At 45.1% G+C, this 57671-nt stretch carries 50 protein-coding genes and 1 pseudogene (1 of these 51 running past the window's edge); 29 read left to right on the forward strand and 22 right to left on the reverse strand.

Annotated features, from left to right (window positions below):
* Positions 1 to 222: the 3' portion of a helix-turn-helix transcriptional regulator gene (locus CBX98_RS12130; protein WP_005392144.1), read on the forward strand. The gene continues 498 nt to the left of window position 1, outside the view; the window shows 222 of its 720 coding nt (coding positions 499–720); the start codon falls outside the window, past its left edge; it ends in the stop codon at positions 220 to 222.
* A gap of 72 nt (positions 223 to 294) precedes the next feature.
* Here the strand turns inward: CBX98_RS12130 and pdxH are convergent, their stop codons facing one another.
* Positions 295 to 930 carry a pyridoxamine 5'-phosphate oxidase gene (pdxH, locus tag CBX98_RS12135; protein WP_005392142.1) on the reverse strand — a complete coding sequence of 212 codons (636 nt, stop codon included), beginning with the start codon at positions 928 to 930 and terminating at the stop codon, positions 295 to 297.
* Positions 931 to 1045: 115 nt separating this feature from the next.
* Between pdxH and CBX98_RS12140 the strand changes: the two are divergent.
* The 7 genes and pseudogenes from CBX98_RS12140 to CBX98_RS12175 all read left to right on the forward strand — a co-directional run bounded on the left by CBX98_RS12140 (position 1046) and on the right by CBX98_RS12175 (position 11651).
* Positions 1046 to 2919 (forward strand): annotated as a pseudogene (locus CBX98_RS12140) (ATP-binding protein).
* Positions 2912 to 4138, forward strand: a complete 1227-nt coding sequence (locus CBX98_RS12145; RefSeq protein ID WP_109169308.1) for a response regulator — start codon at positions 2912 to 2914, stop codon at positions 4136 to 4138. The pseudogene CBX98_RS12140 and the gene CBX98_RS12145 overlap by 8 nt, the downstream one beginning before the upstream one ends.
* A gap of 172 nt (positions 4139 to 4310) precedes the next feature.
* Complete coding sequence (locus CBX98_RS12150) at positions 4311 to 5702, forward strand: HlyD family type I secretion periplasmic adaptor subunit (protein WP_005392136.1); 1392 nt, start codon at positions 4311 to 4313, stop codon at positions 5700 to 5702.
* Positions 5703 to 5816: 114 nt separating this feature from the next.
* Positions 5817 to 6500: a transglutaminase-like cysteine peptidase gene (locus CBX98_RS12155; protein WP_005392134.1), complete on the forward strand. Its 684-nt coding sequence runs from the start codon at positions 5817 to 5819 to the stop codon at positions 6498 to 6500.
* 5 nt (positions 6501 to 6505) lie between these two features.
* Positions 6506 to 8419, forward strand: coding sequence for an EAL domain-containing protein (locus CBX98_RS12160; protein WP_109169309.1), 1914 nt, complete (start codon positions 6506 to 6508; stop codon positions 8417 to 8419).
* A gap of 15 nt (positions 8420 to 8434) precedes the next feature.
* Complete coding sequence (locus CBX98_RS12165) at positions 8435 to 10549, forward strand: type I secretion system permease/ATPase (protein ID WP_074190286.1); 2115 nt, start codon at positions 8435 to 8437, stop codon at positions 10547 to 10549.
* A 508-nt stretch (positions 10550 to 11057) separates the two neighbouring features.
* A complete protein-coding gene (locus CBX98_RS12175) occupies positions 11058 to 11651 on the forward strand; it encodes a mechanosensitive ion channel family protein (protein WP_012842403.1) in 594 nt (197 codons plus the stop codon).
* A gap of 300 nt (positions 11652 to 11951) precedes the next feature.
* On the opposite strand, the gene CBX98_RS12185 is transcribed toward CBX98_RS12175, so the two are convergent.
* Positions 11952 to 12290, reverse strand: coding sequence for a hypothetical protein (locus CBX98_RS12185; RefSeq protein ID WP_017821886.1), 339 nt, complete (start codon positions 12288 to 12290; stop codon positions 11952 to 11954).
* Positions 12291 to 12521: 231 nt separating this feature from the next.
* On the opposite strand from CBX98_RS12185, the gene CBX98_RS12190 reads away from it, so the two are divergent.
* On the forward strand, positions 12522 to 13106 hold the full coding sequence (locus CBX98_RS12190; RefSeq protein WP_017821885.1) for a flavodoxin family protein: 585 nt from the start codon (positions 12522 to 12524) through the stop codon (positions 13104 to 13106).
* A gap of 63 nt (positions 13107 to 13169) precedes the next feature.
* Here CBX98_RS12190 and CBX98_RS12195 read toward each other — a convergent pair whose 3' ends face one another.
* Complete coding sequence (locus CBX98_RS12195) at positions 13170 to 14795, reverse strand: ABC transporter substrate-binding protein (RefSeq protein ID WP_109169310.1); 1626 nt, start codon at positions 14793 to 14795, stop codon at positions 13170 to 13172.
* A gap of 141 nt (positions 14796 to 14936) precedes the next feature.
* Between CBX98_RS12195 and mpaA the strand changes: the two genes are divergently transcribed.
* A complete protein-coding gene (mpaA, locus tag CBX98_RS12200) occupies positions 14937 to 15647 on the forward strand; it encodes a murein tripeptide amidase MpaA (RefSeq protein ID WP_031381642.1) in 711 nt (236 codons plus the stop codon).
* 19 nt (positions 15648 to 15666) lie between these two features.
* Here the strand turns inward: mpaA and CBX98_RS12205 are convergent, their stop codons facing one another.
* Entirely contained in the window at positions 15667 to 16518 is an 852-nt protein-coding gene (locus tag CBX98_RS12205; RefSeq protein WP_109169311.1) for an SIS domain-containing protein, read from the reverse strand.
* Between the two features lie 242 nt (positions 16519 to 16760).
* On the opposite strand from CBX98_RS12205, the gene murQ reads away from it, so the two are divergent.
* From murQ to CBX98_RS12225, 3 genes are all read left to right on the forward strand, one after another.
* The gene (gene murQ / locus CBX98_RS12215) at positions 16761 to 17663 is read left to right on the forward strand and encodes an N-acetylmuramic acid 6-phosphate etherase (protein WP_109169312.1); all 903 of its coding nucleotides are present in this window, start codon (positions 16761 to 16763) and stop codon (positions 17661 to 17663) included.
* Positions 17664 to 17691: 28 nt separating this feature from the next.
* Entirely contained in the window at positions 17692 to 19146 is a 1455-nt protein-coding gene (gene murP / locus CBX98_RS12220) for a PTS N-acetylmuramic acid transporter subunit IIBC (RefSeq protein WP_042772603.1), read from the forward strand.
* A 148-nt stretch (positions 19147 to 19294) separates the two neighbouring features.
* Positions 19295 to 20350 carry a porin gene (locus CBX98_RS12225; RefSeq protein ID WP_109169313.1) on the forward strand — a complete coding sequence of 352 codons (1056 nt, stop codon included), beginning with the start codon at positions 19295 to 19297 and terminating at the stop codon, positions 20348 to 20350.
* Between the two features lie 89 nt (positions 20351 to 20439).
* Here CBX98_RS12225 and CBX98_RS12230 read toward each other — a convergent pair whose 3' ends face one another.
* Together CBX98_RS12230 and CBX98_RS12235 are read right to left on the reverse strand one after the other, a co-directional pair.
* The gene (locus tag CBX98_RS12230) at positions 20440 to 21099 is read right to left on the reverse strand and encodes a peptidase E (protein ID WP_109169314.1); all 660 of its coding nucleotides are present in this window, start codon (positions 21097 to 21099) and stop codon (positions 20440 to 20442) included.
* Positions 21100 to 21136: 37 nt separating this feature from the next.
* Positions 21137 to 22048: a LysR family transcriptional regulator gene (locus tag CBX98_RS12235; protein WP_109169410.1), complete on the reverse strand. Its 912-nt coding sequence runs from the start codon at positions 22046 to 22048 to the stop codon at positions 21137 to 21139.
* Positions 22049 to 22136: 88 nt separating this feature from the next.
* Here CBX98_RS12235 and catC point away from each other — a divergent pair, with 88 nt between their 5' ends.
* Entirely contained in the window at positions 22137 to 22805 is a 669-nt protein-coding gene (gene catC, locus CBX98_RS12240) for a type C chloramphenicol O-acetyltransferase (RefSeq protein WP_109169315.1), read from the forward strand.
* 52 nt (positions 22806 to 22857) lie between these two features.
* On the opposite strand, the gene CBX98_RS12245 is transcribed toward catC, so the two are convergent.
* From CBX98_RS12245 to CBX98_RS12260, 4 genes are all read right to left on the reverse strand, one after another.
* Entirely contained in the window at positions 22858 to 24537 is a 1680-nt protein-coding gene (locus CBX98_RS12245) for a FapA family protein (protein WP_109169316.1), read from the reverse strand.
* Between the two features lie 251 nt (positions 24538 to 24788).
* Positions 24789 to 26816: a GNAT family N-acetyltransferase gene (locus CBX98_RS12250; RefSeq protein WP_109169317.1), complete on the reverse strand. Its 2028-nt coding sequence runs from the start codon at positions 26814 to 26816 to the stop codon at positions 24789 to 24791.
* 105 nt (positions 26817 to 26921) lie between these two features.
* Complete coding sequence (locus CBX98_RS12255; protein ID WP_109169318.1) at positions 26922 to 27896, reverse strand: ParB/RepB/Spo0J family partition protein; 975 nt, start codon at positions 27894 to 27896, stop codon at positions 26922 to 26924.
* 7 nt (positions 27897 to 27903) lie between these two features.
* Positions 27904 to 29121 carry an AAA family ATPase gene (locus CBX98_RS12260; RefSeq protein ID WP_005374503.1) on the reverse strand — a complete coding sequence of 406 codons (1218 nt, stop codon included), beginning with the start codon at positions 29119 to 29121 and terminating at the stop codon, positions 27904 to 27906.
* 1240 nt (positions 29122 to 30361) lie between these two features.
* Here CBX98_RS12260 and CBX98_RS12265 point away from each other — a divergent pair.
* On the forward strand, positions 30362 to 32332 hold the full coding sequence (locus CBX98_RS12265; RefSeq protein ID WP_005392102.1) for a replication initiator protein RctB domain-containing protein: 1971 nt from the start codon (positions 30362 to 30364) through the stop codon (positions 32330 to 32332).
* Between the two features lie 289 nt (positions 32333 to 32621).
* Here the strand turns inward: CBX98_RS12265 and CBX98_RS12270 are convergent, their stop codons facing one another.
* The 3 genes from CBX98_RS12270 to CBX98_RS12280 are packed head-to-tail and all read right to left on the reverse strand — an operon-like array spanning position 32622 to position 34872.
* Positions 32622 to 33089, reverse strand: a complete 468-nt coding sequence (locus CBX98_RS12270; RefSeq protein ID WP_047009714.1) for a hypothetical protein — start codon at positions 33087 to 33089, stop codon at positions 32622 to 32624.
* Positions 33089 to 34021, reverse strand: coding sequence for an ATP-binding cassette domain-containing protein (locus tag CBX98_RS12275; protein WP_006740905.1), 933 nt, complete (start codon positions 34019 to 34021; stop codon positions 33089 to 33091). The genes CBX98_RS12270 and CBX98_RS12275 overlap by 1 nt, the downstream gene beginning before the upstream one ends.
* Positions 34018 to 34872 carry an ABC transporter ATP-binding protein gene (locus CBX98_RS12280; RefSeq protein ID WP_109169319.1) on the reverse strand — a complete coding sequence of 285 codons (855 nt, stop codon included), beginning with the start codon at positions 34870 to 34872 and terminating at the stop codon, positions 34018 to 34020. Before CBX98_RS12280 ends, CBX98_RS12275 begins: the two co-directional genes overlap by 4 nt.
* A gap of 361 nt (positions 34873 to 35233) precedes the next feature.
* Between CBX98_RS12280 and CBX98_RS12285 the strand changes: the two genes are divergently transcribed.
* A complete protein-coding gene (locus tag CBX98_RS12285) occupies positions 35234 to 35431 on the forward strand; it encodes a hypothetical protein (protein ID WP_005392088.1) in 198 nt (65 codons plus the stop codon).
* A 281-nt stretch (positions 35432 to 35712) separates the two neighbouring features.
* Complete coding sequence (gene ribA / locus CBX98_RS12290; RefSeq protein ID WP_006740907.1) at positions 35713 to 36774, forward strand: GTP cyclohydrolase II; 1062 nt, start codon at positions 35713 to 35715, stop codon at positions 36772 to 36774.
* Between the two features lie 71 nt (positions 36775 to 36845).
* Here the strand turns inward: ribA and CBX98_RS12295 are convergent, their stop codons facing one another.
* Entirely contained in the window at positions 36846 to 37601 is a 756-nt protein-coding gene (locus CBX98_RS12295) for an ABC transporter substrate-binding protein (protein ID WP_109169320.1), read from the reverse strand.
* Positions 37602 to 37669: 68 nt separating this feature from the next.
* Between CBX98_RS12295 and CBX98_RS12300 the strand changes: the two genes are divergently transcribed.
* The 3 genes from CBX98_RS12300 (at position 37670) to CBX98_RS12310 (ending at position 40727) form a co-directional block, all read left to right on the forward strand.
* On the forward strand, positions 37670 to 39565 hold the full coding sequence (locus CBX98_RS12300; protein WP_109169321.1) for an ATP-binding protein: 1896 nt from the start codon (positions 37670 to 37672) through the stop codon (positions 39563 to 39565).
* Positions 39566 to 39665: 100 nt separating this feature from the next.
* Positions 39666 to 39875: a DUF3283 family protein gene (locus tag CBX98_RS12305; RefSeq protein ID WP_005374484.1), complete on the forward strand. Its 210-nt coding sequence runs from the start codon at positions 39666 to 39668 to the stop codon at positions 39873 to 39875.
* Positions 39876 to 40010: 135 nt separating this feature from the next.
* The gene (locus tag CBX98_RS12310; protein WP_005392082.1) at positions 40011 to 40727 is read left to right on the forward strand and encodes a YebC/PmpR family DNA-binding transcriptional regulator; all 717 of its coding nucleotides are present in this window, start codon (positions 40011 to 40013) and stop codon (positions 40725 to 40727) included.
* A gap of 73 nt (positions 40728 to 40800) precedes the next feature.
* On the opposite strand, the gene rodA is transcribed toward CBX98_RS12310, so the two are convergent.
* Positions 40801 to 41883: a rod shape-determining protein RodA gene (rodA, locus tag CBX98_RS12315; RefSeq protein ID WP_005392081.1), complete on the reverse strand. Its 1083-nt coding sequence runs from the start codon at positions 41881 to 41883 to the stop codon at positions 40801 to 40803.
* 407 nt (positions 41884 to 42290) lie between these two features.
* On the opposite strand from rodA, the gene CBX98_RS12320 reads away from it, so the two are divergent.
* The 8 genes from CBX98_RS12320 to CBX98_RS12355 all read left to right on the forward strand — a co-directional run bounded on the left by CBX98_RS12320 (position 42291) and on the right by CBX98_RS12355 (position 49642).
* Entirely contained in the window at positions 42291 to 42959 is a 669-nt protein-coding gene (locus CBX98_RS12320; protein ID WP_006740910.1) for a hypothetical protein, read from the forward strand.
* 9 nt (positions 42960 to 42968) lie between these two features.
* Positions 42969 to 43667 (forward strand): ABC transporter ATP-binding protein, encoded by a 699-nt coding sequence (locus CBX98_RS12325; RefSeq protein WP_109169322.1) that lies wholly within the window; start codon positions 42969 to 42971, stop codon positions 43665 to 43667.
* The gene (locus tag CBX98_RS12330) at positions 43655 to 44923 is read left to right on the forward strand and encodes an ABC transporter permease (RefSeq protein WP_109169323.1); all 1269 of its coding nucleotides are present in this window, start codon (positions 43655 to 43657) and stop codon (positions 44921 to 44923) included. The genes CBX98_RS12325 and CBX98_RS12330 overlap by 13 nt, the downstream gene beginning before the upstream one ends.
* Positions 44916 to 45701 carry an outer membrane lipoprotein-sorting protein gene (locus CBX98_RS12335; protein WP_109169324.1) on the forward strand — a complete coding sequence of 262 codons (786 nt, stop codon included), beginning with the start codon at positions 44916 to 44918 and terminating at the stop codon, positions 45699 to 45701. The genes CBX98_RS12330 and CBX98_RS12335 overlap by 8 nt, the downstream gene beginning before the upstream one ends.
* A 45-nt stretch (positions 45702 to 45746) precedes the next feature.
* The gene (locus tag CBX98_RS12340; protein ID WP_109169325.1) at positions 45747 to 47093 is read left to right on the forward strand and encodes a hypothetical protein; all 1347 of its coding nucleotides are present in this window, start codon (positions 45747 to 45749) and stop codon (positions 47091 to 47093) included.
* Complete coding sequence (locus tag CBX98_RS12345) at positions 47094 to 48116, forward strand: sensor histidine kinase (RefSeq protein ID WP_065645240.1); 1023 nt, start codon at positions 47094 to 47096, stop codon at positions 48114 to 48116. It begins immediately after the preceding gene.
* 15 nt (positions 48117 to 48131) lie between these two features.
* Positions 48132 to 48923, forward strand: coding sequence for a LytTR family DNA-binding domain-containing protein (locus CBX98_RS12350; RefSeq protein WP_109169326.1), 792 nt, complete (start codon positions 48132 to 48134; stop codon positions 48921 to 48923).
* A 68-nt stretch (positions 48924 to 48991) separates the two neighbouring features.
* Positions 48992 to 49642, forward strand: coding sequence for a DUF2268 domain-containing putative Zn-dependent protease (locus CBX98_RS12355; protein WP_109169327.1), 651 nt, complete (start codon positions 48992 to 48994; stop codon positions 49640 to 49642).
* Positions 49643 to 49748: 106 nt separating this feature from the next.
* Here the strand turns inward: CBX98_RS12355 and CBX98_RS12360 are convergent, their stop codons facing one another.
* The 4 genes from CBX98_RS12360 to CBX98_RS12375 form a co-directional block, all read right to left on the reverse strand.
* On the reverse strand, positions 49749 to 50243 hold the full coding sequence (locus CBX98_RS12360) for a peptidylprolyl isomerase (RefSeq protein ID WP_109169412.1): 495 nt from the start codon (positions 50241 to 50243) through the stop codon (positions 49749 to 49751).
* Between the two features lie 122 nt (positions 50244 to 50365).
* Positions 50366 to 52027, reverse strand: a complete 1662-nt coding sequence (locus tag CBX98_RS12365) for a methyl-accepting chemotaxis protein (RefSeq protein ID WP_005392065.1) — start codon at positions 52025 to 52027, stop codon at positions 50366 to 50368.
* 180 nt (positions 52028 to 52207) lie between these two features.
* Positions 52208 to 52594, reverse strand: coding sequence for a DUF393 domain-containing protein (locus CBX98_RS12370; RefSeq protein ID WP_005392063.1), 387 nt, complete (start codon positions 52592 to 52594; stop codon positions 52208 to 52210).
* A gap of 24 nt (positions 52595 to 52618) precedes the next feature.
* Positions 52619 to 53413, reverse strand: a complete 795-nt coding sequence (locus tag CBX98_RS12375) for a DUF4344 domain-containing metallopeptidase (RefSeq protein WP_109169328.1) — start codon at positions 53411 to 53413, stop codon at positions 52619 to 52621.
* A gap of 864 nt (positions 53414 to 54277) precedes the next feature.
* Here CBX98_RS12375 and gltS point away from each other — a divergent pair.
* Complete coding sequence (gltS, locus tag CBX98_RS12380) at positions 54278 to 55513, forward strand: sodium/glutamate symporter (RefSeq protein WP_006740921.1); 1236 nt, start codon at positions 54278 to 54280, stop codon at positions 55511 to 55513.
* A gap of 101 nt (positions 55514 to 55614) precedes the next feature.
* Here the strand turns inward: gltS and CBX98_RS12385 are convergent, their stop codons facing one another.
* Genes CBX98_RS12385 through CBX98_RS12395 form a run of 3 tightly spaced genes read right to left on the reverse strand, consistent with a single transcriptional unit; the run spans position 55615 to position 57670 of the window.
* The gene (locus CBX98_RS12385; RefSeq protein WP_109169329.1) at positions 55615 to 56445 is read right to left on the reverse strand and encodes a hypothetical protein; all 831 of its coding nucleotides are present in this window, start codon (positions 56443 to 56445) and stop codon (positions 55615 to 55617) included.
* Positions 56445 to 57302: an ABC transporter ATP-binding protein gene (locus tag CBX98_RS12390; protein ID WP_109169330.1), complete on the reverse strand. Its 858-nt coding sequence runs from the start codon at positions 57300 to 57302 to the stop codon at positions 56445 to 56447. The genes CBX98_RS12385 and CBX98_RS12390 overlap by 1 nt, the downstream gene beginning before the upstream one ends.
* Positions 57299 to 57670 carry a GntR family transcriptional regulator gene (locus CBX98_RS12395; protein ID WP_005392046.1) on the reverse strand — a complete coding sequence of 124 codons (372 nt, stop codon included), beginning with the start codon at positions 57668 to 57670 and terminating at the stop codon, positions 57299 to 57301. The genes CBX98_RS12390 and CBX98_RS12395 overlap by 4 nt, the downstream gene beginning before the upstream one ends.
* Position 57671 lies beyond the last annotated feature (1 nt).

Raw genomic sequence — 57671 nt, forward strand, 5'->3', positions numbered from 1 at the left:
CTTTTCCTCTTGCTCTACGGCAAGAAGCCACAATTCATCTCTCAGGTCATGGGTATATCAACAAAAACCGTTGAAGGTCACGTCGCACGCTTACGTAATAAGTTTGCAGCGAACAGCAAGAACGAACTAATAGATAAAGCAATGGAAGCTGGCTACGGCTCTGTTGTACCCAAAACTCTGCTTAAGCATCAATTATCGGTAGTGTTGAATGGAGAGCGATAATTCGCGCCACTTTCCACCTACAAAAACACCGCCCAAGTGGGCGGTGTTTGTTTATTCATGAGGCACGAGAGTTTATGGCGCAAGACGGTCAATGTCCCAACTTCCATCATGTTGGGAGAAAAGAAAACGATCATGAAGACGGTGTTCACCACCCTGCCAAAACTCAATACTCTGTGGTTTTACGCGAAAGCCACCCCAGAAGGTTGGAACCGGTATTTCACCCTTAGCAAATTTCTGTTTTAGCTCTAAAAACTTACCTTCTAATACGCCTCGAGCAGAAATACGGCTACTTTGCTTGCTCGCGATTGCGGCTAATTGGCTCTCTTTTGGACGAGAAGTAAAGTATTTCATATTTTCTACGGCGGTGAGCTTTTCCGCCACACCAGTAATATGAACCTGGCGCTCTAACGGATGCCAAGGGAAGTGCAAACTAATATTGCTGTTATGCTCAAGCTGCTGGGCCTTGCGACTGCCTAGGTTGGTGTAAAATACAAAGCCATTTTTGTCGACGTTTTTTAATAGAACAATGCGTTGAAACGGCATGCCATTTTCATCAACCGTTGCAACTGTCATCGCAGTCGGATCCGTTAAACCCGCTTCAACTGCTTGCTCTAGCCACAGATTAAATTGATCAATAGGATCAGCTTTCAAATCTTTACGACGTAGCCCACCTTTGGTGTACTCACGACGAATATCAGCAAGTTCCATCTTTACTCCTTCACTCGTTTTTGTCGATTGTGCTCCCGATACTGAGGAAATACAAGGACATCATTGTGCTTGTTATCGTTGCCGCTCACAGCATCACAGTGTGTCATTTGATACCATGACACAAAAAACCAGTGAGCGATCGTGAACTTACTCAACCCTAAAGCCCTACGCCATTTTCTATTGCTACTGTGTGCCGTTGGCATTTCAGGGCTCGCGCTTACTCATCATTACGCAACTCAATACCAACATGATCAGTGGCAACAAAAGCTAGAGAGACAAGCAGCGCAAGTGTCGCAAGAAGTCGACTACGAGCTGGCAAAGTTTGAACAGATACCAAACCTATTAAGTCACGATCCGAGATTACTCAAAGCAGTAGAACGCGGAGCGCCCTCTCACGAGCTCAACCTATTGTTAGCAGATTGGTTGAAACAAAGTTTGGCCGATACGATTTACGTTCATGACCGCACAGGGTTGGTCATTGCCTCAAGTAACTTTCAGCAAGAGGATACGTTTGTTGGTTCCAGCTTTAGCTATCGTCCCTATTTTAAAAATGCGCGACGCGGTGAACCTGCTCAATATGTCGGGTTAGGCGTTCGTTCAAATAAACGTGGGTACTTCTTCTCATCTCCGCTTTGGGTAAATGATGAGGTCGTTGGCGTGATCACGGTAAAAGTGAATTTGGAGCAGTTAGAACAGCGTCTTTCGCAAACCACGACGGACGTACTCATCACGGATAAACACAATGTCGTGTTTATGAGCAATTTGCCTAACTGGCGCTATCGTGCACTTTTCCCGCTGTCACCGAGTGCGATAAACGAGCTTACCGAAACGCGTCAGTATGGCGATACCTTACCAGAGTATTTTGGTGAGCTTACCGCGCAAAGTGGCGTCAGCGAGTTTGCTGATAATCAATTGCTCCTCTCACCCAATTACCTCGCATACGCGACACATGTATTGGATAAAGGATTTCGCGTCGTGGCCTTGATAAACCACAACACCGTCCTTGCCGCCGTGTTACAGGCTGATGTCGTCTTTCTGATTCTATATGCGCTCATTGCGCTGATTGCGTTGGCGTGGTTCCAAACACTCGTGAACAAGGCTCGCCTAGCCGACCTTAATGTGAGCCTAGAAGAAAAAGTAGTGCAACGGACACTAGTGCTGAGTGAAGCCAACCAAAAGCTACAGCAGACCATCCGCCAATATGAGCAAAGCCAACAAGAGCTTAAACAAACACAACAAGAATTGACTCAAGCCGCGAAATTGGCACTATTGGGCGAGCTGTCTGCCAGTATTAATCATGAGATAAATCAGCCACTTTCCGCACTAAGAACCTATACCGAAAACTCACAGCGTTTGTTGGCAATGGAAAAATACCCAATGGTCGCCGACAATTTGGGCAAAATGCTGACACTCAATGACACCATTTCGGAAGTGATCGCACGCTTAAAAGTCTTTACTCGGAAAGCCACGCACGATTCACACAATGAAATCGCGGTACTGCATGACGCAGTACATACTGCCACCAGCATTTTGAGCAACAAACTCATTAAACAAGGGGTGACATTAAAAGTCCCAGCTATCGATTATAATGTGAAGCTAGCAATTCACAGCGTTGAGTTAGAGCAAGTTCTGATCAATCTCTTCCATAATGCTGCACAAGCGATGGAAAACTACTGCATTGATCCGCAAATATCTATTGCCGTTCAGTGTCATGATGACAACTGTGACATTCTTGTTTCCGACAACGGGCCCGGCATGTCGGACGAAGCCCTAGCAAAAGTCTTTGACCCATTTTTTACGACTAAGCCAGAGGGCTTAGGATTAGGTTTGACCATCTCCAAACGCATTTTAGAAAGCTATCACGGCTCACTCAGTGCTTATAAACATCAGAACACGGAACAACAAGCAGGAGGCATGACCTTTATCGTAACGCTGCCAATCGCTATCCAAAACCAACGCAACCCAGAAGTGGAAAACAACCATGAATAATCCCGTTTTCTTTGTTGATGATGAACCACATATTCGTGATGCCGTATCTCAAGCACTACTTATTGAAGGGATAGACGTCACCTGCTTACCAAACGCCGTGGAAGCCTTACGCGTTATCGACCCAAATACGCCAGCGATCATCATCACCGATATCCATATGCCCGTGATGGATGGATTGGAGTTCATGCGAACGTTGCGAAGTAAAAACGATCACTTTCAATTTATCGTACTTACCGGACATGGAGATGTGAAAACCGCGGTAGATGCGATGAAAAGCGGCGCGTACGACTTTCTCGAAAAGCCTTTTTCAACAGAACAACTGATGAAGTCGCTCAATAATGCTGGCGATAAGTTGAATCTATTGCAGGAAAACATCTGGCTTAAAAAAGAGCTCGACATGCAAACTCATGTTGGTCCGAAAATGATTGGTCACAGTAAAGCCATGGTGAGCATTCGTCGCGCTTTGATCAGCGCACCAACGAACCAGCCGATCATTTTTGTTGGTCAAGATGGCACAGGTCGCCGGCTCGCCGCACAATTTGCCCACGACATACATGCAACGCCAGACAGCGAGTTAATCGCCGCTTCTGGTGAGGATCTCTATGAGCTTTCATTAGAAGCTCTCGATAAAGCCATACATCGCTTGATTGAAGGAAAAAGCCATTGCAGCTTGTACTTACATAGTGCTGAGCATGTGTCATATGAACAATGGCAATGCTTATTTAACCACCCGAAACTTGAGCGTGTTTTTGGTGCAACAACCCAAGTTGATCCGTCTATCAAAGCCCTGGCTAGTCTAATTCACTTGCCGACACTCGATGAAAGAAAAGAAGACATTGGACCTTTATATAAGCACTTTGTACGCCACGCAGCGAGCCGTTATCAGCTTCAACCGCCACACATTAGCTTAGAAGAAGTCAAACATCTGACCGATTTAGAATGGCCAGAAAATATTAAGCAGCTGCGCCAATTTGCAGAACTTCGCGCGCTCAAGCCAGATACCTTCCGAATGGAAGATTGGAACAGTGAAAAAAGTATCGAAATTCAGAGTATGACTCAGCGCACAGAATACTTTGAATATTGCTTATTATTCGATGCACTACAAAGACACCGAGGCAGACTCAAAGAGGTTCAACTAGAATTACAGGTATCACGCAAAACCTTGTACGACAAACTAAAAAAACATCAGTTGGATAAAACCAAGTTCAAGGCGCAATAGCCATACTCTGACGATATCTTCACTTTTCTTTTGCTAGAGAAGCATTGAAAACGCTCATTCGGAGAGAGAATGGTCTTCGTCTCATATTTTTATTCGCCGAGCATACTGACATGATCGGTTAATAATAATAAGATCAAAAAGATAATCAGCATTTATATAAGCAGGGACTGTGATGAGCCGAGATAACTACAACAAACTCAACAATGAAGAGTTGGATTTTGTTGACGACAAAACTGCAGCATTGCTCCTCAACACCCCCAACAGCGCACGTTTGATGCTCTGGGTGATGGTGTTGTTTTTTATTGCTGCAATAGGCTGGGCATCTTGGGCTGAAATCGACCAGGTCACTGTTGGTCAGGGAAAAGTCATTCCCTCTTCACAGATTCAAGTTGTACAAAACTTAGAAGGTGGCTTAGTCAAAGAAATTTTAGTCAAAGAAGGTCAGTTGGTTGAAAAAGGTCAGCAGTTACTTCTTATCGATGACACTCGCTTTCGCTCTGATTTTCGTGAGCGTGAACAACAAGTTGCCAACCTAACTGCGTCTGTGCTGCAACTCTCAGCTTCGATCAACAGTGTTGCCGTGAATCGTGATTTTGAAACGGAAAACTGGCGCCAAAGCGTAGTACTCGATTATGGCAAACTGACCTTTCCGCCAACTTTAGAAGAAACTCAGCCGAAACTCACTCAGCGCCAGAAAGCTGAATACCGCGAAGATTTAGACAATTTACGCAACCAACTTTCGGTGATTGACCAACAAGTTCAGCAAAAGCAGCAGGACTTAGTAGAGATTGAAGCGCGAGTAAGGAACTTACGTCAAAGCTATCAATATGCGAAGAAAGAATTAGACATTACCAAACCGTTGGCTGATGAAGGTGTTGTGCCTCGTATTGAATTACTCAAATTACAACGCCAAGTCAACGACACCCGCCGCGAAATGACGTCCAGTGAGCTCAAAATCCCGGTATTAAAGTCAGCAATTCGAGAATCCATGCTTAATCGCATTGATGTTGCGCTCAAATTCCGCTCTGAACAGCAAGAGAAACTCAACAGCGCCCAAGACCAGTTATCTGCCTTGGTTGAATCAGCAGTGGGTTTAGAAGATAGAGTCAATCGAACCGTTGTGAACTCGCCAGTAACAGGCAAAATCAAAACGCTGAACATCAACACCGTTGGGGGTGTTATCCAGCCAGGCATGGATATCGTCGAAATTGTACCAACTGAAGATACGTTATTAGTAGAAGCGAAAATTGCGCCAAAAGACATTGCATTTTTGCGCCCGGACCTACACGCCATCGTGAAGTTTACGGCTTACGACTTCACTAAGTACGGCGGCTTAGAGGGTGAGTTGGAGCACATCAGCGCAGATACAACCCAAGATGAAGAAGGAAATAGCTTTTACATCGTTCGTGTCCGCACCGATAAAACGAATTTTGGTCAAGATGCAGATTTACCAATCATTCCAGGAATGACGGCATCGGTCGATATCATCACAGGGAAGCGAACCGTTTTGGAATATCTACTTAAACCGATTTTAAGTGCCAAAACGAACGCCTTGAAGGAGTAAATCACACCAAGGTACTCACAACGGCGAGTATTGAGCGATAAGTGATTAAATAAAAAGCATTTGTTTCTCACTGACGAACCCTTTAGAAGAGTATACTTGTGATATGAGTCGAATATGCGATCCAATTTGAAGCGTAAAGTTACATTATTAATCAGTTTAAGTTGTTTTTCGTTCCAAATTGGTGCGTTAAGCAGTAAAGAACAACAATGGGTCAATACGGTCACAGCGGTGTACGGCGAACGTGCGGGATTGCGCGTAAATACATGGCGAAAAAACCTCGACTTATTTAAACAATTAGAGACACATGAACAGCTCGCTGGCGTCAACGACTTTTTTAACCAGCTGTATTTTGTTGACGACATAAAACTGTGGGGAAAGACAGATTATTGGGCTACGCCACTCGAATTTTTAGGGAGTAATGCAGGGGATTGTGAGGATTTCACCATCGCCAAGTACTTCTCGTTACTCGAGCTAGGAATACCAGATTCTAAGATGCGTTTGATCTACGTAAAAGCCATCGAACTGAATCAGTTTCACATGGTATTAGCTTACTACCCAACCCCAAGCTCTGAGCCGCTCATTCTCGACAATATCAACCCTGATATTGTCCGAGCCTCTAAACGTAGCGACTTGCTACCGATATACAGTTTTAATGGTACAAACCTGTGGTTGATGAAGTCTTCTGCTAGCACTGGAGAGCTGGCAGGGAAAGCATCACGGTTGAGCCTTTGGAATGACTTACGCTCGCGCGAACGTAAGTTGCAGTTAAATAAACCTAAAATTAACTATGACGAGTGAGAAACATGACCCTATATAAGAAGCTTGTAGTGGGAATGGTTACGGTCTTTATACTCTTGTTGGCATCAGTATTCGTAATCCAATTCAACACGACTCGAGACAGCTTGGAACAACAGCAACGTTCAGAGGTCAACAACACCATTAACACCGTAGGTTTGGCATTGGCTCCTTACCTTAAAGACAAAGATAAAGTCGCGGTAGAATCCGTTATTAATGCTCTGTTTGACGGCAGCACCTATTCGGTTGTTCGCCTTACCGCTTTAGATTCTGACTACCAAATCGTGCGCACTTACCCGGTTAAACCAAGTACGGTGCCACAATGGTTTATCGACATGAATCTATTCAAAGCCATTCACGATAAGCGCGTAGTGACCAGTGGTTGGATGCAACTTGCTGAAGTGGAAATCATTAGCCACCCAGGAGCTGCTTACGAGCAGCTCTGGCAAGGCTTTATTGGTTTGTTATCTGCGTTCAGTATCATTTTCCTGGCTGGTTTAATTGCGATTTCGTACATCCTCCGTCGCTCACTAAAACCATTAGCGGCCATCGTGAAGAAAATGCATGAAATCGCTAATAACCAATTTGGTGAACCACTTGCTCGTCCAAGAACTAAAGATCTGATCGCGGTGGTAGATGGCATTAACATGATGTCTGCTCAAATTGAGCTGTCATTCAAAGAGCAAGCGAAAGAGGCACAACGACTGCGTGCTCAAGCTTACCTCGACCCTATCTCCAAACTGGGTAATCGCTCGTTCTACATCAACCAAATAGACCAATGGCTTGCAGAGCAAACGCAAGGGGGTATCGCGCTACTCCATGCAGAATACATTGGTGACATTTACGAGACAAAAGACTACCAACGCGCCGATGCCCACGTAAAAGAACTGTCTCAACGTCTGAAAAACACCATTGATGTGCCGGGAGCTACCATTGCACGCCTATCTAGTGATGAGTTTGGCCTGCTTTTCCCACACATGGATGAAAGCGAACTACGCATTTTGGCGGACAGCATCGTGAACTGCGTTAACGGGTTGAACACTGATCCAACCGGTCTAGCCAAACCAAAAGCAGCCTTAGGTGTTGCGCATAGTAAAGACCAAAAAACGCGCTCTGAAATCTTATCTATGGTGGATAATGCGCTCTCGAAAGCCAAAGCTCAACCAGACAAAGCTTACGGCTTTATCGGCAGTGACACACCTTCTAACTTAATGGGTAAACAGCAGTGGAAAGCGCTGGTTGAAGAAGCGATTCATAGCGATTGGGTTAAATTCCGCTTCCAAGCAGCGAAGAACACTTGGGGTAAAGTGTTCCATAACGAAGTGTTCTCAAGCATCGAAAAAGAGGGCGAAACGTTCCGTGCCAACCAATATTTATTCGCACTAGAGCAGTTAGACGCCACCAATATTTTCGACCAATACGTTATTGAGTCGATGATTAAGATGTTGGAAAGTGGCGAGCTAACCGATCCTGTCGCGATCAATATTGCGCAAAGTAGCTTGTCTCAGCCATCGTTCATTCGCTGGACCACCAGCATGTTGGAAAAACACGCAAAAGTGGCCTCTAAGCTACACTTTGAAATTCCAGAGGAGTGTTTTATTGATCAGCCTCACCACACGGCGCTGTTATGTAATGCCATTCGCCAATCCGGGGCTGAGTTTGGCGTAGATAACTATGGACGTAACTTCCAATCATTGGAGTACATCCAAGAGTTCCGTCCTAACTATGTGAAGCTCGATTACCTATTCACACACAACTTACACGACGAAAAACAGAAATTCACGCTAACGTCGATTTCTCGTACTGCCCATAACCTAGGCATTACGACTATCGCGTCGCGTATTGAAACTCAAATCCAGTTGGACTTCCTCACCGAGCATTTTGTTGAGGTATTCCAAGGATTCATCGTCGACAAGGAATAAAAAGGTTTACCACAGATGAAAGACCCTTTACTGAATTCGCTCATCTACGTTAGCCGTTACTATGGGTTAGCTAACTCGCCAGAAGCGCTGGTCAATGGCCTTCCGCTTTCAGACGGCAAGCTAACTCCATTTTTGCTACCAAGAGCAGCGGAAAGGGCCGGATTGGTTGCCAAGGAAAACCGTGCAGAGCTGGAGAACATCTCCAGCCTGATTCTGCCGGCAATCTTAGTTCTTAAAGGCGGTGACTCATGCGTTCTCAACAGCATTAACGCGGAGACACGCGAAGCCGAAGTCACCACCTTAGAAAGTGGAATGGTGCCAATCTCCATTCCATTAGAAGACCTACTTGAGCAGTACACTGGTCGCTACTTTTTAGTTAAAAAACAATTCCGTTTCGATGAGCGCTCTCCCGAGGTGCTCAAAACCAACGAAGGTCACTGGTTTTGGTCAACCTTGTGGCAGTCAAAACGTATCTACCGCGATGTTTTAATCGCCTCACTTCTCATCAACCTCTTTGCCGTTGCCGCCCCGCTGTTCACTCGTTTGGTGTACGACAAAGTGGTACCAAATCTCGCGTTTGAAACCTTATGGGTATTGGCAAGCGGCATCTTTGTTGTCTTTCTATTCGATTTCATACTCAAATCGTTGAGAAACTACTTTATTGATGTCGCAGGAAAGAAGTCTGACATTCTGATTTCCTCCAAACTGTTCAGCAAAGTGATGGGGATTAGAATGGAATCGAAGCCGCCTTCGGTCGGTGCCTTCGCTCGCCATTTACAAGAATTCGAATCTATTCGAGAATTCTTCACGTCTGCAACCGTCAGTGCCCTAATTGACCTGCCTTTTGCCATTCTGTTCTTGGTGATTATATGGCTAATGGCTGGCGATCTTGTGTATGTTCCAATGGTCGGCGTGGTCATTTTGATTGTTCATTCACTACTGATTCAAGGACCGCTACGTCGCTCTATAGAGGAGGGGTCACGCTTAGCATCGCAAAAATACGCCAACTTAATTGAGAGTCTAGCGGGGCTAGAAACCGTAAAAATGCTCAGCGCGCAAAGCCAATTCCAATACCGTTGGGAAGAAGCGGTGGCGCACATGGCGAACTGGAACATCAAAAGCCGCCGCATTACCGACAGCATCCAGAACGCGGCTGGCTTCGTACAGCAAAGTAGTAACGTTGGGATGATCATTCTCGGTGTTTATCTGATTGCAGAAGGCGAACTCACCATGGGTGGCTTAATTGCCGCAACCATGTTGAGTGGTCGCGCCATAGGGCCTTTGGTTCAGTTGTCTTTGCTCTCAACGCGCTACAACCAGGCGAAGTCTTCTATGACGATTATCAATCAAGTCATGGAAATGCCGGATGAGCAAGAAGAAGGGAAACGCTACATCCATCGCCCAATAATCCAAGGTAAGATTGAAATTGATCGCGTAACGTTTCATTACCCAGACTCTCCTGTCGCGTCTATACGTAACATTTCTCTCACGATAAATCCTGGTGAAAAAGTCGCGATAATCGGTCGGATTGGTTCGGGTAAGACAACGTTAGAGCGCTTGATTATGGGCTTGTATAAGCCAACAGAGGGGCACGTACGTATCGATGATACTGATATTGCACAGCTTCACCACGTTGATGTTCGACGTAACATCGGCTGTGTGCCTCAAGATTCGAATCTATTCTTCGGTTCGATTCGCGACAATATTACCTTGGGTCGTCCACTAACCGATGACCGAGACGTGCTTGATGCAGCAAACCGTGCAGGCGTGACCGCATTTACACAATCGGATCCAGCTGGTTTAGAACGTCAAGTTGGTGAAGGTGGTACGATGCTTTCTGGTGGTCAACGTCAAGCCGTCACGATCGCTCGTGCATTTTTGGGCCGTCCTCCCGTCCTACTTATGGATGAACCAACCAGCGCGATGGATAACCGCTCTGAAATGCATATTAAGCACCAGCTATCTCAGCTCAAACCGAGCGAAACATTGATACTGATTACGCATAAAACGTCGATGCTCGACATCGTTGATCGAGTAATTGTGATGGAGAAAGGCAGCATCATTGCTGATGGTCCTAAAGCGCAAGTGCTGAATGACCTAAAGCAAGGCAAAGTACGTGCGGTTAGCTAACCGAAATTAGCATTTAGAAAAGAGAAAGGCCCCGTTTGACTCATGTTTAACGGGGCTTATTTTATTGAGAATCCAAGATAGTTAAGCTCTTCAAGCACTATCCAAACGAGTACAAGGCCAACAATCACGAATAAAATCATAATCGCCTTTTCATCTTCTTCCATTTGATAGATATCCTAGCAAGCCATTTCACTCAACACGTCTTAGGTTATCAGGACAAAAATCATATTCAGCACGTTTATACGATCCTAGCCTCATACAATACCGGATATGAGATACAGCTCAAACATTAAACACTTTAAAACCGCATCAACTTTGGTTGAATATATGCGGTGAGCGCAAACAGAAGTAAAGCTCTGCACACTATTGATAAAACTCTACAACTCTCCGTAGGCTCTAGGGCGAAATTCCTAGGTAGAGAGACGAAAATGGAGAGAAAAATTTGTGATTACTTACATCAGAAAATCAGCTATAACAGCGGTTTTCTTAATATCGTCGAGTTGAAGAAATGAATGATTGGATCCATCTAGATCAAGTGAGCCAGTATTTCACCGCTGGCTCTCTCGGGTACAAAGTCTTAATGGGCATTATTGTCCTGATTGCTTATCGCATTCTGAAGAGAATCGTCAATCGAGCCATTTTAAACTTAGCGACCTCAAAAGGTGTAAAAAAGGCCCGCCTGAGTTTTATTCAGCGTTGTTTTAACGTCGTGCTTTTATTTTTAACCGCGTCTGTTTTTGCCATTATCACCGGTATTGGCTATGGTGATGTGTCATTGTTCCTATCGTCCATTTTCGCCGTATTGGGTGTAGCGTTTATCGCGCAATGGTCAATTCTAAGCAACATCACTGCCAGCTTTTTGATCTTTTTTGTCTTCCCATACCGAGTGGGCGATCGCATTAAAGTCGTAGACAAAGACGAAGACATCAGCGGCGAGATTCAGGAAATCAGCATGTTTCACGTGTTAATTAAGCACGACAACGGAAACTTGATTACTTACCCAAACAACCAGATTTTGCAAAAAGCAGTGCTAAAGCTGGCGAAAAACAAGCCAGAGCCAAGTAAAGCAAAATCTCGGATTTATACTCGCAGAAAGAAATAACCCACTAAAAAGCCGATGTATCTACATCGGCTTTTTAGTATCACTTGGTGGTCACAAATAACCCAAAGTTAATGGCGAAAAACAGTGAAGAGACAAAACGTATAAGCTGAAGGTCACCACTGTATTCTTTCATGATAAAAACATGACACATCGCCGAAACCAAAAGCGCCACTTTAACCAAAGGAAGCTTCTTATTTACGAACCTTAAATAAATACAAAAAATAGAGATGGTGCAAGCAAAGAAAAAATCGTCACTAGTTCCATCTTCCTTAAAATACAAGGACATGGTTTTAGTTAAGCTTATATTTTTAGCTTCATTATGAGCCACCCACTAATATTTAGCGAGATAAGGGCATAAAAGAGGTAAAAAACAAGACTGACCGAAACAAAAAGTAGTGCATGCACTTTTTCTTCTAAGCTCTCTGGATGAACATTCATATCCACATCAAACACCCCCGCTATAAAGTGTGCAAATACCGTGGAAGAGGCTGTAGAAAGGCCTCCTACCATAATGATAATAATCCCTCGCCTTAAGAAACGATGAAATGTACTTTTCCCGCCTTGGATCAGGTCTGAGTTTACATATTTTAATCTATTTTTCCGCCTATTAATCATCACTAGCATCGGTACCTTTATCATTGTTTCCAAGAGAGTTTTCTACATCTTTAAGATCTTCCTTTAACGCTTTTATACACGACATTCATCGTCGTTGCATTCACTGTAGTTATGCCGTCGACTTACCCTATAAGAAAGCTCTTTAGATACCAATTCGTACTTTATCTATCTCAAATCTCTTCTTGACCTCAACTTAGCTTGAGGTTTTAGCCTTAGTCGCACGATTAAAAATCAACAATGAAAAAAGGAACCATTGTGTCCAAAATTGCGATTATTTATTTCTCTAAAACCGACGTTACTGGTCAGCTTGCTCGCGCGATTGCCGCAGGCGTTGAACAACAAGGCATTAAGCAGCAAGATGAATGTGAAATCCTCTCTCACCGAATTGAAGGCAGTGAGATTATTGAGGGACGTTTTGTGAACCCTAAACTAATGGATGAACTTGCTGAGTGTGATGCGATTATCTTTGGCTCACCGACCTATATGGGCGGTGTAGCAGCGCAGTTTAAAGCATTTGCAGATGCAAGCAGTGAATCTTGGTATTACCAAAAATGGGCGAGCAAAATCGCGGCTGGCTTTACCAGTGGTGGGGCAATGAATGGCGACCAATCTTGCACATTACAATATCTACAAACGCTCGCTAACCAACACGGCATGATGTGGGTCGGGTTGGATAAGATCAGCAATTCTGGGGAGCAAAACCTGAATCGTTATGGTGTACAAGGTGGTATTGTTGCACAAGGTGGTGAAGGTGGTCAGTTGCATGCTTCTGATGTTGCAACAGCAGAGTATCTTGGCAAACGAGTCGCTATGCTCGTGAACAAGCTCTCCACTCGCTAACAATAAAAAGAAGCCCCGTAAGATACATCTTCGGGGCTTCATATTTATCGCTTGTTTTGAGCGCTACTTCTTGATGTAGAGGTCTTTCGAGTAGATACGACCTTCTACGTTGTTCTTGGCAAAACCGCCAACCGTAGGACGAACCAAACGCGCTTGCATGTAGTAGTAAATCGGTGCGATAGGCATATCTGTCGCCAGCAACTGTTCAGCTTGGTCGTAAAATCCTTGGCGCGCTTTCTCATCGGTTGCAGCCAATGCACTGTTCATCGCGTTGTCGTACGCTGCATTGCTGTAACGTGCAAAGTTACCCGAAGAACCTGAGCGAAGTAAGCTCAGGAAAGTAGACGCTTCATTGTAATCACCGCACCAGGAAGCACGCATCACATCGAAATTGCCTTGTTTACGCGCCACTAAGTACGACTTCCACTCTTGGTTTTCTAACTCCACGTTTGCACCGAGATTTTTTTGTAGCATCGACGCTATCGCAACCGCGATCGATTTGTTTGCCTCACTGGTGTTGTACAGCAATTTAAAATCGAGCGGCTTGTCTTGGCTGTAACCCGCTTCTTTTAACAACTGACGCGCTTTCTCGTCACGTTGTTGCTGACTCCACTTACTGTATTCAGGCGGCGTCGCATCAAACCCTGCGGTGTACTGATGCGCAAAAGTATAAGCAGGAAGGTTGCCCACTTGCGTGACACCATTTGTAATCACATCGCGCATGATGGAGTACGACACCGCTTGACGCACTCGCACATCATCAAATGGCGGACGAGTGGTATTGAACGCGTAGTAATACGTGCACAACAATGGCACCACCGTGTAAGCCTGCTTGTAATCTTGTTTAAGCTTCTGCGCCATATGAGTCGGCACATCTGACGTGATATCCAGCTCTCCTGCCGCATAACGATTGATCGACGCGTTTTGGTTTTCAAACGGAATGTAAGTCACTCTGTTTAAATGCGTATCTGCGCTGTCCCAGTAACTTGGATTCTTAACCAGTTCAATGCGCTCATTCACGACCCACTTATCCAATGTGAATGAACCATTGCCAACAAATTGGTCTGGATCGCTCCACGGCTTGTCGCGGTTTTCCACTGTCGCTTGATGCACTGGCATCATGGACGTGTGCCCAGTCATGGCAACAAAGTACGGCACTTGACTGTCCAACTCAAAACGTAGGGTGTATTTATCTACCGCCTTGATACCGAGCTCGTCCAAAGGCTTTTTGCCCTCTGCTACATCGGTGATGTTTTTGATCTTGGTGAGTTTGAGATACCAAACATTTGGAGAAGCGGTTTTCGGATCTACCACTCGGCGCAGTGAATAGACAAAATCATCCGCCGTCACAGGCTCGCCATTCGACCATTTTGCGTCTTTGCGTAAGTGAAAAACAAAGGTTTGGTTGTCCTTGGTTTCCCATGATTCTGCCACACCGGGAATGATATTTCCGTCACGATCTTGAATCACAAGCCCTTCAAATAAGTCACGAATCACATGCATTTCTGGCAGACCTTCGGCTTTCGCTGGGTCAAGCGTCGCCGCCTCTGCGTCATTCGCACGTACTAAATGCTGTTCTGCGGCAAGTTGAATGCCTTTAGGTAAGGTCTCCGCAGCAACCGATGTAGCAAGAAAAGGGGTGAATAAAGAGGAAATCAGCAACGCCGTTGAATGTTTTTTAAAATCCATATCGTTTTTCGTTCTCCTAACGCGTCTTGTGAAGCAAGTGCCACAATTAACATTTCAACCGTTGACGAGTTTAAACGGTTCGGTTTAGCTAGGTTTAATTAGCTTAGATATTGATACTACTTCATCAATCAGGAGATTACGGTGAGTCTAATTCCAAGAACGGAAAGAGCGGCATTTTTAATTCGGCCAACAATATACGGTCAATCCGTGCTTGGTGCGCCATTACTGTATTTTCCGGCACAAGTCGAAAGTGCTTCGCGAGGTTTGATTTTAGCAGGCACTCACGGGGATGAGACGGCCTCGATTGCAGGTTTGTCCTGCGCGCTAAGAAGCTTGCCTGCTGAAAACTTACGACATGATGTGATTCTGTCACTGAATCCGGACGGCAACCAGCTAGGCACACGCGCAAATGCAAACCAAGTGGACCTCAATCGCGCGTTTCCAACCCAAAATTGGACTGAGCATGGCACAGTGTATCGATGGAGTTCTCACACACCCGTTCGAGACGTAAAAGTGAAAACTGGCACTAAAAACCAGCTAGAGCCAGAAGTTAGCGCATTAATTAACTTGATTGAACTGCGCAAGCCAAAGTTTGTGGTGTCGTTTCATGAACCGCTTGCGTTTGTAGATGATCCCAAACATTCCAACCTTGCCAAATGGCTCGGCGAGCAGTTTCAACTGCCAATCGTTGACGATGTCGACTACGAAACACCCGGCTCATTCGGCACTTGGTGTAGTGAACGTGATTTACCTTGCATCACGTTGGAGTTACCGGCAATTTCTGCCGATCTCACCATTGAAAAGCATCTCCCCGCCTTTATTGCTTTACTGATGCACGATCCGGATCTTTAGTTCGCTGTTGGTTAAGCGATCATGTGAGGATCTGTTTGATGTCGGTACTGATATCGCTGATCAACTGACGGGCACTGTCGTCTCTTTGCTGAACCAAGATGATAAACAGCAAATCGGTGATCACGTTTTGCGCGGTGCGTGAAGCAATGGATGAGCTGCGATGTTCCGTTTCATTGGCAATCGTATCAAACGTAATATCGGCAATACCGCGCAAGCGGCTTCTCCCAGGCGCAGATAACGCAATCACCTTCGCGCCCTGCTCTTTTGCCGCTTCTGCCGCGACGAGAATTTCTTTGCGCTCACCCGAAAACGAGATTGCGATCTGAACATCTTCTGGAGAGAGCGTGCGGGCAACAGCAATCTGCACGTGGCTGTCTTGTTCAGAAAGCGCCGTAATACCAAGTTTAAGCAGTTTAAAGCTTAAATCCTTCGCGGTCAGTGCAGAGCCCCCAATCCCGACCACTTGCACTCGACGCGCTTCACTCAACCATTTCACCGCTTGGTGACACGCTTCATAAGACAGCGCATTGGTGGTTTGAAACATAGCATCTGTTTTTGCTTTCACCAGTTTCTGTGAAATAACCGCGATGGGATCATCTGCCAAAATATCACTGTGCAACGGTGTCGACTGCATCGCATGCTTACGGCCAATCTCTTCATTCAGAGCTAACTTAAACTCGCTGTAGCCTTTAAAGCCGATACGCTGAGTAAATTTCACAATGCTCGATTGACTCACTTTTACTTGCGCCGCAAGTTCTTGGCTGGTGAGCAGCGCCGCCTTTTCTGCGTTTTCAACAATCCAATCGCCGACCAAACGACCACTTTGCGAAAGCTGAGTACGCCTCGCGACTATCTTATTGATAACTGACACAACAAAAACCTCAAAAATTTTAAATAAATTATTCCAAAACAAAAATAATAGGAGTTTAATTTAACCCACTGATTATTCTAACCAAGCCAGTTAATCCCGGATGTAATAGACGTATATTTTCTCTCATTATTCCAAATTTCTCCTGCATAAAGAATAACCTCAAGTGTGATTTTTATCACCAAACCTGAATATTTTATTCCATAAAATCGCCCTCAGATTAAACATTACGAAGAGTGCAAAACATGAAAATTGATTTAAGCCGATTGGTGACAGAAAGCCGTAACCCAGCCAGTGCCGAGATCGATACGCTTTCGACCATCGAGATGCTGCAAGTCATTAATGAAGAGGATCAAAAAGTCCCGCTCGCGGTAAAAGCGGTGCTACCACAAATTGCAGAGACAGTTGACGCAATTACCCAAGCTTTTGCAAATGGTGGCCGTTTAATTTACATGGGAGCCGGTACGTCAGGTCGCTTAGGCATTCTTGATGCGAGCGAGTGTCCTCCTACCTACGGCACGCATCCAGATATGGTGATTGGCTTAATTGCGGGTGGACATCAAGCGATTTTAAAAGCGGTAGAAAACGCCGAAGACGACGCGCAAATGGGTCAAGACGACTTAAAAGCGCTTCACCTCACCAGCCATGACGTGGTTGTAGGCATTGCAGCGAGTGGCCGTACACCCTATGTACTAGGTGGTTTGGAGTACGCTAAATCCATCGGAGCTACGACCGCATCTATCGCCTGTAATCCAGAATGTGCCATGGCAAAAGCGGCCGACATCGCGATTCTGCCGATTGTTGGCGCAGAGGTCGTTACTGGATCTTCTCGCATGAAAGCCGGCACCGCACAAAAACTGGTGTTAAACATGCTCACGACAGGCGCAATGATTCATAGCGGTAAGGTATTTGGTAACTTAATGGTGGATGTAGAGGCCACCAACGCCAAGCTCATCCAACGCCAAACCAACATTGTTGTAGAAGCAACTGGCGCATCAAAAGAAGAAGCAGAGCGAGCATTAAATGCCTGCGATCGCCACTGTAAAACCGCCATCTTAATGATTTTGGCCGATTTGGATGCCGAACAAGCCAAATCACGCCTCGCCGCGCACAACGGTTTTATTCGCGCAGCACTAAATAATAACTAAATAATCCGAGTTCTGAAGGATAGACCCTATGGCAAAAATAACTTCAAACACAGTATCGCAGTTGCTGTCCGCAGTGGGTGGCAGCAGCAACGTAAGCAAATGTGGTAACTGTATGACGCGTTTGCGTTTATCGCTCACCAACAATGGCTTGGCTGATCAGTCAGTTATCAAGCAAATTCCCGGCGTAATGGGTGTGGTGGAAAGCGATGAGCAGTTTCAGATCATTCTCGGTCCCGGAAAAGCTCAACAAGCGGCTGAGATGATGAATCAATTGATCGACAGCTTAACTTCTGGTGACAGTGAAGAACCAGATATGCCGCAACAAGATCTTTCTGCCGTCGCGGCCGAGCAGAAAAAACAGATGAAGAGCAAACAAACCAGTGCGGTTCAGCGTTTTTTAAGCAAGTTTGCCACCATCTTTACGCCGTTGATCCCTGGCTTTATTGCCGCTGGTTTGTTGCTAGGTTTTGCGACGTTATTGGAACAGATGTTTGTTCTCGACCAGACACCAAGCCAGTTTATGTTGGATTTGATCGCCTACATGAAAGTCTTTGGTAAGGGTCTGTTTGCTTTCTTAAGTATTCTGATTGGTTACAACGCGCAGCAAGCGTTTGGCGGCTCTGGTGTTAATGGTGCTATTCTCGCCTCTTTGTTTGTGCTGGGTTACAACCCAGAGGCGACATCCGGCATTTACTCTGGCATGAACGAGTTTTTCGGCTTTGCGATTGATCCGCGCGGCAACATTATCGGCGTACTTTTAGCGGCGATCATCGGTGCGCAAGTCGAGCGTAAGGTTCGTCAATACATGCCAGATGATCTGGACATGATCTTAACGTCCGTTATTACTCTATTGATCATGGGTGCGGTAACCTTCTTGATCATCATGCCGATCGGCGGCGAGCTGTTTAAAGGGATGTCTTGGTTGTTCCTCAACTTGAACGATAACCCATTAGGCGCTGCAATCTTGGCAGGTTTGTTCTTAATTTCTGTGGTATTTGGCATCCACCAGGGTTTTGTTCCAGTGTATTTTGCATTGATGGAAGCACAGGGTTTTAACTCGCTGTTTCCTATCTTGGCGATGGCTGGTGGCGGTCAGGTTGGCGCGTCAATGGCGCTGTATTTCAAAGCCAAAAAAGACGCTCTACTACGCACTCAAGTTAAAGGCGCTATTATTCCGGGTCTTCTAGGCATTGGCGAACCATTGATTTACGGCGTGACATTACCACGCGTAAAACCATTCGTTACCGCTTGTATTGGTGGTGCTGCAGGCGGCTTCTTTATCGGTTTAGTTTCTTACCTTGGCTTGCCAGTTGGTCTTAATACGGTGTTTGGCCCGTCCGGTATCGTGGCGATTCCTCTCATGACATCTGAAAATGGCATCTTCCCGGGCATGATGGTGTTTGTTGCTGGCCTGCTTATCTCTTACATCGTCGGCTTCCTCGCGACTTACTTCTTTGGCTGCAAAGACGTCGATTTAAGCTAAATCATTCTTCCCCTATAGGAATGGACTAGCTCGCGCCCTTGGCAAACAAGGGCGCACCCTCTCTCTACTTCACGACAATTTTTCTTATTCCGTTACTCGGAAGGGGCTTTGTCGTACCTAAAACAATAGAAATGAAAGGTCGTTAATCATGAAAAAGCACATTTTGACTCTACTTCTCCCAACATTGATGGCATCAAACGCAATGGCAGCACAGCTGTATCAAGCGGAAGATGGGTCAGTTTTAAATATTTACTCTCGTCTTGGTTTCAATGTCACCAGTAAAAATGATGAGCACGGCGATACAAATGGCGAGTTTGATGGCCGTATTGGTTTAAACGGTTCACAAACCATCAACGAGTACGCGTCGATCATCGGCCAAGCGCAATACCAAGTGGGTGCCGCTGAATACGCAAACCAAGTAAACGACAAACCGTCTCTGACCGCGCGTTATGTATGGGTGGGGGTTGATGCGAAAGATTATGGTCGCATTACTGGTGGTCGCGTGGCATCTGGATTGATTATGTTTACCGACATTGGTGATGTGTTCGCCTCTTCCGATGTTGCTATGGCGCGCCAAGCGAATAAAGTCGACAAAACCGCGACGCAAGTTTTCCGTCAAGATGGCACGCTGCAATACCAAAACAGCCTAGGTAATTTCGATTTTTCTGTCGCGTACATTTTAGGAAACAACACTTCTGAACTCGACTACGGTTACAACACTGCACTGCGTTATACGCTAGATATGGGGAATTTGGGTACCTTGGCGCCAGTGGTGGCGATGCAGAAAAATAAAGGTGATGCACGTGAAAGCAACGACACCGATTACACCTTCTGGGGCGTAGGTACGCGTTACTACCTAGGTGATTTGATGTTGGGTGCGTTGTACTCGGAAGATGAACTAGAGGACTATTACTCACAAACCAGTACCGACAAAGTGATGGAACTAACGGCGGTTTACAGTGTAAATGACAAATGGGTACTGCGTGCTGGTTATCGTTCTTTAGAAAACAGTGATGGTGACGAGCTAGAGCTGAAAGATACAACGCTAGAAGTGCAATACAAACTGACGCCTCGTTCTTCTATCTACACAAACTACGTTGATCGTAACGGCTCGCGTGGCTACAGCAATGGACAAGAAGTCTCGTTTGGCGGTGCGCACGCAGACGAAAGCTACTACCACTTAGGTCTGCGTTACGAGCTGTAAGCACGATACTTAATGTAAGTTAGCTGAATCCATGAGCTTCTTCTGTGTCCGGTCAGTAGTTATTGCCTTTAATGCTGATTTGAAGAAGCTCACCCTCGTAATATGTTTTCTCCGTTACCTGTTTTGACCAACACGCCTGCATCAGGAAAACTGGTCGCAGTAGCTAACAATTTTCCATCAACAAAGTGCAATGCCGCATAATCTTGAATGCCATAACAAGTGATGCTCGGTTGAGAACGAGCAAAGGCTTGGAAAACCTCGAACTTCTCACCTACATGAGAAAAATGCGCCGCAGCCAAACCGTCAATGAATCCAAGACAACGCATAACTTGGTATGCTTCGGGATCACTGTCTGTCACCGCAAACTCAAACCAACAAATTGCACCAGCGCTCATGCCACAAATGATGATGCCTTGTTCATAGCACTGCTTGAGTATTCTTCCCCATTCGCGCCAAATGGCCAACATCGAACGCGTATTACCGCCACCGACGTAAATGATGTCTTGTTCAAATAGCGTTTCTTTCCAACCAGCTTCAAACTTAAACAGCGGAAAATGGGTCACGTTCTCACTAAGCTTCGCATCGTAAAAACGTTCAATCACTTCATCGGCGTCTCCCGTGGCTGTCGGTAGAAAACAAATGTTTGGATTCTCCTTACCAGACAAAGACAAAATGTATTGATCGAGCGGGCTCGGATTCTCTCCCATCATCCAGCCACCACCACCAATCGCAATACAGTGTTTTCGCATTCCTTTGCTTCCTCAATTGTTACTAAGTTTGCTGTCGCTATTCGCCGACAGAATATATGTTCCTATAGTGATCAATGAACGCTCGCGTTCTTCTTGGTAAGTGCTCACGTTTTGGGTAAAGCAGATAAAGCGGCAAAATCGCATCCGTTTGCCATTCTGGCAGCAAACTCACGAGTTGTTCTTTTTGTGCAGGTTCGAGTTTAGCCAATGCAAATTCATCTAACATGGCTACACCACAGCCAGCCAAAGTAGCATCCAACATGGACTGGACAAGATTAAAACTCAGCGTACTTTCTAACCTAATACTGCACTGCTGCTGAGTTTGCTTATGCGTAAACGTCCATTTATCTAACACCAAGTCACGACTTTTATAAAGGATGTGCTTTAAGTCACCAAGATCCTCTGGCGTACTTACATTTGGTTTATCAGCTAAATACGAGCGATGAGCGATCGGTTTACAGTGTAAAGTGCGTAGCTGATGGCCGACGTATCCCTCTGGAGGAGTATCGGTAAAGTAGAATGCGATATCAAACCCAGCCTCAATCAAGTCGAGAGGTGTCTCTGTGAAGATCACTTCGACGCTCACTTGTGGATGTTGCAATCGAAAGTCGATCAATGTTTGGCTGAGTAACGCGGCTCCGAAAGAAGCAGACGCCGCTATTCTCAATTTTCCCGATACGATCTCGTTTGCCATGACTTGCTCATTGATCTGCTCAGCGCCTTCGAGCAGTTGCTTTACCTGCTGATAAAACCGCAAACCATCGTAGGTCAAATTAAACTGGCGCGTAGTTCGCTGAATAAGCTGCACCGACAATATCTCTTCAAGCTGTTTAAGTTGCCGACTTACATGCGCATTCGAACAATTCAGGCGCTTTGCCGCGCCAGCAATACTTCGCTCCTCGCACAAAGCGACGTAAAGTGGTACGTAGCTGAGCCATTTTATTTCCATACAGTAATTCTGAATCTCTAAAATCAAACTACTGGAAATAATAGAAAGCATCTAAACTCTGTACAACCTAAATTTGAAAGGATGAGTTATGAGTGTTTTCGACACGTGGTTAAAAGGTCAAGTCATTAAAGATCACATCACTAATCCCAATATCATCGTTGGCGATTACAGCTATTACTCGGGCTTCTATCATCAAAAAAGCTTCGAAGAGCAAGCGGTACGCTACTTGTTGGGTGACCCCGTCACACTTCAAGAATGGCAAAGTAGAGAACCCGGTAGCATCGACAAATTAATCATTGGCAAGTTTTGTTCCATCGCTTCTGGAGCCACCTTTATGATGGCAGGAAACCAAGGTCATCGCATTGACTGGATTTCAACCTTCCCCTTCTCTCCTGAAGAATTTGGAGAGGGCGTACAAGACGGTTTCGAGCGTGCCGGAGACACGGTGGTGGGGAATGATGTTTGGATTGGCAGCGAGGCGATGATCATGCCCGGAGTAAACATCGGCGATGGAGCCGTCATCGGAGCACGCACCGTAGTGACGAAAGACGTCCAACCTTATTCGGTGGTGGTTGGAAACAACCAAGTCGTACGTCAACGATTTAGCGATAAAGAGATTGAAACTCTACTCAATATCCAATGGTGGAACTGGCCAATAGAACACATTAAACAAGCAATGAAAGTAATGTGTAGCAGCCAAGTCGGTGCGCTTGCGGACTACTATCAAGAGCACATTGTCGATTTGTATTGTAGATAAACAAAAGCCCACACATCTTGTTGCGGCGTGTGGGCTCAGTGAGTAAGAAAGCTTAAACCGCAGCGACGTCCTCTTCTTCCAAGTTCGCCGAGACTTTAATTTCGTATTGATTGAAACGGAACGAACAACCGCCATGAGTGCGCTTTGTCGTTACTTGTTCGTCGCCAAACTGCACCGTCACGCGAGTGAAGACACGCTCTTTGGCTTCGACAATATTTTCTTCTAACGCGACTTCAAAGTCATGTTCCGTTTGTTCTAGCTTTTGCTTTATCGCTTCAAGCTGCTCGTTGTTTTGTGTTTTCATCACATCAATCTGAGCTTGTTCTTCGTCGGTACGTTCGGCTTTAGGACGTTTCTTAAATTCGAGCTCTTTACGAATCACATCCATCGTTCCTTCTTGAGCGCGTTTGTATTGATCTTTGAGCTCAGCTAATCGCTCCTTAAATGCAGAATAGCGCGCGAACGCTTCTACCTTAGTGACGGTGTCGCCTTCTACGCCCAATTGTAAGCACACAACTTTGTCACCGACTTTTGCATCTCCGCCGCTGAGCGTGCCGTTCCTACCGTTCGCATCCAGCACCGTCAGATTGCGCCCACAAACAATATCGTTATTCATGCTGTGCACCGCCAACTCAATATCTTCGCCGGCTTGCAAATCACAATATTGGGCGTAGCTGGCACGAATCGAACCTTTGGCTTTGACGTGACAACTTTTTGGCTGGCCATCACTCACGGTGTGGCCAATGATACCTTTACCAACTTGAATGTCGTCTTGCGCTTGTACGTCAGCCGATTCAATGAAGCCGCCTACAGTAATAGAGCCCGTTGCTTTAACAATCATTCCGGATTCAATATTGCCACCGATAATCACATTCCCTTTAAATTTCACGTGACCTGTATTTACGCCAACGCTATTGAGGCAAAGTGCGTTATCAACTTCAATGGTTTTGTCTTTAATCAGAGGCGTACCGGATACCGATGCAATCAATAGGTTTGGGTCGTGCTTGCTTATCTCGGTGCCCTTGCCTGGCTTCATTGGGCTGTCTTTTCCAGCTTGTGGAGGAATCACTCGCCCTTGAACAGTAAAACCAGGCGTACCTTTGGTCGCAGGCGTGCGGCGCATCACCTCATCGCCTACGTCAACCGCGATAGTTTCACCGAGGTTACGTAAATCAATTTTGTCGCTAGCAGATTGGCCGTCTTTGGGTTTGAGGATGCGTTTGGTGATGTCTTTAACGAGAGGAGTAAAAAGAGCGTCTTTGCCTTTGATAGGTTGCTTACCTACCGCTACAGGTTGAGAAAAAGTTTCGCCGGGTTTGAGCTGAGTGCTGACAACCAACACTTTCTTCAAAGCCAGTTTGTTGATGCCTTTCGAAACTCGCGCTTGAGCAAGGGCTTGAACAATCTCGGGGCCACGTAAACCTCGGCCTCCGTACGCGCCGACAACGTTCATACTGGCGAGCATGTCATTATTCGATAATTCAACCTCAACTTGCGCGTTGCGCTTTTCCGCAATGACGATGCCTTCGTAAGCCTCGGCTTTACGTTCTTTGGCGCAGTTCATGAATCTCACGACTTCCCCCTCAACAACAAACATCTTTTCAGCGTTCATTGCGACGAGCTGCTCGTTTAATTCATTTTGATTTAGCTCACCACCGAGGTCCACTTCTCCCGGAAGACGGGCTATCACCTTGGTCTTATCTTCAGATAACTCAAGACACAGCTTCCACATACCCTTACCACTTTGCTTCCCATCAACACTTTCAGTCTACCCAAATCCGTTTTCTGAACAAACCTCGCATTTCTTATTATAGGGCTCACGTCACTAAAGAAAGTAATCCATCAATAACGGTTAAACAGATAGTAAGAGAGCATTTCGATTTAACCTAAAGCTCAATCAAAATACACACTGAAATAAAAAGGAGCTGGATTTACAGTGTAAAATCAGCTCCTAATAATTTCATTTACAGTGTAAATCTCACCTTATTGTTTACAGTGTAAATCGTTCCAAATGTGCTTTACTTCGTCCCTTAGCTGCTGCTCAACTTGCTTTCTTCCAGGTAGCCCAAATTGCTGAGCACATTCAGTCCAACTACGGTTAAGAAAAAGCTTACTGATCATCAAGTCGGAAGCGGAGTTCAAACCTAAGTTAAGTAACCACTGCTGAAGCCAAGCAGACACGGACTCATAACTGTTACCACCATCAGCATAGCATTCAATTAGTAATAACTTAGCGGGATGAAGTGGACTCATTCCCAAAGGTTGCGGTAATAGAGCTCGAAAAATTGAGGCTTCTAATTTTGGATAGACGTCAGCCACATTGTTAGACAACATTTCTTCAAATAGCGCCTGAGATTCATCGACCCAAGCCGTCTGTTTGGAATCACGAGCTTTGACCATCAAGACTGAATAACAACCGCTAGCAGCATCGCGCATTGATCCTAAGCGAATTGTACGGAAGTTCGATTGTCGCCAAAAATGGACCAATTCTTCAGTCGCACCGAAACTCGTGGATAAGTAAGCAATGTGTTTAGCAGCCATTTGCTCAAGTTTCTGCAGCATTTTTTGACCAATGCCTTTTCCTTGCAATGCTGGATGAACAGCAATTCTCATGACTCGCAGCGTCGATAGATTCGCGACATTCGGAAATCCTAGTTGGTTTGCAATCGTAACTGGGGCTAAGTGTCCTTTAGGACGACGCTTACCAAGCTGAATTTCTTCAACCAATTCAGCGTCAAGCCCCCCCTCTTCGACCGCTAATATTACCCCCACAACCGCATTATCTTGCTTAGCAAAATAGAGCTGACTGTTGTCGTCCTGCAAAAGGTGAATTAAATCATTCGGCGAGGTCTGATAATGAGCATTAACCAAAAGAGCAAAGCACTCGCGCAGCAAACTAGGCTGCGATATCAAATCGTCCTTATCGGCTTTAGAAAGGGAAATTGAGTCGACCTGGTTAAGTTGATGGTGCGTTAACTCCGCATCCAACAAAAACGCGTCATAGAGCCATGATTCGAGCGCATCATTCATGCTCCAGCGGATGGGCTGTGTCATGTGCCACGTTTTCATTCCCGAACGCTGTTTCTGAAGCCAATCAACAAATTTAATCGTAAAGCCCCGGCCACAACCTTCATAACCGTGAATAGTCGTAGAAAAAACGAGTCGATGATAATGTTCGGTAATGCTTTTAAGCATAGGAACTGGAATTGCAGCCGCTTCATCGACAAGTAACAAATCACATTCAGGTCGGCTCGATAGAAGTTCGTCAGGAGCAATGAATTGAATGGCTCCCTGCCCTGATTCTAATCTGTCTTTCCTAATACGCTGCGCATTAGGAAGTAACCGCAAAGCATGTTGGTAAACAGGCTCAACAGCTTTTATAGATGGTGCCGTAATTAAGATTCTAAATGGCTTCTGCTGTAATAAGTTCGCACACGCAATACCAAGTGCGCTTGTTTTTCCACGCCCACGATCAGCGGTCAAAATTAATGGTCGCTTTCGATGTCCTGTCACCACCTTTTCAATTAGAGAAATGGCATGTTCTTGTTCCGTGTAGTGGCTTTCTTTTTCTGCTTGCTTGATGTCTGGAGCCGTTGGCAATGGTTTGTCTTGCTCAATAACAACGAGCTTCTCCCATTGTTTGTGCATCCATTGCTGAGCAAAATTCGTAGGTTGTCGCGACTCAGTAATGATAATAAGAAGGCCACCGCCAACCAATGAGCCAAGCGCGGCGGTAAAGCTATTTGCGTCAAAACCATTTCGAGCATCAAACAATAGAACGTCACACTCTCTGCCTAACAACATGTGCCCTTGTTTAGGCGAAACACTGTATGCGTTTTCCAAACCAAAATCGCCGACACAAAACCAACGTTGATACATCTGTGTTTTATGGAACTCTGACACCAATGCATCTTGCCAAGAAGACTCGCCTTGAATGACGATGCCGAATCTTTGGAAAGATTGGTGAGCTTGTTGTTGAAGTGATGAAAGGAAATCAGATTGTGTCTGCATTTTGTCTATCCAACGTTGAACTGACGCAATGGTATCACATCTTTAATTTGACGCTTCGCAGATATAAAAAAACCGCCCGGAGGCGGTTGATTCAATCATCTTTTGTTATTGCAGCTTGTTTTGCACAAAGGCAAGAATCTCTTCCATCAAGCTGTCGTCAACTTTCTTCAAGTTCAACGCCAGACTGCTACCTTTTCGGCTGTAGCTTGCTCGACCTTTTACTAAGTCGACTTTTTCGGTCTTCTTGCCAGGTTTTGCTGGTGCAAGCTCAGCGATCCAGTTTTCGATGCTTTCCGTGACTTCTTTTGTCAGACGAGCAACGCCTTGAGCTGTGCTTCGCTGCCATAAAAACCCTTCGCTAGAGCGACACTTATTTAACAGCTCTTGCTGCTGCTCTGGCGTTAACGTTGAAAACTGTTTGTGCAGTTTCACGATAGTTGGACGACCAAGATCGCCGACATTGGGATACGCTTGAAGCAGTTCTAACGGTAATGCCGCCGCTTTTAAAGCGCCACTTACTAACGCTTCACTGCACTGGAACATTTTCGCCAATGCTTTCTGATCTTCAGCTTCACCGCTATCTAGTTTAGCCTGCATCTCTTTACCTTTTTCGTACAAAGAGAGCGGCTTATGAGCATTTGCCACATCAGATAAAAACTTAGCATGGTCAGTATTGATGTTGTCAGCAACATAAACCAAAAAATCTTGTTCAGCGAGGATACAAGACATGCGACGACGGCTACCATCTAAAACTTCAATCTTGCCATCTTTAGTTCTACGACCCACAGCTGGATATTGTTGGCCACGCTCTTTGAGTGTGACTAAAACATCAGATAAAGCATGTTCGTTTAAGAACGATTGCTCACGAGCGTTATCAACAAACACCGTTGTTTCTGTCGCGACTTTCTCTGCAGGAATACGAACAAGTTCAAACTGAACAATATTTTCACCTGCGACAGCTAGCTCAATCGTTTGAGCTTTTTCTTTTGCCGCGGTTTGCGCCTCTTGTGGAGTCACAACACGACGTTTATTCGTTTTGCCAAATAATTTCGCGTTTAATTCAGACGTTTTCAAAGCCATTTACTTATTACCCCTGATTCAATGACGGCCAATTAGAATGCAGCACACGCTCTAATTCCAGTGCGCTTTTATGAACAGCATCTTGTGCGGTGGCTAGCGTCTTCTTACCGCCTTCAAAATCGCTTACTGTCAGATCAAATACTGTGCTGTAGGTATCGGCACAGGTTTCAAACGCACGGCTACGAGGGATAGTAGCCATCATAACTTGGTCACCTAGAAGATAGTTCATTTCAGTTAAAACAGAAACTTGCTTCTTATTGTCGTCCTCAAACATGGTTGGCATCAAGCGAACAAACTCAAGACCATTCCAGTCTTCCGGAAACATTTCATATACCGTAGGCAAATGCTGGAAGAAGTTTACTGTTGAAGCCCAGTCCAGACGCTTAGCCGCACAAGGGATTAACAACGCATTTGATGCATACATCGCATTCCATACTAGTGGGTCAACGTGTGGGCCGGTATCAATCATGATGATATCGAAGTCATCAGCAATTTTATCAATCAGTTGCTCTTTTAGCAGACGAACGATATCGAGTGATGGATCTTCAGATAGCGTTTGCCATGCTTCAGCATTAAACATTGCGTCTTCTGGAAACGCTGAAATCGACTTTAAGTTCGGGTATTGCGTTGGCAGCAATACGTTTTTACGCAAAAATTCACTATCAATTTCTACACCATCAGGCACGTTACCCAACATAATGTCTACAGCAGAATAGATATTGTCATGCTCTGCCATGCTGATTTGTGGGTTGAGGAATAAACGTAGCGAGCCTTGTGGGTCTAAGTCGATTAAACAAATACGGTAGCGTTTATCCAAATTTAGCGCTAAACATGCCGCTAAATGGACCGCTGTCATTGATTTGCCTGTACCACCCTTCTGGTTCTGCACGTTAATAATCCAAGGTTTGTTACCTGAATTCTTCTTACGCTCATGAAATTTAGGCACTTCAGCCGCATCCATAAGCATATGTGCTTCTTCTAACGTAATTGAATAGTGATTCGCGTTATTTTTAGTAAATTGATGGCCAGCCGCTTCCATCTTACCAATCGCGTCATCGAGCTTACGACGAGTTAAACCTGAACGGGTTTCCATCATCGCCTTAGACATTGGTGGGAAGTAGTTATCGCTTCGCTCTTCTAAAACAATTTCAATACGGTCAGCTTGAACCTGCTGAGTCAGCTCCGCCAACTCAAGAAGGTTTTCAATCGTTTTTTCTCTTTTCATGCCAAATTCCGTTGGAAGGATTTATGCTTGCAATTGTACAGCAGTAAAGACCAAAAACAACAAAAAGGTGCACGAACATTTTGAATAACCATCACATAAAAAAACACTCAAATCGACGCTTTTATGATTTATGGTAAAAAACATAACTATTTTTAATTAAATAATCTTCGAATAAATGGACACCTTAAACTTAAAAATAAAAGTGTTACAGCGTCACTCATTTACAATGTAAATCAATTTTCTACCGGAACGATTATATTATTAAGCTAAATTACGGATTGTGTTAGGCCAACCTAATTTAAACAAAAAATAGAAAGCAATCTTTCAACATGAACGCTAATAACAACCTTGATCATGTATCCGAGCCAAAAAGGGCTGTTCAAGTGATGCTCTTATGGAAGTATGATCAAGGTATGCTTATGATCATGCTTCCATGATAAAACACAAATACGAAAGCATGATCATGGAAAAATAGAGTAGATGAGGGTGTAAACTCGCGGATTAAATAAGATCCATCAATCGGAAATATGATCAAGCTATAGAATCTCTCGGAAGCATGAGTTTTTGTCTCTAATTTACGGTTGAATGCAGTCAGAATGGGGGATGGAGAAGAAATTAGTGGATAGAGAAGCCGGAACAATGAAATTGTTCAAGTGACTATGATAAATCTCACTCTCATGATCATGCTTCCTAAGAATAGCCCGAAACTAGGTTTTACTGCGGAATAAGAGCTACTTGGATGCATTTTCATCACATGAGTAATTTATCATCAATATTGTCTCCAGAACGATAGCTATCTCAGCTCTTGATCATCGATCCGAGTATCAATAACATCGACAATGCTCAATAAAATTCTCATTAAGATCATTATTAAACACAGCATCTGTGGATAACCTGTAAAAACATCATGATCATCGTTTCAAGACCCTTTTGATCATCTTTTCATAAACTTAATGATCATGCTTACGAGCAAATGTGATCATGCTTTCAGGCTATTGTTGATCATAGTTTCAGAATTAACATGATCATAGTTCCGACATGCATGAAAATAATCACTTTATAGAACATGCACTTAGCGGCAAAACAATAGCCAGATCATTAGATCATATAATCAATTAAGATCAGATTAATCAAAAAGATCAGTTATTTAAAAAACAATCTTTTTTCTTTATTTATGATCTGTTTTTCTTTATTCTTCGGAACCATAGCACAACTACGGCTAGTGTGATCTGGATCTAAAATGACGGCTGATGAAAAAATTCTGATTAAAGCACCTAGAAGCCATAAGGATGGCCATCTTTTTGAGGTACATGAATCCTCTGCAGATTGGGTAGAGCAGTACCAACATTTCAAAGGGGTGACCAAAAGCATCTTAGAGTTGCTTAATCTGATCTCATTGCGAGGTTTCAGCAGCAAAGATGGATTGGTTTCAACCACAGAGATTGTGGAAGCAACGGACGGACAACTCACTCGTGCAGCTCTGCAACAACGCTTACGTGCAGCAGTAAACATTGGTTTGTTTACTCAAACTCCAGTGCGGTTTGAAGAAGGACTTGCTGGTAAGACGATGTTACATAAGTTTGTTAATCCTAATCAGCTTATTTCAGTGTTGGGTGCAACAAGTCTTGTTACAGACAAAGTACGCCAAAACGAAAAGCAAAAACGTTCAAAAGCATTGGCTCAAACCCAAGTGAACAAGCGTTTGTTGAATGAACATGGGTTGAATACCCCTCCAACGATGAAAGATGAAGCCGATCAATTTGTCGTGTCTCCAACGAATTGGGCTGGGATCATTGACCAAGCACTTGCACCACCAAGAACTCGAAAAAGTTATCAGAAATCCATGGTGTCGATCTCTGGTACCAAAGCGGTTATTGAAACGCGATCATCCAAAAATATCATGACTGTGGATGATCTGATGACCTTGTTTGCTCTGTTCACGTTGACCGTGCAATACCATGATCATCACAAAGATCAGTATCAACTCGACGCAGCACACGTGCCAAACAAGACGCCGTTATACATTACTGATATTTTGTCGCTTCGAGGCAAAAAAGACAGTGGTCCAGCACGTGATTCTATTCGCGACAGCATTGATCGTATTGAGTTTACCGATTTCCAGCTGCATGAACTTACTGGTCGTTGGCTAAGTGAAAACATGCCAGAAGGATTCAAAAGTGATCGTTTTCGTTTTCTTGCTCGAACCATCACTGCGTCTGAAGAAGCGCCTGTAGAGGGAAGCGATGGTGAAATTCGTATCAAGCCAAACTTGTACATTTTGGTTTGGGAGCCTTCGTTTTATGAAGAACTATTAACGCGTGATTATTTCTTCTTGTTCCCACCAGAGATCTTGAAGCAACATACTTTGGTATTCCAACTGTATTCTTTCTTCCGTAGCCGCATGGTGCGTCGTCATACTGACTGCATGCTGCTGAGTGAATTAAACCAGAAGCTGGCACGTAACATCGAATGGCGACGATTCTCGATGGATTTGATCCGAGAGCTGAAGCGTTTATCGGATGGTAAGGGAACGGATGAGCTGTTTGTCGTGAATTTGTGGGGTTATCACCTGACGATCGAAACTATGATCGAGAATGACAAAGTGATGGACTACCAGATCGATATAAAATGCGATGTAGAAGAAGTCTTACGTTATTCACGTGCGCGAACAACCAACGCAGGAAAGCGTAACATGGCGCCTACGCTTCCAAACCCACTTCGTAATGAGATGGTTACCCGACAACAGCTTGAAGAGCTCTCAGGCATCATCGACGGCGAATTTGAGCCTATCCAACGCAAAGCGCCATCTCCAAGAGGGAATTTAGGCCGCCGCGTGAAGCAAAGAAAACACCTGGTAGAGATCAATGCAGACGAGATCACCATTACTTTATCTAAATATACCTCACCAGAGGCTCTAGAACGCAGTATAACGGCTTTATCTGCGATGACAGGGCACTCGTATGCCTCAATCAAAGAAGAGTGTTCTGATTACATAGAGAAGCTTGATTGGCTAAGGGTAGGGGATGAGCCAATTCCTTATGAGACATTAAGCAAAACCGTCGAGCTGTTTAACACTCAAAATGATATCAAGCATCTTACCATTGAGCGCTTGATTGCTGGATTAGCGGTACGTCGGAAGGTGTGCCGTCAAATCTTCGATGGCCACATGGATGAAATGGTATTCCGCGCTCTGGATGAAATGGCGATTTAAAAGCGTTGCTTGATACACATCAAGCAATAGGCGTGGCGTATTGATTTGAAATGTAACAATGTCTTTCGATGATAAAAAACAGACTTAACTCTAACAAATCACTGACATTAGGAGCCAAGCCTGAGACTACTATTTATCACGAATAGACAACCTTTTGTCCTTTCTGATGATTAATAGATTGGCTCATATTGTTACATTCATTCTGAATAGACTTCGCGAGTTTCTCCTCAGGAAACTCGCTTTTTTTTACCTCAAATTCCTCAAAGTAAGCCTTGATCATTTTTCCAGATTAATGAGATAAACCTTGATCATGCTTCTTGGCTTCATTCCAGTGTAAAGAACGCATCAAAGCAACATGCGACTCGATCAAGTTATGTGCTTGTTGTTGCCACTCATTTTGATCGCATTGCTGATTACAAAACTCTAACGCTAAAACGGTAAGGTGCTGAAGTCGCTTTAAACACCAATCTTTGATCAGAATATCGGTCGATACCTGACATGCCGCTTGCTCAAGCTTTGCGCTCGTGTAAAGCAAGGTTTGATACGCTTTTTGAGGATCTTGGTACCTAGCATGTTGAAACACACGTAAACAACCGTCTAGCCAGCAAGCAATCGCTTTGCTTTGAACTTCGTTCAGTTCTGGGCCAAACACGCCGTCGGGCGCTTGATATAAGATCGCTTCCAGGTTTTCAACTTGATCATGCTTCCGATGTTCATACCACATGGCGATCTGATCTTGCCAAGTCCTCAATTCCATTACGCAGCCTCAGTCCATTGTTTTACATAGTGATTGGGTCCTATTTGATCAAATTCGTCGACAATGATGCTGCTACGACTACGAATTTCATCGGCATCTATCGAATAGTTTGGCTCACTTTTCACTAAGTTACCAAAAGGAAGATCTGGATCTGGAACGGCTGAAATCAATAGTTTGGTGTACGGGTGCTGCGGATTCTTTAGTATTGAGTGTGTATCACCCCATTCAACGATTTGCCCTTTGTACATCACAGCTGTTTCTTCCGCGATGTAGTGTGCGGTCGCCAAATCATGAGTAATGTACAAAAAGCCGATTCCTAGCTCTTGCTTCATGCGCTGCATTAGATTCAGTACGCCTAGGCGAATGGAGACATCCAACATCGATGTTGGCTCATCCGCAAGAATGATTTGCGAACCGACGGCGAGAGCACGTGCTAAGTTTACTCGCTGACGTTGTCCACCACTAAGCTCGTGAGGAAACTTATTTAATGTCTCTTCAGGTAGTTCCACCAAATTTAAAAGCGCTTCCAAACGGGCAGGAATGTCACGCTCGCTTTTGATTTGCTTATGAATCTTTAAAGGGCGTGTGAGGTGATGGCGAATGGTATGAGTTGGATTGAGTGAACCAAACGGATCTTGAAACACCATTTGTACTTTACTGCGATACTCTTGGAGCGCTGAGCGTGACGTAATCTCATTGATATTAGTGCCATTGAAAAGGATCTCGCCTTCTGTTGCCGGATAGACTTTAGTGATCAAGCGAGCACACGTACTTTTACCACAGCCTGATTCTCCAACCAAAGCCAGCGTTTTTCCTGCATACAGATCAAAGCTCACGCCTTGGAGCGCACGGAAGGTTTCCTCTTTCGCTAAACCACCGCCTACTCTGAATTCTTTAATCACGTTTTTCATTTGGATGATAGGCTGATTCATGATTGCGCTCCTGGTCGTTCTGGTTGTTTGTGGACGTCGTGGATGTTTGGAAAAGAAGCCCATAGCTTTTGTGTGTAGGGATGTTGAGGATTATTGCGAATTTCGTATGCCTGATTGACTTCGACGATTTCTCCATGCCGCATGATGGCAATTCGATCACACAATTGGCTCATCAGCGCCAAGTCGTGCGTAATAAAGAGTACTGAGAAGCCAAATTCATCTCTAAGCTGATAGATTTGCTGTAAAATCTCCCTTTGTACCACCACATCTAAAGCGGTTGTGGGCTCATCCATAATGATCAGCTTAGGGTTCAAAGACAAAGCAATAGCAATCACTAAGCGCTGACGCATTCCACCTGAAAATTGGTGAGGGTATTCCGTTAACCGTTCTCGTGGAATATTGACCAAGTCCAATAGTTTTTCTGCTCGATCTTTCGCTTGAGCGTTGGTGAGTCCTTGGTGATGACGCAATACATCTGCGAATTGCTCTTGGAGCGTTAAGACAGGGTTGAGTGAGTTCATCGCGCTTTGAAACACCATGGCGATTTCACTCCACCTCAGAGCGGTTAGCTCAGAATCTGAGAGGTTAAGAATGTCTTTGCCATCAAATAATATTTTACCGCCAGAAATGAACGCTGGCGGCTTATGGAGACGATTGATCGAGAATGCGATCGTGCTTTTGCCACATCCCGATTCACCAGCAAGTCCAAATACTTCTCCTTTGCCGATATCGAAGCTGACGGATTTTACCGCATTGAAATCACCATTATCGGTGATGTAATCCACGCATAAATCTCGGATCTGGATGACCGGATTATTGTGGTATGCATGATTTAAGTTAATACCATCCATATAAACACCTTACCAATGTAAAAGATAATTATTATCATTATCAGGTGTGGTGGTTTTTAGAAAGTGGCAAGCGGCGAATCAGTGAAGTGACTCGAAAGTTAGGCGAAATAAAAAGTGGTATCCGGCGTTGTTAATGAAGTCAAGGAAGACGAGAATTGAGAGCTGGATCAGCACACTTTTTTTAGGGGGAATTATTCAAATTTAATCGTAAATTTGCCCCTTGGCAAAACTTAAATGATGGATCTATTAAGGAGTTAACGAAAGGGCGGGAGGGGTCACATTTCCCTACAGTTTTTCTTACCACCTCGTTCCTGTTTTGCTATAGATTACGCATCGAAAACATGGTGTGTTCGGAGGAAATATGTCCATTAATTCTATCGACCATGACGAGATGACCAACATCGCTCACAAATGGGAATTACCTGATGAAGAAGCCGTTGTGAAGCCTGAGAAAACAGTGAAATCAGCAGAAGCCAGAAGACGCATTGAAGCGCTACGTGAAATCCGTGAAAGTGGATTGACCATTGAAGAAGCAAGGGAGCTTGGCTTGATACACTGATTGCTCTAGTTTGGTATAGCAATCCATAGGGTAGTCGTCGGGCTGCCCTTTTTATTTTTCGCTCCATTTTAGCCATTGCGTCTTACCACAACATCTCACATCTCTTTATTTTTCTTATCCAAACGTTCTAATTCACCTCTATTTCACCTAAAAAGTTCTAGATCCAAACTCATTTTCATCTGTGTAGAAGTTTGACAATCTTACCTAGCGTTACTAAAAGATATATCAATAGCGATATGCTTTTTGTTGATTATCGCGACCACAAAGCAAGGAGCGCGAGTATGGTTGACCAAATCCTTTTTTATGAGCCCGATGAGCCCCACGGTTTTCTTTCCAATTTTTGCCATGCCCCAGTCAATATATCCTCCCAAACTTGGCCCACCAGCGAACATTATTATCAAGCCCAAAAGTTCCTCGATGCGCAGTTACAAAGCAAAATTCAACACGCGAGCACTCCCGATGAAGCATTCGCCTTAAGCCGAAAATACGAACATTTCGTCAGAAGTGACTGGGAGGATATGAAGTTGGCCGTTATGGCTTTCATCGTTAGAGAAAAGTTTCTGCAAAATCCACCTTTAGCGCAGCAGTTAATGAGAACGGGTAACGCTTGTCTTACAGAGCATTCTCACAAAGATGCCTTTTGGGGGGATGGGGGAGACGGTAAAGGAGAAAATCATTTAGGAGAAATTCTGATGAACGTTCGGGCTGAGCTGAGACATGTCGAGCCCTACAATCTCGTGAAGTTCATCGATAAAGCCAAATTGCCTACCCAATGGGGCACATTTATGATGTATGGCTTCGTTGAAACTGCCACGAACAAAGAGCATCTTGCCCTCGTGTATGGAGAGCCTGCAAACAGCGCAGCACCGCTTATTCGGTTGCATTCGGAGTGCCTTACTGGCGATGCCTTGTTTAGTACGCGTTGCGACTGTGGTTTTCAGCTCAATAGGGCGCTACAAAATATTGTCGAAGAGGGATGTGGTGTACTGCTTTATTTGCGTCAAGAAGGACGTGGTATTGGCTTGATTAATAAAATTCGAGCTTATCACCTCCAGGACGATGGCGCCGATACTGTAGAAGCCAATGAACGTTTGGGCTTTGCTGCCGATATGCGTGATTACGCATTCTGTAAAGGGATGTTAGAGCATTTGGGCATTGATGCGGTGCGACTAATGACGAACAACCCACGTAAGCTGGCTGCGTTAAAAGCGGTTGATATCAACGTCATTGAGCGTGTGCCCTTGCAAGAAGGTAATAATCCGAGCAATCAACACTACTTGCAAACTAAGGCGAGTAAATTAGGGCACATGTTTGATCCTAAGTTTGTCAATCACACCAAGTAAAGCATCATCTATGTCTCAATAGATGAAAACGCCAACGATAGAATCGTTGGCGTTTTCATTCGTTAGGTCATTTATTGATACCTTTGAATGATCTCATCAATTTCACCCGATGTTTTTAACTCAACCAAACGTGTATTGATGTAGTCCTGAGTTTCTGGCTGCATTTGGGGCGAAAAGGCCAAATAGATCGAGTAGTCAGGGATAACTGAGTCGAAAGATTGGATCTGAAAATCTTCTAGCGACAAATTGAGGCGTTTTAAGTTGTACATAACACGTGATTCCATTTCGACGAAGGCTGTATCTCCTGGTGTTCGGGTTATCACTCGATATGCGGCATCATAATCTTTAACGCGTATTTCATTCACACTACCATCCTCAAAGAATGGGATTAAATTCGGATAATCAAAACCGAGTAGTAATACGATAGATCGGCCATGCATGGTGTCCATATTCTTGAACTCTAACGGTTTCTCACTACTCGATACCAATACATGTTTTACAGTGTAAATGGGCTCTTCAGACAAGTTTTCTGATTGCACCTTGCCCCAGTTTGGGCTGCCGTAAGTTAGCCAGTTTGGTTCGCCACCTTCTTCTAATATGGAAATCATTCGTTTAAACGGATAAGTGTGATAATTCACCTGATAATCCGATTCAGCGAAAATGGCACTGACGATGTCAGTCACAATCCCGGAATGCATTTGCCCCTGTTGTTCTATTTGAAATGGCCTTGCTTGGTCGGCGATAACGTAATAGTTCACTTCAGCGGCAGTAGCATAAGTTCCTATCGCAATAAAACTAAAAGCCAATCTAAGTAGAAGTCTTTTCATCGTATCCTCGATTATTATTTGCGCGTGGCTATATTTAGAGTAGCGCAAGTTTATCGGAGCGATTTCATATGGATGAAAAAGAGCGATCTCAACGTCGATTTAGTATCGGCAACCAACTTATGTTGGCGGTGCTAACGTTGAGTTTAATCTTTACTGTCATCATTTCCGCTGTGAGTTTATATCGAGTTTTTAATGAAGATTTAGCCCATTTGCACGTCGAGCTAAAGCAGGTCGAATCCAGTTACTTATCGAGCTTTTCTGCCAGCTTATGGGTGGAGGATAGGGAGCTGTTACTCACTCAAGCAGAGGGCGCAATGCGCATGCCCTCTGTGGATTATTTACGTATCGCTAATGAAGATGAAGTTATCGTCGAACTGGGCACCGCTCTTTCTGAGGATGTCGTAGAAAGAAGTTGGCCGATGCAATATCGTGTTGGTGATAAAACCTATGATCTGGCGACATTGACTGTTCAGGCGGATCTGAGCTCGATTTATGAAGATCTTTGGCAACAATTTTTTTTCTTGCTTACGACAGAAGCGATCAAGATCCTATTGCTCATAATTGGCGTGCTTTGGGTCGCCTTCCGCCTCTTGGTCAATCCTCTCCAACTGCTTTCTGGCGCCGTGAGCGATTTTAGTGGCGGGAAGGTCCCAAGCAAAGTTACGCTCCCAAAGCGTTGGTGTTTTGACGAAGTGAGTGTGTTGGCGGAGAAATACAACCGAAGCGTTGAGAAAGTCCGTGAACATCAGACTGAGCTTGAAGAAGAAAGAGATAGAGCGGAAGTCGCCAACCGCAAAAAAAGTGAATTTCTTGCAACCATGAGCCATGAAATTCGAACACCGATGAATGGCATTATTGGTGTCGCTTCATTACTGGGTGACACCAAACTCGATCCTCAGCAAAAAGAGTTTGTAGAGATCATCGATAGTTCTTCTCACTCTTTAATGACGATCATCGACGATATTCTCGACTTTTCTAAAGTCGAAGCAGGTAAAGTCGAATTAGAAAATGCAAGCTATGATCTGCGCCGTATTTTGGATGATGTGATCAGCTTACATACTGTCAAAGCCAAGCAGAAGAATCTGCAATTGCTTAGCGATATTGATCCTCACTTGCCAGCGGAAGTGCAAGGTGATGCTGCACGCTTAAAGCAGGTATTGAACAATTTGTTGAGCAACGCGATCAAATTTACTGATCGTGGTCATGTGAAGCTTCTTGTTGAGTTAACACGTCAAGAGCATGATGTCGCCATGATTCGATTTCGCGTCGTTGATTCTGGCATTGGTATTGCGAAAGAGAACCAACAAGCTATCTTCGAACGTTTCCAACAAGCCGATGGCAGTACAACCAGAAAGTACGGTGGTACCGGCCTTGGTTTGGCGATTGGTGCTCAGTTGGTGAACTTAATGGGAGGAGAAATCCAACTGACAAGTGAGTTAGGGCTCGGTAGTTGTTTTGAGTTTTCGATTCCAGTTGTAGTAAAAGCACGGTCTACCTACACGGAACGACCTAATGTTTTGACGTTTCCAAAAGTTGAAGATAATGAAACCAGCCTCCAGCATGGCAATCAACCTTGGGTATTGATTGTTGAAGATACCATCGTAAACCAGAAAGTCGTCCGTATTATGTTGGAAAAGCTCGGCGTTCGAGTGAGCGTCGCAAATCATGGTGAAGAAGCGCTTCAGCTATGTGAGAAGCAAGCTTTTGACTTGGTGTTTATGGATTGCCAAATGCCAGTGATGGATGGCTTCATTACTACTGAGCGTATTCGACAAATGGGAGAGTGGGGGAAACACGTTCCCATTATTGCGTTGAGTGCCAATGTTATTAAAGAAGATCAACAACATTGCTTTGACGTCGGTATGAATGAGTTTGTCGCCAAACCTGTGACCAAAGATCGGTTGCATCAAATATTCGAGCAGTTTTTACCAAAAGCGCTGAAAATCAGTACGGGTCCCAAATAGTTAACTTGAAATTAATCAAGTTAAGTGCGTTTCTATTCTGCAATTGTAACTCTGTATGCTATAGTGCGCGGCTAGTATTTAAAGTACCTTGAGGCTGTAAATGTCGTTCAATCTATCCCTATTGCCGCCTGATGAAAAAAACAAAATCGAACTGGATAAACAAGCGTCGTTTTTGGTTTGGAAGCTCAGAGAGGCCAAATCTGGTCCTGAAGCAATAGAAGAACAGTTGTCCAAGATTAACGATGCTGATGAAAAAGCGTTTTTTCAGCAATCGGTCGAAAAGTACAAACGAGTAATGGGTGTCGCTTAACGCGAATCGTGACAACGGTATAAAACTATGTGGCGAATGAGGTAACCTCCCCATTCCTTTGCTAAGCGAAATTGAAAAGGTTTCGCTTTTTGCTAAAATCCTTCGCATTAAATTTGAATTTAGAGAGACATCCCGATGGGAAGAAGTTTTGAAGTGCGCAAAGCCTCTATGGCGAAAACTGCAGGCGCGAAAATTAAAGTTTATTCCAAATACGGTAAAGAAATTTACATGTGCGCGAAAAACGGCGGTAGTGACCCAGACATGAACTTGTCTCTTCGCCACCTGATCGCGAAAGCGAAAAAAGATCAGGTACCAGCGCACGTTATCGACAAAGCACTAGACAAAGCGAGTGGCGGCGGTGGTGAAGATTACCAACCAGCGCGCTACGAAGGCTTCGGCCCTGGCGGTACTAGTGTTATCGTTGACTGTCTGACCGATAACGGCAACCGTACTTTCCAAGATGTACGCCAATGCTTTGTTAAAGTGGGTGCGAAAATTGGTGTTGAGGGCTCAGTTTCTCACATGTTCGATCACCAAGCGGTATTCCAGTTCAAAGGCGACGATGATGAAATCATCCTAGAAACGCTAATGATGGAAGATGTAGACGTAACTGACGTTGAGCTAGAAGACGGTGTGATCACTGTATTCGCTCCTCATACAGAGTTCTTCAAGACGAAGACAGCACTAAATGGTGCGTTCCCAGATCTAACGATCGATGTGGAAGAAATCACTTTCGTTCCTCAAACTCACACTCCAGTAGCGGGTGAAGATGCTGAGAAGTTCCAGAAATTCCTAGATCTTCTAGATGACTGTGACGACGTTCAGCAGGTTTACCACAACGCAGAGCTATAATTTCTTAGCTTCCACCGTTGTAAAAAGGCTTCCCGAGGGAAGCCTTTTTTGATAGCACTCTTTGCTAGCAGCATTATACGTTGCGATATTTGGAATAACACAGTGACATGATCACACCAAAGCAGATGCCTTGCGTCAGCATGGCCGTGCCGCCGTAACTAAAGAACGGCAAAGGGCTTCCCATTACTGGCAACAAGCCGCTCACCATGCCTGTATTGATAAAAGCATACAGGAAAAAGCTCATCGCTAATGCACCACTCACAAGCCGACTAAAAAAGTGATCAGACTGACATGCAAGCAACATGACGCGCGCGGTAATAAACAAGTACAGTGCGAGCAAGACTAAACTACCAACAAAACCCCACTCCTCGGCATAAGTCGAAAAAATAAAGTCCGTATGACTTTCTGGAATAAAGCCAAGTGTTCCTTGCGTAGCATTCATCCAACCTTTGCCTTTCATTCCGCCGGAGCCTATCGCAATTAAAGATTGGATGATTTGGTAGCCCGAACCTAACGGATCCGACTCCGGGTGCAAGAACTGAGTAACGCGGCTTTTTTGATACGTCTCCATGACGAAGAACCACAAAATAGGCGCCAACGTTAATATACTCGCGACAAAGCCACCGATTATTTTCCAGCTCATGCCAGCTAAAAATAAAACGAATAAGGCGTAAATGACGGTAAAAACTGCACCGTCTAAATCCGGTTGTAGCGCGATTAACCCGGCAGGAATCATAGTGATGAGTAAGCAAAATGCAATTTTCCTACTATCTGGTCTGCCGCCTTCAATATGTAGCATCCACGCGATCATGATTGGAATCGAGAGTTTGATTAGCTCCGAGGGTTGAAAGCGAAAAAAGCCAATATCGAGCCAACGTTGAGAGCCATTAGTGCTATCGCCAAACAAAGCGACAGCAAGTAGCAGCGCAACCGCAATAATGTAGAGATATGGAGCTGAGCGTTGATAGCTAGCGGCGGGAATCGATGACATGACCAATATACAAACCAAGGTCAGTCCGCAGCGTGCTAAATGCTTGAAGAGCATGGCCTCATTAAAGCCACTGGCACTCCAAAGTGTTAGTGTACTCAATAGCATGATCGGAATGATCGCCATCAGCAGTGGCAAATCGACCCTGGGGAAAAAACGCTTATTCATTTTCTACGACCTAATAACGCACCCAGTTCGAGCGCGAAAACAACCAGAACTCGAGAGTTCGAACTATTCCGATGCTAAGAATCCTATTTGGAAATAACAGACACCATGCAAAGGTGTGTATGAGAGGAGCGTCGATGTCGTCTGTTATGGGTAAGCTGCTTGGAAAGCTGTGGAATGGATAAATACACTAGACGCAGGTTTTAAGCCAGTATTTTTATTCCTATTGTGGTGAAAGACAGATGCTTACAAACAAGCAGGGATATATGCTCTCTTTAAGAAGGGAATGTCATTCATCGCAGCAAACAACCGTTCATTCTAAATAACTGCCATTGGTCGCATGCAAAAGCAGCGTGCGATCTTCTCCCTTAATCTGAAACCATCAAATCACGTTCAACTAAGGACAGTACATGATGGTTTCTCAATCTCGCTCAATCAAAGCTCTTAAACTGGCAAGTACGTTTATCGCCGCATTTGCACTCAGCAGCAATTTGGCTCTGGCTAACCCAAGCGAGCGCACACTCAGTCAATTCAACCAAGCGGCGCAAGGTGACTCTGGTTTGGTTGATACCGTTTACGGCGAACTATCCAAACAACTCGAAGAGCAGGGAGCAACGCCGGTGACCTTGGTGTATTTAGGCAGTGCTGAGACGTTGCAAGGTCGTGAGGCGTTTATGCCTTGGAACAAGATGAAGTTCACCGAGCGCGGTCTTGCCACAATCCAAAAGGGTTTGGATTTAATGGCGAATCAGCCAGTACCACTGCAAGAGCAACAACGTTTACAAGGCTTGCCGGAATACCAACTAGCCACCGCCATGGCAGCCACCACCTTTACTTCTCTACCTGACATGTTCAATCACTTTGAGCGTGGCTACGAGCTGTACCTTTCTCTGCTCGATGAACCGAGTTTTAGTCAGCAACCTTTTGCGGCAACGTCTTGGATTTATCGCTACGCCATTGAAGCGGCACTGCGCGCTGAAGACGTTCAACAAGCCAAAACATGGTTAGTGCAAATGGAGCAATTGGGCGACAGCAACCTAGAAACGCAAACCGCGAAAGCGCTGCTAGCCAAGTATTAGGGAGGCGTCATGATCGTTTTTAATCAACTTAGCCGCGAATACGCCCTTGGTAGCCAAACCGTACGTGCATTGCGAGACGTGTCTGGTGAAGTGTTTGCCGGCGAAATGGTGGCATTGTGTGGACCGTCTGGCTCAGGCAAAAGCACCTTACTTAACGTGCTTGGCATGCTGGATACTCAATACCAAGGTCAGGTGACATTTGCCGGTAGCCCATACCCAACCGAGCAAATGCAGGCGGCGAAAATGCGCCGAGAAAAGCTTGGTTTTGTGTTCCAAAAATTCAACCTTGTGCCTGTGATGACGGCATTGGAGAACGTGGCTTATCCGCTGCATCTCAACGGCTTTTCAAAAGCAGAACAAACCGAGCTCGCCACACAAATGTTAGAACACGTTGGCTTGGGCGAGTTTATTCATCACATGCCCGATAACCTATCAGGCGGTCAGCAACAACGCGTGGCAATTGCGCGCGCCTTAGTGCACAAACCAGCGTTGGTGATTGCTGATGAGCCAACCGCAAGTCTTGATAGCCAAACTGCCAACAAGGTCATCGACATCATGAAAGGGCTCGGACACGAGCTTGGCACTACTTTTATCGTCGCTACACACGACCCTCGTATGGCATCCCGTTGTGATCGCACCATTGAATTGGTGGACGGCAAAATTACCCAAACGCACGCAAGTGTGGAGGAGGTTTCATGGGCAAGCTAATTCCAGTTTCCGTTCGCCTTGCTTGGTTGAACCTGCAACGCAATCGCCGCCGCAGTTTGTTGTCGATGCTGATCATCGCCATTGCCGTGTTTGCATTAACCAGTGCGGGCGGTTTTGGTCTGTACACCTACGACAGTTTGAAAGAGTCGACAGCGCGTGATACGGGGCATCTGACGTTAACCACGCCGGGTTACTTCGCTAAAGAAGAAGAGATGCCGCTGAGTAACGGGTTAACTCATGCCGACGATATCACCAAGCAATTGATTGGGTTGAATGAAGTGCGAGGCGTTCAACCACGAGTTGAATTCAGCGGTTTGATTTCCAACGGCAACAAGTCTTCGATCTTTATCGGCATTGGCGTGAACGAACGCGAATTCGATATGAAAGGACCGTTTTTGGACGTGCGCGAAGGGCAAACACTTTCCAACATTCATGCATCGCGTTATGACCCAGCAGAGCCAGAAGTGATGCTCGGCGTTGATTTGGCAAACAACCTAAGCGTGCACGTTGGCGATTGGATTACCTTGCTGGCGACCACAACCGACGGCGCATTGAACGCGTATGACTTCAAAGTACGTGGCATTTACTCAACCGGCGTGCCTGAGCTTGATAAACGCCAGCTGTACGTGCACATCAATAGTGCGCAATCGTTGTTGGGCTCCGATAAAGTCAGTGCGTTATCAGTCTTCCTGTTCGATACCAGTTTAACGAACCAAGTCGAGCAACAAGTGGCTTCGGTTCTGAGTAAGCAAAAACAGAACTTTGGTGCTCAAGATATTGAGATTACGCCTTGGCAAGAACGCGCGTTCTTCTATCTCAAAGTGAAAGATTTGTACGACCGTATCTTCGGCATCATGGGCGCAGTAATGGCGTTGGTGGTCTTTGTCGCGCTGTTCAACACCATGACCATGTCGGTAACGGAACGCACCCGTGAAATTGGCACCTTGTCAGCACTTGGTAGCTACCCTCGCGAAATTATTGCTGGGTTCTTGCGCGAAGCAGGGTTACTTGCCGTGATTGGCAGCTTAATCGGTGCTTTGTTTACGGCGCTAGTCACCGTCTTACTGATGGTCGTGGATGTACAAATGCCGCCACCACCAGGACGCACGGAAGGTTACCCATTAACGATTTACTTCTCTTGGGAGCTGGTAGCTATAGCAGGATTTGCAGTATTGATGATTTGTTTGGTTGCGGCGTTTTTCTCGGCGCGCAAAGGGGTGAATAAGCCAATTACGGAGGCACTGATTTATGTTTAATTTCAAATCACTATTACCAATTGCACTGTTGATGGTAAGCGGCGTTGTAAGCATGAATGCCAGTGCGAATGAAGCAGCGCTAGATGCACAGCAAGTTGCGCAATTGATTGAAAAAGCGGACAGCTACCGCTTGCAAGATGATTCCTCCAAAGTGGTGTCACTGGTGCGCTTATATCAAGACCAAGAGTTAGATAAAACCCGCCTTTACCATGTGTACACGCGTCCAAATCGTGAATCGTTGGTGGTGTTCAAATCGGCAGTTGAAGCCGGGCAAAAGATGCTGATGATGGGCGACAACTACTGGCTGCAAATGCCAAAGAGCCGCCGTCCGATTCGCATTACGCCGATGCAGAAGCTGCTTGGTGAAGCGTCTATCGGCGACATCTCAACCTTGACGTGGAGCCAAGATTATCAAGGTGAATGGAGAGCGACAGAAACTGTTTCGGTGAATGGAGAAAGTGTTGCGGCTTATCACCTTACCTTAACCGCGAAAACCAAAGGGGCGAGTTATCAGAAGATCGACTTGTGGTTGTCTGAGCAAGATGCGTTTCCAATCAAAGCTGATCTTTACTTGCGCTCTGGCAAACTCGCCAAGCAAGCGCAATATGGACGTGCAACCGACAACGGTGAAGACTATGTCAGTGAGATGACCTTGCTTGATAGCATTCAGCCGAGCAAAAAGACCGTTATCGAGTACCAAGAAATCGTGCCTTGGCAACTGGATAACAAGTTCTACAACCCAAGCTATTTGCCTAAAGCCAATACGACTCAGCTTTAGTCTGAGCTTCGTAAATAGAACCATGAAAACGAGCAAGGAAGTCACATGAAATCGCACCAGTCTAACCTTAACAAAAGCACCAGTCTGTTGATTGCTGCCTCATTGTGTGTGGGCGCGTCAGCCCCTGCTTTTGCCAATGATGAGCTGAGTTTTGAGTGGGATTGGGCTGTCAGTTACGAAACTGCCAAGCAGCGTGACAGCGCATTTATGCAGGCGCAGGGCAGTTCTCGTGATTCACTTAATGCACTCTTGGATGTGCAGGTGAACTATCAAAACTTCAGTGGCTTGTTTGCTCTGTACAGCCAAGGTTTGTACCTCAATCAACAAGGAGATAGTGATTGGTGGAGTGAAGCTGATAACCAATTGCTGATTCGAGAGCTGGCTTGGCTAGGGGAGTGGCAAGTCGGCGATACCACTGTTGATGTGAGCTTAGGTAAGTTGCGCGTGGATTGGGGCGTAGGTTATGGCTACCGACCTTTGGATCTGTTTAAGCCGTATCGACAAAACCCTGTTGGCTTAGTCGCAGAAGAGGGCGCGGGTGTGTTTTCACTTTCACACTACGATATGGCCGGCGAATGGACCGTCATTGCGACCGATTCAAGCTGGGGGCAACAAGACCAAAGTGCACTTGATCAAGCCGCAGAGCAACAAGGTGTTGGTATTCGTCGTTATGCGCTGGTGGGAGACACCGAGTATCAACTTATTGGTTATTACGATGATGTGCGCCGAGGTTTACTCGGAGCCAGTGCCATTGCCGTGTGGGATGAATCCATCGCCATGCACGGTTCCATGCTGTGGCAAAAGCAAAGTGTCGGCTATCAGTTTCAGCAGGATGATCTTTACCAACCCGTTTCAGTTGAGGAGCAGGGAAGCGCATTCCAAGCTTTAGTTGGGGTGAACTGGGCAAACCAAGCTGGACACAACGTGATCGCTGAATATTGGTACGACAGTCGTGCATGGTCGAAAAGCGAATGGCAACAAGCAATAGAGCGTGGCGAATTACTCTCTCAGATCCCTGATCCTAACAACTCTCTGTTGGCTAGCAGCGCTCTACTTGCGACAAGCTACGCCCAAGGGTTTCAGCATGCCAATATCGTTCAGCATAACGTAATGCTGCACTGGAGTTGGGATGTGGAAGCATGGGCTGCATGGAACGGCAAAGGGGATATGGGCTGGCTAAGTGATGTAACCCCTACGTTGGATGTGATGCTGTCGCCACAAGATGGTGGTGTGATCGTCATGCAGTGGCTTAAGTACCAATGGATTGATACTGGCGATCAAAGTGTAGAAGTGGAAGTTGCCGCACGCTTTTTAACCGGAGACGACCAATCTGCTTACGCACAAATCAATGATAAGCATATGATTGTATTTAACATCAAAGGTAAATTCTAAATGTATTCAGCTAAGTTAATGGTAGAAAGTGGATGGCTACGCAGTGTGGTTGTCACGACTTTATTCTGTTTGTTTATCTCGGTAATGACATTGTCTGTTTGGGGGGGGCCTTACTATGTGCATGTATTGGTGAGCTTTGGTTTTGGTTACTCCGCCTTGTTCTTCTCTTGGTTAGTCGACAAGTTGTTTCCTAGCATCCCTCGTAGACTAGAAATTGCTTTGTCACTGACCGCCTGTTTGTTGTTTGGCGTCATTAATGCGCAGTTTTGGCTCGGTGAATACTTCGGCATTTCGGGCATGCTGCCAGTATTGCTGATGGGCTTGTTATTCAGCGGCATGTGTTACTTTTATTTCCACTCACGAGAGAAAGAAGCGATTGCTCAGCGTGAATTAGAGAGTATCAAGCGTGAAAAGGCAGAGCAGGAACGTGCACTGTTGCTAAGTCAGCTTAAACAGATGCAAAGCCAGATTGAACCGCATTTCCTATTTAATACCTTGGCAAATATCAGCGCGTTGATGTCCCAGGACGTTGATAAGGCCAAGCAGATGTTGGATCAACTTACCGCACTATTACGTGCGACGCTAAAAAGCTCACGTGAAGAGCACACCACGATTGAGAATGAAATTGCCTTAATTGAAGCCTACTTGAGTATTCAGAAGATACGTCTGGATGGACGTCTAAGCTACAAAATTGAAGTAGAAGACGGTTTAGGAACAACAGAACTGCCACCGATGATGTTGCAACCTTTGGTGGAGAATGCCATTGTTCACGGTATTGAGCCAAAGCGAGAAGGCGGCGAAGTCAGTTTACTCATAAAGCGCGAACAACAGAACTTGCAGATTGAAGTCAGAGACACAGGTGTTGGCTTAAATCACGTTAGTGGGCACATGGGCTCCGGCGTGGGTTTGAGTAATCTCAAGCAGCGAGTTGAAGCTTTGTTCGCAGGGCAAGGAGAGGTTGTTATCAGTGAGTCTGCTCAGGGTGGCGTTTGTGTTCGCTTGAGCTGGCCAATGGAATCGTAAGCAAGGAAGAAAGGAATGAATACAGGGTTTACTGCCATTATTGCTGATGATGAACCGCTATTGAGGCGTCATCTTGATAAAAGCCTAGCTGAAGTGTGGCCTGAGCTAGAGGTAATAGCCAAAGTCGCAGATGGTGAACAAGCGTTGCAAGCCATTGAGCAAAGCCAACCTGACATTGCGTTTCTCGATATTCGTATGCCAGTTTTGGATGGCATGACATTAGCACAAAAGCTCAATCAACTCGCCAATCCCCCTTTGATTGTGTTTGTCACCGCGTACGATGATTACGCCATCAAAGCTTTTGAGCAAAATGCCGCCGATTATTTGCTTAAGCCTATCTCGGATGAGCGACTCCTGACGACGTGTGAAAGAGTGAAAGCACGCCTTGCTAAGCGAACACAAGAGAGCAGCAATGTGCAGATGAGCAGCCTGTTAGAGCAGTTGCAGCAATTATCCGCGCCACAAACGCCGCAGTATTTACAGTGGATTAAAGCGACGCAAGGGGAAGATATTCATCTGATCGCCACGTCTGATGTGTTGTATTTCAAAGCGGAAGAAAAATACGTTTCTGTGTATGCACAACAAGGACAAGGCAAAGTGCAGGAGTATTTGATTCGCACCTCGTTGAAAGAGTTGATAGGGCAGCTTAACCCAGAACAGTTCTGGCAAGTGCACCGCTCAAGCGTTGTGCAAGTGTGCAAAATTAGCAAGGTAAACAAAGACTTTACAGGCAGAATGTTTGTTCACGTTGGAGAAAACAAGCTCCCGGTGAGTCGTGCATCTCAAAGTTTGTTCAAAGGGATGTAATTGCTAGAACTGCTCACTCTTTACACTGTAAACTCGCTGCTCTTAACCCACATTATCAAGGAAGATAAATGAGTTATCGCGTAACCCTGTTAAATGCGACGGGAGAGTTGTCTCCAATCTCTGAGTATTTGCATCAGAAACTTGATGATCTGAGCTCACAACTTTCTAGTTACTTTGATTTAAGTAACAACGATTTAAGTAATGTTGACCTGACTGTTAGCCCGTTTGATCGCAATGACGTACCGCAGACGGGGATTGGTGGCTATTGCTTAAGCGCCTATCGTGTAGAGATTCTGCTTGATACTCAACGTGCTGATATTAAAAACGTTATTGAGAAAGAACTGGCTGCGGTGTTAGCGCATGAGTTGCATCACCTGTTCCGTATGCGAGCAGGAGAGAATGGCGTTGCACTTGGTGATGTGCTGATTATGGAAGGGTTAGCTTGTCATTTCGAACGCAAGGTGAATGGAGGCATCACACCGAGCTTGTTTGAGAAAATCAAAGATCAAGATTGGCGCCCTTTCTATGCTGAGATGAAAGACAAGTTGACCAGCTTAGATTACAACTTCGACGCTTACTTTCTTGGCAGCGATGAAAGCCGCTGGCCGAAATACATGGGGTATTGGGTTGGGTACAACCTTGTTGTTGAATATCTGGCTGATTTTCAAGGCTCCGAGCTTGATTTAGTCGGAGCAAAAGCCGAGCTTTTCTATCAATAACTCTAGCTAGTAGGCTGAGTCATAAAAACAAAAAGCACCTAAGTCATAAGGCGTTAGGCGCTTTTCTCGTTTTATAGCGACGATTTCTACCAAGAGGCGAATGGGCTTATTCGCTGACTGTCACTTTCTCAATAATGATTGGATCGCATGGTACATCATCGTGACCAAGCTTAGAGGTCGTTTTTACTTTCGCGATGCGGTTTACGACATCCATACCCGCGGTCACTTTACCAAATACCGCGTAACCCCAGCCTAGGTTAGTGGTTGCGGTGTGGTCTAGGAAATCGTTGTCTTCCAGGTTAATGAAGAACTGTGCCGTTGCAGAGTGCGGTGCATCGGTACGCGCCATTGCGATAGTGCCAACAAGGTTCTTTAGACCACGGTTTGCTTCGTTTGCGATTGGGGCGCGTGTTGGCTTTTCTGCCATGTCTTCGGTGTGACCGCCACCTTGGATCATAAAGCCGTCGATAACGCGGTGGAAAATGGTGCCGTCGTAAAAGCCATCTTCACAGTATTTTTTGAAGTTCTTTGAGCTAACTGGCGCTCGTTCTAGATTCAGTTCAATTTCGATGTCACCGAAATTGGTGGTCATGGTAATCATCTGGTTTTGCCCTTGTGGGTGCTTAGTTGGCGGCATTATAGCTAAGTCGCTTGAGGATAGCAGAAATAAAAACAGCGACGTTAAGGCGTCGCTGTTTCTACTATTAAGTATGGTTAAGGAAGTTAAACCGTGAAGCGTCCCACCAAGTCGTAAAGCTCGTTGGCTTTGTGATTGAGGTTTTGGCTGCCCGAGCGATTTTGATTGGCAAGGTGCGCCGATTGACTACTTTGCTGAGAAATGACTTCGATGCGTTGTGAAATCTCTTGTCCAACTTGGCTTTGCTCTTCGGTCGCGGTAGCGATCAGCGTGTTCATGTCCATGATATTCGCAATCGCTGCTTGAATATCTTGCAGCGCAACCGATGCAGCACGTGCTTCTTCTACTGTCGCTTCGCCACGTGCTTGGCTAGATTCCATCGCTTTTACTGCGGCATCCGATCCTGCTTTAAGTTGATCGATCATCTTGTGAATGTCACCTGTGCTGTCCTGAGTGCGGCTTGCAAGTTTACGCACTTCATCCGCTACAACTGCGAATCCGCGTCCTTGGTCGCCCGCTCGTGCCGCTTCAATGGCGGCATTTAGCGCAAGCAAGTTGGTTTGTTCAGCAATATCTTGGATGACTTCAAGTGAGGATGAGATGTTCTGCACGTCACTCTCTAGACGTGAAATTACAGTGCTTGCTTCAGATACCTCATTCGCTAGCGCTTCAACGGAATTAGCGGCGGAGTCTACGATGTGTTTCGCTTGTTGTGCGTTGTCATCGGCGTTTTTAGCGGAATCGGCGGCTTGGTTTGCGTTGCCAGAGATCTCGTGAGCGGTGGCCGTCATTTCTGTCATTGCGGTCGCGACTTGTTCCGTTTCCTCACGTTGACCAGAAGCCAACTCATCCACTTGTGAGGCGCGTTGAGACATGTTGTTCGTTTCTGATACTACCTCTTGTCCGACATGGCTGACGCTCTTAATAATTCCTTGCAAGCTTTCAACGAAGATATTGAAGTTATGCGCGAGCTGCTTAAATTCTGGCACGCTAGATTCTTCCATACGCGCGGTTAAGTCGGCGTCACCTTGCGCGAAAGATTGGATTGAGCTGTCAAACTGTTCGATAGGGCGCATAATGCTACGGTTGACGAGTACGGCAAAAATGGCCACGACAACGGCAATAGAGACACAAAACATAGCAATAGCGGCTAAGGTATTGTTTAGCTCATCGTTTGCTGTGTTTTCCATCTCTGTAATGATCGCATCGATGTCATCAGTATAAAAACCTGTGCCAATCATAATATCCCACTTGGGAATGAACATGGAGTAGCTGAGTTTTGGTAATGCTTCGGTTTGCCCTAACTTAGGGAAGTAGTAGGTTGTGAAGTCACCCGTTTTGGCGTTTTTCAACAGGTCTTGGATCAGGTAGTTGCCTTTTTTGTCTTGAAGGTTATAGAAGTTTTCTCCAACCCCTTTGTTGTTTTTTCCGACAACAACACGCACACCTTTTGAGTCGTACGCAAAAATATAACCTGATTGGCCGAACTCTAGCTCTTTGAGCACTGGAATGGCTTCTTGCAATGAGGCATTACGATCCAATAATGGTTTGAGTGCGGAATGAGCCATCTGCACATAGTTTTTCAGTTCCGCTTTCTTCATCGCCATCATCGTCGTGTGCGTATGATTGATTTGTTGTTGGTTGTAGGTACTGGTTTGGAGGTAGGTAAACCACATCATACCCAAAGCAATCGTTAACACGGGAATGATGGAAAGAATATAAAGTCGCTTTCTTATCGTTAGATTCATAGGTACTTCCTTACGTCTCGGCGCAGCGTTACAAACTGGTAAACTTCAATAGCTTTACCAAATAAAAGTGTTAATAATTATTTTTGTACTGATTGCAGATTAACCGAGTTGGCGGGTGAGAAGTACAGGAAGTTGGTGATCGTGGACGAGAGAGACTCACATTTTTAAGCAGGATCACAATTAGCGAGAGCATTGGCCCGAGTTGCAGCGGGAGCTACCAGTAAGCCAGTATGAGACACGATACCTATTGTTGGCAAAGCGCAGGTAAAGCCAGTCTGCAATTGGCTTGAGTAATGGCCAACGTAGTGGAGCATATAGCCAACCTCGTCCTACCAACTGCCATGCTCGGTGAGTCACATCAAGACCAAGTATCAGTTCATTGTTGTCATTCAGCGCATGCAAAATCGTATTGGCTTTTTGCGCGTCTATCTGTGGGTAATCAGAAAATTCATCGCTGTAGATATCGACAATTTTTATCGCTTGTTTTACATCTCGTCGCTTAAGTGCGTGCATTTCTTTGGCGCACAGTGGGCAAGTTCCGTCATAAAATATGGTGAGTTTTGTCATTGCGATCGTCTTACTTGATTTGTCTTACTGAATTCTACGTGGCGATTTTTCTTTTGGTTCATTATGTTGCAGGTAGTGGTTCCAATTCGCGCGTATGTTCTCATAGTTGTATTGGCAAAAGTCTTTGCGATCACGTAGGTAGTCTTTTTCAACTTCATCGAGAAGCGACTTGTACTGTTCCGGATCACTGCCGTACACCAAACATAAGGTAGAGAAGTAGCGTTGCAAATCAAAACTGTGCTCATCAATGTACTCACCGAAGTCGTAGTAGTCCGGTCTGTCATCGGACTCAAATGCGAACATGTCGGCGGCGCTAATGGCCATCTCTGCGCCATCTTCTAGGAAGTCAATCATTAAGATCGTGGCAAAATTATCGACGGCATCTTCTTCTTTTCCGAGAATAGGGATGTTTTGATCTTCGATGTAAGCATGCCCGGCTTCATGAAGCAAGGTGTGTAATAACGTATCTAACGCCCCTGTTTTTGGGGATTTTCCAAGGCGTTCTTCATACTGGTTATTGGAGAAGTAATTGAGTGATTCCAAATAAAAAGTGTAGGGAATGTGTATCGTGTGCGTATCGGGATCGTACATTGGGCCATCTTCTCCGCCGTAAACCAGTGTGAGTGGTTTGTGAAATGGAAAGTGGATCTGAGATAGCTCAAGAAAAATTGGGTTTACATCGCTGTTTTGGATAGATTGCAGGGCGATGTTTTCATGGGTTGTTTCCACGGGAGAATATTCAATACGGATATTTTCCGCTGCAGTGGCAGATGAGATGGCACAGAGTAATAGCACAGGGAAAAGCGAATGAATTTTCATGTAGGGCTCTTGTTATTTGAATAACTTACATAAAAATTATACATGTTTTTGTGTGATGCATAATTGGGATTGTTTTTATCACCCAGAATCGGGTAGTTAGCCTCGAAAGACTACCATGACAACACCGTACATTTTGGTTGCTGGGCCCTCAAGAAAGCCGATAAAAACACGTTTACTCAGGAGACGATAGATAAGTGATTGGCTTTTAAGGTTTATTTTTTGGTGAGGCTAAGCTGAATTGGCTTTGCTCTTTTGTCTGTAAAAATGCTATTCAGCAGTTAATCATTATGGAATGAAACCATGGGATTGGTGAATATCACTGAATTGAAGAAAATTATCAGCAATATGTTATAATCCGGCTCCGTTGTGACGAAAACGTTTGTTGCAGCTTGAGAGTTTCCTTGGATTCGGCTCGTTTACACACCATGAGCCAGAGTTGAAAAACTACGACAGGAACAAGCAAACCCAATTGTTTTGAACGCGATCTCGGCGTTTAGAGGTTACAACGGGAAGGAACTTTGTTTGATAGTAATTGACACATTCTGTTTAAGTAAGGGAGCCCAACGTGGTTCAGAAAGTGTCACCCAGAATTTACTCACAACACTATACCCCAAGCAGTCACGCACAGGTATTGCGAGGGGGCATTTGAAGGAGCTATATCGGCTCCTTTCACATTTAAGGGCTTGCTAACAGCGGAAAACTGACACATCGCTAAAGGAGCGTCCCTTAAACTAGCCTAAGGCGCATCTACACCAACTTTTGAGTATTTTCGAAACAGTAAAGCGAGAACATTTACTATTGAATGAAGGTTAAATTAACACTCGATCATTACGGAGGATGAAGAGAACAATAATAAGAGGCGATATGAATCATTTAATATCTGTAGGTGCACTGGAGTCCTTCTTGGTCGCAATCAGTGTGCTTTTCCTGGGGCATTTTATTAATGCTAAGCTACCGATTTTAAAGAAGTTCAACATACCTGAGCCGATTGTAGGTGGCCTTATTGTGGCCTGCATGATTACTGCTCTTCATTTCAACGGCATCGACTTGGAGTTCGATTTGCCGTTACAAAATACGTTTATGTTAATGTTTTTTGCGACGGTTGGTTTGGCCGCAAATTACACTCAGTTGATGAAAGGAGGTGCGAAGGTTTTTATCTTCTTAGCTGTCGCATCGTTTTACATCATCATACAAAACGGCGTTGGCGTTTCACTCGCGGCGGCGCTCGGTTTAGATCCTTTGATGGGGTTAATTGCTGGCTCGATTACTCTGTCTGGTGGCCATGGTACAGGTGCTGCGTGGTCACAAACCTTCCAAGACGTGTATGGATTGGATAACGTTTTGGAAATTGCGATGGCATCAGCCACTTTTGGTTTGATCATCGGCGGTATCATTGGTAGCCCAGTGGCACAGCGCCTCGTAGAAAAAAACAGCATTGAATCGGAGTATGGTCGTGGTGGTCGGGATGCCAAAACTCACGAAAAATTCCCTGAGTTGGTGACCTACAACGAATACGAAGAAGATAAAGTAACGGCGAAAAAAGTGGTGGAGAAACTCTTCTTCCTACTGATCTGTGTTACTGGGGCGAAGTATGTTGAGCAATGGGTCAGCACGTATGAAATCTCATGGTTGATGATTCCAGACTTTGTATATGCGCTGTTCATTGGTGTGATCATCACGAACTTCTTAGAGGTGACCAAGCTTCGTAAGTTAGATGCAGAAACCGTCGATATGCTCGGTACCGTTTCTTTGTCATTGTTCTTGGCGATGGCATTAATGAGCTTGAAGTTATGGAATATCTTTGACTTAGCGATTCCATTCTTGGTCATTTTGGCTGTGCAGTCTGTGGTCTTAGCTATCTTCACTTACTACGTTACGTTCAAAGTGATGGGACGCAATTACGACGCTGCGGTTATTGCGGGTGGTCACTGTGGTTTTGGCTTGGGGGCAACCCCAACAGCCGTGATGAACATGGGCTCTATCGTTAACCGATTTGGCCCGTCGCCGCAGGCATTTATGGTGGTGCCAATTGTGGGGGCTTTCTTTATCGACATCGTTAACTTAATCATTTTACAAGGTTACATTTCATTCCTTGGTTAAATTTAAGTTCATGATCTCCTAAGGTCGAAATAAAAACGGTCACAACACAGGTTGTGACCGTTTTTTTATGGCTCGATTTTGGCCGTTTATCGAACGACGGATTATTGAATGGTTCGGCTGAACTTGAGACTAGCTGTCCAACCAAGAACGCCGATGAAAGCGTAAATGCCAACGTTTAACCAGCCCGCCTGAGGAATTGCATTAAATGGGCTTGGTGCAACAATGGCGTGCAGTGGAAGGTAAAGCACTTCGGAGAAGAACTGATCTAGGCCGTAATAGCCAAATAGTGCGATTGGCATCCAGCGCAGCGCATAAATGGCGATAAACAAAATGACCAGTGGTGAGTTCACTTTCTGAGAAATAGCCATTGCGGTTAATGCCAGCGGTAACAGTAGAATACCGGCGAATAACATTCTGATTAAAAACTCTCCCCAATGCAGCAGCACGTAACCTAACGAGGCTTGGCGGTACAATAAAGCCAGTTGGTGATCGGTAGAGATGTTCAGCAACCACAACATCAAATCTGCTGCGAGTACGAGCGCCGAGCAAACGAGCGGAATCACCAATAAGCCAAACCCTAGCTTCACTAAGTGAGTTTTTATGTCGCTGACCGGCATACTACGCCAAAACATAATACTGCCCTCCGCACGCTCTTTGCGCAGTGTTCTCGGGAAGTATTGAACGGCTAACAAGATAGACAGCAGTCCCGCCCCGCCGGTAATCAACATGTTTACATCGTCACCAAGCTCTTTGTGAATGTCACTGACATCACCACCAAAGCTCATTTGAAAAAACATATTGTGTTGTAGTGTGTTGTTACTCATTAAACTGACAAAGAGGATAAGTCCACATGCCAACACAAACAGTGGAATACGTAAAACAAGAGGGTTTTCTAACCACTCTTTTTGCAACATCGCGACAACTGAACGCATTACGCTGCCTCCTTCTGCAATGCTAAAAATAGATCCGCTAACTTCACCCCATGGATGGCCCCCATTGTTTCTGCTTGTTGGGCATACTGGGCAGTGAGTAACCATTTCGTTGAACCGAGCCCTTTTTGTGACGACAGTGGGTTCATCGCTTCAATTTGTGTGCGGTATTCGTCGCTGGCCTCAAGGATGAAGTAGTCTTCACTGATACTATCCATCGAGGTTTGTAGTACAGGGCGGCCATGCTTGAGAATCAGCACATCAGTCAGTAAGTGCTCAATCTCTGATACTTCATGACTGGCGATGATCAACACGCGCTCGCCGTCGTGAAACCATTCTAATAAGTGACGATAAAACGTATCACGATACACGAGATCTAACCCGAGTGTCGGCTCATCCAATATGAGGATTTGGGTGTTAGTCGCGATTACAATCGCGAGGTGCAATTGCACCTTCATCCCTTTGGATAAAGATTTGATGCGCGCACGAGGTTTGATGTCCGTTTGACGAAGCAGCGTATCTGCTTGGACGCGATTGAACCCTGGATGCACGCCTTCGGTATAGTTAAGCAGTTGAGCGACAGTCATCCAATCTGGCAGAACGTTCACATCCGAGATGTAGGACAAGCTCTGCATTATTTTGTCGCGTTGCATAATGGGTTCAAATCCGTTGATACGAACAGTGCCTTGATATTCATGTGCGCCGAGTAGGGCATTAATAAGCGTTGATTTACCTGCGCCATTATGGCCGAGTAAGCCAAGTACTTGTCCTGCATGTAGGTCGAAACTCACTTCATGCAGTGCTTCTCCTTGTTGCTGATATTGCTTGGAGACGTTTTTTACACTGACTAATGCGCTCATTGGTCACCTTTCAAGTGTGGTTTTAGTTGTTGAATGAATTCGTCGAGTGACATATCCAGACGCTGTATTGTGTCGGCTATCTGCGGAATTTGTTGTTGAAGAAAACGTGCCTTCTCGTCTGCGAGCAATTTTAGTTTTGCCCCTGAAGCGACAAACATACCTTGACCGCGTTTTTTCTCCACTAACCCCTCATCAACAAGCAATTGATAGCCTTTCATAACGGTGAGGTGGTTAATTTTCATATCCGCAGAGATGCTACGAACAGAGGGCAGAGCATCGCCTTCTTGCCAGATACCTTGCAGTATTTGTTGAGTGATCTGGTCAGCCAACTGTCGAAAAATCGGTTGGCGATCATGCCAATTGGTCATG

It is taken from the genome of Vibrio sp. T9 (assembly GCF_003123985.1).
GTDB classification, from domain to species: Bacteria; Pseudomonadota; Gammaproteobacteria; order Enterobacterales; family Vibrionaceae; genus Vibrio; species Vibrio diabolicus.

Coding starts and splice junctions, on each gene's coding strand:
- ribA (WP_006740907.1), top strand. CDS start 35,713: ATGGTTGACCAAATCCTTTTTTATGAGCCCGATGAGCCCCACGGTTTT.
- pdxH (WP_005392142.1), bottom strand. CDS start 930: ATGGAACTTGCTGATATTCGTCGTGAGTACACCAAAGGTGGGCTACGT.
- CBX98_RS12230 (WP_109169314.1), bottom strand. CDS start 21,099: ATGCGAAAACACTGTATTGCGATTGGTGGTGGTGGCTGGATGATGGGA.
- CBX98_RS12385 (WP_109169329.1), bottom strand. CDS start 56,445: ATGCGTTCAGTTGTCGCGATGTTGCAAAAAGAGTGGTTAGAAAACCCT.
- CBX98_RS12285 (WP_005392088.1), top strand. CDS start 35,234: ATGTCCATTAATTCTATCGACCATGACGAGATGACCAACATCGCTCAC.
- CBX98_RS12270 (WP_047009714.1), bottom strand. CDS start 33,089: ATGGAATTGAGGACTTGGCAAGATCAGATCGCCATGTGGTATGAACAT.
- CBX98_RS12350 (WP_109169326.1), top strand. CDS start 48,132: ATGAATACAGGGTTTACTGCCATTATTGCTGATGATGAACCGCTATTG.
- CBX98_RS12390 (WP_109169330.1), bottom strand. CDS start 57,302: ATGAGCGCATTAGTCAGTGTAAAAAACGTCTCCAAGCAATATCAGCAA.
- CBX98_RS12335 (WP_109169324.1), top strand. CDS start 44,916: ATGTTTAATTTCAAATCACTATTACCAATTGCACTGTTGATGGTAAGC.
- CBX98_RS12340 (WP_109169325.1), top strand. CDS start 45,747: ATGAAATCGCACCAGTCTAACCTTAACAAAAGCACCAGTCTGTTGATT.
- CBX98_RS12280 (WP_109169319.1), bottom strand. CDS start 34,872: ATGGATGGTATTAACTTAAATCATGCATACCACAATAATCCGGTCATC.
- catC (WP_109169315.1), top strand. CDS start 22,137: ATGAGTGTTTTCGACACGTGGTTAAAAGGTCAAGTCATTAAAGATCAC.
- CBX98_RS12160 (WP_109169309.1), top strand. CDS start 6,506: ATGACCCTATATAAGAAGCTTGTAGTGGGAATGGTTACGGTCTTTATA.
- CBX98_RS12365 (WP_005392065.1), bottom strand. CDS start 52,027: ATGAATCTAACGATAAGAAAGCGACTTTATATTCTTTCCATCATTCCC.
- CBX98_RS12225 (WP_109169313.1), top strand. CDS start 19,295: ATGAAAAAGCACATTTTGACTCTACTTCTCCCAACATTGATGGCATCA.
- rodA (WP_005392081.1), bottom strand. CDS start 41,883: ATGAATAAGCGTTTTTTCCCCAGGGTCGATTTGCCACTGCTGATGGCG.
- CBX98_RS12260 (WP_005374503.1), bottom strand. CDS start 29,121: ATGAAAAGAGAAAAAACGATTGAAAACCTTCTTGAGTTGGCGGAGCTG.
- CBX98_RS12150 (WP_005392136.1), top strand. CDS start 4,311: ATGAGCCGAGATAACTACAACAAACTCAACAATGAAGAGTTGGATTTT.
- CBX98_RS12325 (WP_109169322.1), top strand. CDS start 42,969: ATGATCGTTTTTAATCAACTTAGCCGCGAATACGCCCTTGGTAGCCAA.
- murQ (WP_109169312.1), top strand. CDS start 16,761: ATGAAAATTGATTTAAGCCGATTGGTGACAGAAAGCCGTAACCCAGCC.
- CBX98_RS12185 (WP_017821886.1), bottom strand. CDS start 12,290: ATGATAAAGGTACCGATGCTAGTGATGATTAATAGGCGGAAAAATAGA.
- CBX98_RS12145 (WP_109169308.1), top strand. CDS start 2,912: ATGAATAATCCCGTTTTCTTTGTTGATGATGAACCACATATTCGTGAT.
- CBX98_RS12155 (WP_005392134.1), top strand. CDS start 5,817: ATGCGATCCAATTTGAAGCGTAAAGTTACATTATTAATCAGTTTAAGT.
- CBX98_RS12360 (WP_109169412.1), bottom strand. CDS start 50,243: ATGATTACCATGACCACCAATTTCGGTGACATCGAAATTGAACTGAAT.
- CBX98_RS12305 (WP_005374484.1), top strand. CDS start 39,666: ATGTCGTTCAATCTATCCCTATTGCCGCCTGATGAAAAAAACAAAATC.
- gltS (WP_006740921.1), top strand. CDS start 54,278: ATGAATCATTTAATATCTGTAGGTGCACTGGAGTCCTTCTTGGTCGCA.
- CBX98_RS12370 (WP_005392063.1), bottom strand. CDS start 52,594: ATGACAAAACTCACCATATTTTATGACGGAACTTGCCCACTGTGCGCC.
- CBX98_RS12165 (WP_074190286.1), top strand. CDS start 8,435: ATGAAAGACCCTTTACTGAATTCGCTCATCTACGTTAGCCGTTACTAT.
- CBX98_RS12175 (WP_012842403.1), top strand. CDS start 11,058: ATGAATGATTGGATCCATCTAGATCAAGTGAGCCAGTATTTCACCGCT.
- CBX98_RS12310 (WP_005392082.1), top strand. CDS start 40,011: ATGGGAAGAAGTTTTGAAGTGCGCAAAGCCTCTATGGCGAAAACTGCA.
- murP (WP_042772603.1), top strand. CDS start 17,692: ATGGCAAAAATAACTTCAAACACAGTATCGCAGTTGCTGTCCGCAGTG.
- CBX98_RS12355 (WP_109169327.1), top strand. CDS start 48,992: ATGAGTTATCGCGTAACCCTGTTAAATGCGACGGGAGAGTTGTCTCCA.
- CBX98_RS12245 (WP_109169316.1), bottom strand. CDS start 24,537: ATGTGGAAGCTGTGTCTTGAGTTATCTGAAGATAAGACCAAGGTGATA.
- CBX98_RS12255 (WP_109169318.1), bottom strand. CDS start 27,896: ATGGCTTTGAAAACGTCTGAATTAAACGCGAAATTATTTGGCAAAACG.
- CBX98_RS12395 (WP_005392046.1), bottom strand. CDS start 57,670: ATGACCAATTGGCATGATCGCCAACCGATTTTTCGACAGTTGGCTGAC.
- CBX98_RS12195 (WP_109169310.1), bottom strand. CDS start 14,795: ATGGATTTTAAAAAACATTCAACGGCGTTGCTGATTTCCTCTTTATTC.
- CBX98_RS12330 (WP_109169323.1), top strand. CDS start 43,655: ATGGGCAAGCTAATTCCAGTTTCCGTTCGCCTTGCTTGGTTGAACCTG.
- CBX98_RS12250 (WP_109169317.1), bottom strand. CDS start 26,816: ATGCAGACACAATCTGATTTCCTTTCATCACTTCAACAACAAGCTCAC.
- CBX98_RS12235 (WP_109169410.1), bottom strand. CDS start 22,048: ATGGAAATAAAATGGCTCAGCTACGTACCACTTTACGTCGCTTTGTGC.
- CBX98_RS12265 (WP_005392102.1), top strand. CDS start 30,362: ATGACGGCTGATGAAAAAATTCTGATTAAAGCACCTAGAAGCCATAAG.
- CBX98_RS12345 (WP_065645240.1), top strand. CDS start 47,094: ATGTATTCAGCTAAGTTAATGGTAGAAAGTGGATGGCTACGCAGTGTG.
- CBX98_RS12275 (WP_006740905.1), bottom strand. CDS start 34,021: ATGAATCAGCCTATCATCCAAATGAAAAACGTGATTAAAGAATTCAGA.
- CBX98_RS12375 (WP_109169328.1), bottom strand. CDS start 53,413: ATGAAAATTCATTCGCTTTTCCCTGTGCTATTACTCTGTGCCATCTCA.
- CBX98_RS12300 (WP_109169321.1), top strand. CDS start 37,670: ATGGATGAAAAAGAGCGATCTCAACGTCGATTTAGTATCGGCAACCAA.
- CBX98_RS12295 (WP_109169320.1), bottom strand. CDS start 37,601: ATGAAAAGACTTCTACTTAGATTGGCTTTTAGTTTTATTGCGATAGGA.
- CBX98_RS12320 (WP_006740910.1), top strand. CDS start 42,291: ATGATGGTTTCTCAATCTCGCTCAATCAAAGCTCTTAAACTGGCAAGT.